Below are 57,537 nucleotides of genomic sequence, written 5' to 3' on the forward strand. Positions count from 1 at the left end.
AACCCTCAACGGCCTCGACGTGTATGGCGGTGAGCTGACGGTTTACGAAAAAAACCTCAGCGACGGCAACAGCCCCGACACGCCAGCCCTGACCCAGAGCGGCACCTTCACCGTGACCGCACTCGATGGCCTGCAAACCCTGACAGTGGGCGGCATCACCGTGGTCAGCGGTGGCGTGACCGCCGGCTTCCCGCAATCGATCAGCACGCCGCTGGGCAGCACCCTGACCGTCACCGGGTTCAACGCGGCGACCGGGGTGATCAACTACAGCTACACCCTGAATGACAACGAAGCGCACCCGACGGGCAACGGCGCCAACAGCCTGGCCGAGAACTTCAACGTCGTGGCCACCGATACGGACGGCGACAGTGCGACCGGGCAGCTCAACGTCAATATCATCGATGACTTGCCAAGCGCCAAACCTGACTCGTCGTCGGTGACGGAGGGTGGAACGGTCAACATCAGTGTGCTGGGCAACGACATCAGCGGCGCCGACGGTCCGGCGACGGTGGTCGGCGTACGCGCCGGCAGCAATACCTCGACGTCGGCCATCGGCGGGCTCGGCAATCAGATCAACGGCACCTATGGTTACCTGACCCTCGATGCCAACGGCAGCGCGGTGTATCACAGCAACCAGAATTCGGTCGGCGATGCGGGGGCGACCGATACGTTCACCTATACCGTGCGCGATTCCGATGGCGATGAAAGCACCACCACCATCACCATCGACGTGGCCAACAGCATCATCAAGGCCAACCCCGATAGCGACGTGACGGTCTACGAAAAAGCCCTCGACCTGAGCAAGGACGGCCAGGACCTGGCCGCCGCTACGGTCACCGGCAGCGACCCGGGCAACACTGGCGAAACCGCGTCCGGCACCCTGGTCGGTTCTGTATCGGGTGCCAGCGGCGCGGTCACCTACACGCTGGTCGGCAGCGCCACCGGCACCTATGGGCAAATCTTGCTCAACCCCGACGGCAGTTACACCTACACCCTGACCTCGGCTCCGAAAACCTCGCCGAATGCCAACGACGGGCCGAACAGCCTGAGTGAAAGCTTCACCTACAAAGCCACGGATGCGCTGGGCAACAGCAGCACCAGCACCATCGTGGTCAACATTGTCGATGACGTGCCCAGGGCGGTGGCAACGGATCGCTCGGTGGCGGCGGTGGAGATCGATTCCAACCTGCTGATCGTACTCGACGTCTCCGGCAGCATGGCCGACCCTTCCGGCGTGTCGAACCTGTCGCGCCTGGATCTGGCCAAGCAGGCCATCAGTGCCTTGCTGGATAAATACGACGACCTCGGCGATGTGAAAGTGCAACTCGTCACCTTCAGCAGCAGCGCCACCGACATGACTTCGGTGTGGGTCGATGTCGCGACAGCCAAGACACTGCTGGCCGGCCTCATCGCGAACGGCAATACCAACTACGACGCGGCCGTGCTGACCATGCAGACCGCCTTCAACACCTCGGGCAAACTCACCGGTGCGCAAAACGTCGGCTACTTCTTCTCCGACGGCAAGCCCACCACCGGCCAGGAAATCGGCACTGCCGACGAGACTGCATTGAAGGCCTTCCTCGATGCAAACGACATCAAGAACTACGCGATCGGCCTGGGCAGCGGCGTCAGCAACGCCAACCTCAATCCACTGGCCTATGACGGCAGCAGCCACACCGACACCAATGCGGTGGTGGTGACCGATCTCAACCAGCTCAACTCGGTGCTGTCCGGCACTGTGATCGGCGCACCGGTCACCGGTTCGCTGCTGGGCGAGGGCGGCACATTCGGCGCCGATGGCGGCTTCATCAAAACCGTCACGGTGGACGGCACCACGTACACCTACGATCCGAGCGGCAACAGCAATCAGGGCTCGCTGAACTTCAGCGGCGGGCTCAACCACGGCACGTTCAATACCGTGGACAACACGTTGAGCATTGCCACCAACAACAGCGGTACCTTGCAGATCAATCTCGACTCCGGTGAATACGCCTACATTTCGCAGAAAACCACGTCGGTGTTGATCACCGAAAACATCGCCTTCACCGCCAGCGACAACGACGGCGACCTGACCAGCTCCACCTTGACGGTCAAGGTCATACCCAATGCACCGCCAGTGGCTGGCGATGATAACGTCATCACCAACGTGCTCTCGGGCACCGTCGTGGTGCCGGGCGAACTGTTGCTGGCCAACGACACCGACCCCAATGGCGATCAACTCTCGGCGACACCGACCTCGTTCAACACCGGCTGGATAGCCAAGGGCGCGGATTTCACCGGCACCGGCGCGATCAGTTTCACCGGCACCAACAACAACCCCGCCAACCAGAGTCTGGCAGACGTGCGCAATGCCTTTGCGGCCAACACGGCGACCATGACGGCGCTGCTGGTGATCAGTGGCTATCTCGGCGCGGCGAACAACTCCAATGGCAGCAATGAAGACCTCATCACGGTCAAGCTGAAACAAGGCGAGACGCTCAACCTCGATCACAACCTGGACCCTGGGCATATCACGATGGAGTATTCGCTCAACGGTGGCGCGTTCGTCAGCATCGCCGATGGCGGCACCATCACCGCAAGCGCGGATGGCACCTACCAGATCCACCTGACCAACGTCCCCAACCCCGGTAACGGCAATACGAACGCGGCGGAAGACTATCAACTGACCATGACCGTCAACTACGCCGGGGCACACGACGTCACCCCGGACTATCACGGCACCTACACCGCCAACGACAACCATGGCGGCAGCGACTCGGCCAACCTGACCATCAGCTATCAGGACGGCCACACCCTTACCGGCACCAGCGGGGACGACGTACTGGTGGCGGGCACGGGCAACAACATCATCAATGCCGGCGACGGCAACGATGTGCTGACAGCCGGCTCCGGCAACAACGAGCTGCACGGCGGCGCCGGCAATGATCTGCTCTTCAGCGGTTCGGGCAATGACATCCTCGACGGCGGTACGGGCATCGACACGGCCAGTTACGCCCACGCCAGCGCCGGAGTGACGGTCGACCTCAGCCTGCTCGCTGCGCAGAACACCCTGGGCGCGGGCTTGGACACCCTGACCGGCATCGAAAACCTCACCGGGTCGAACTTCAACGACACCTTGACCGGCGACAACAACAGCAACGTGATCAACGGCGGCCTGGGCAACGATATCCTCAACGGCGGGGGCGGCGATGACTGGCTGATCGGTGGCCTGGGCAACAACACCCTCACCGGCGGAGCGGGGACCGACACCTTCCAGTGGCTCAAGGGCAACAGCGGCCATGACGTGATCACCGACTTCACCCCCGGCACCGACAAGCTCGACCTGTCGCAACTGCTGCAAGGGGAAAACGGCACCACGGCTTCACTGGATGACTACCTGCACTTCACCGTCACCGGCAGCGGGCCGTCGACGGTGACCAGCATCGACGTCAGCGCCATGGCCGGCGCCGCGCCGAACCAGACCATCGACCTGGCTGGCGTCAACCTGGCCAGCCATTACGGTGTAACGCCGGGAGCGGGTGGGGTGATCGCGGGCGGGCATGACACGGCGACCATTATCAACGGCATGCTCAATGATCATTCGTTGAAGGTGGATACCGTGTGACCTGAAAACCCACTAAAGAACCCGCCATCCCTGTGAAGGGATGGCGGGTTTTTTGTCTGTGACAGAAGTGAAAGTCCGACCGATGGTAGGGAGAACTGTAATTTCTGACAGTAGCCAGTCCTTCTTCGCTGCCTTTAAATCAAGTCTCGCCCCATGAGTAAACAGGTGAGCATTCCTTAAACACTCATGTGTGCCAGAGCATCTCGATGCCCTGTTTTGGCACGCGCAAACCGGGCTTATCAAACTGGCGCCGAGTCTTCGTGGATAGGGCTTGAGTCGACACGTGGGCAGAACGTCCGATTACTGGAAGGAACTGCGAAATGACCATTGTTGAAAAAACAAACACGCTGAAAACCAGTTCACTGCGCAGCAGGAAAAAGCCTCGCGTCCCTGGACCGGCAGATTACGATGCGCCCGGAGTGGAATCGCCTGTGTTGCTGGGGCCGACAGATGATGACCCGGGTAATCAGGTCAAATCCCAAGACCAGGGCCTTGCGGTGAGTCTGACCTTTGCAAACCTGCCCGCTGGCGACAATCCGGACAAAACTCGGGTGAGGGTACAAGCAAAGTGGGGAGGTACCCTGATAGGGAACATAGTCGAGGGCCTTACGCCTTTGCCAGCTAACTGGGCAGACGATAAAAGGCTGGTGATTCCAGCCGACAAGACAGACGAACCGGGAGAGCACGAGGTTAGATACAATGTGAAGTTTGGCCTGAACGGCAAGGATTCTGATCCGATAACCATTCATGTCGATAAAGAAGCGCCCACACTGAGCGAGGCAGTCACCTATCCCGATGAAATTAAAAAAGACGGGTTTACCCATGAGTATTTTGAGGACGTCTCAGCCCATGCTTTATTAAGTTACAAGGACACGTACGCCGGCGCCAAGACAGATGACTTGTTTGAGTTCTGGATGGGAAAGATAGGTTTGGACGGGAAGCCTACTGCTGATTCGACGCTCATTGAAACGGTGAAGCTCGTTTCGCCCAGACAAGCACTGGAAACCAAAAAACTTACAAGGGCATTGATTACGGTAGACGAAGGAACAATCGATTTGTTCGCATACGTAACGGATCGTAAGGGCAATCGAAGCTTGGCATCGCCACCCGTTACGGTTCCAATTTCAATGATTCCCATGCCCAAGGACCTGACACTGGACATCGTGCTGGAACATGGTGATGTGACTGATCGGGCGATTTTGTTCCGGGATACGCAAGTACCTGTACATGGTAAACATAAGTTTCTGAACTGGAGAGCTGGTGACAAGTTGCGGAGACAGATCGCTAGTCAACCTGCAAAGGTTATCGATATCCCTAGCGCCCCGCCATTTATTGATGATATCACTTATAAAGAGCTTCTGGATGACGGGAATCTGGATCTTAAAAATCTTGAATACAAGTACCAGATTCAACGTGGCAACAAGCTGATCCCTGGAACGCCAATCGTGAAAGTACTGAAAGTGCATTTGGATAAACCTGGTGAGCAACCGGATAACCCCGATGATCCTGGTTTGCCAGGCTCTCCAGATCCGAAGTTGAATGTTGTCAATGTGAAAGGTTTAAACCCTAGGCCGAATTATCTTAATGCGCACGATAAGGTCTTGGGGGCAAAGGTCCGCATGTTAATTTACAAGGGGCATAAAGAAGATGATGTGATTGAATTTTATTACGACGGTGCGCTTATTCCAAAAACCTTGACGCTGGATGGCACTGAGACAGATGAAACAATTTTGGAAGGTGATATTCCTCCGAATTACATTGCTGGCGGGGGGAACAACAAACAAATGCGTGTTGGGTACATTGTTTGTCATCCGGGTGTAAATGATACGATTGCTGTCGCTGTAGATCAGCACGTCGATGTCTATGTCGATGAGATTTTTATGCCTCAACCCGGTTTTAAAGTAACCGGTGATCCTGGAAACGGTGACGGTGAAACGGTGTATTGCGATTCTTTGGTGCGTGATCCAGATACGAACAAGGTTGCAGTCGAGGTTGTATTTGCTCCGGATGCAGAATTTGAGGGTAAAAATATTTCATTTGCCATCCAGGGCTATGAAAACGTAGTCGACGGCGGAAACAACAAGCCAGGTATTACGATAGAGGGTGCATTTGCCCGTGTGGAAAAAAAACCTACTCTTGCCGAGGCAAAGGCTGGTTTTAGTGTGTTCTTTGAACATACTGTCTTCCAGACGATTTTCAACGGTTGGTGCGAACTGACGTGTGCGTCAATCCAGGACGGATACTACACACGCTCCGAATCATTACTGTTCCGCGTCACCATGAACCATGGTGATGGCTCGTATTGCGAACTCCCCCCTCCCTTGACCAAATAATCTGGAGGCGCTTAGGCGCCTCCATTTTTTTTTCAAGCGTTTTTTATTGTGCGGTGGACTGGATTGGGAATGGCGGTTTTTTCTGATGCGTTTAGAGATTAATCCTACATTTTCCCGTAGGAAGAGTCGGTATCGTCTGCCGCCTTCGTAGTCCTCCAGGCGTCATTGTTCAGTGAGGGCGCAATGATAGAAGGATATGAATCCATGACGATCCGCACAGCAGCAAACCCGACTTTCACCTTACGATCCATTGGAGCGCTGGCGTTGATGCCGGCCTTTTTTTTGAGCTCATCCGCTGCTTTTGCAGCGGTCATCGTCGATAACGGCAGCACGCTGGATGTCGATCCGACAAGCGCGCCTGTACCTATCGACTATTCGGTGCGTAATAACAGCGTTCTCAATGTGAACGGTGCCACGACGCAAAGCATCACGATTCAACGTGGCTCGACGCTCAATATCAACGGCGGCACCATCAACGGCAATGCCGGTGGCGACGGAATAACCATCAACGGTAGCCGGGGGACTATCAATCAGGCGACGGTGACTGCTGACGGCATCGCACTGTTGGTCAACCGGGAGCCCGACTCGACCCAGGGTTCGGTGGTGACCGCCGCAAACAGTCACTTCAGTGGCGCCATCTCCGGTGCCGCCGTAACGAGCTTCAGCACCCTTGACCTGATCAATAGCACGGTCACGGGGACGGATACAGACAGCTTCGGCCTGATCGTTGCGGGCGGTTCCGTTCGTGCAACCGCCAATACGCAAATCAGCGGTGATGCCGCCGGTATCCGGTTTGAATCGGACTTCCCCGTAGGCACCGCGTCGTTGGTGCTGGACGGCTCGAGCGTAGTGGGCCGCAGCGGGCCGGCGTTGGAGGTGGACGGTGGTGTCGACGCCACGATCGAGGTGTTGAACGGCTCCACGTTGGCGGGCGGCAACGGCAATCTGCTGGAAGTGCTGGGCGCATCCACGGCCGCCATGAGAGTGGCTGGCAGCGTCTTGCAAGGCAACGTGCAAGTCACCGACGACAGCACCGCCAACCTGACGTTCGATCGAGGCCGGATGACCGGCGATGTAGTGGTCGAAAACGGTTCCAGCGCCAATGTCACCCTGCAAAACGGCTCGCAGTTCACCGGTCGCCTGGATAACGTCACGGGCGTCACGCTCAGTCAATCGAACTGGACCATGACCGGTAATGACACCGTTGGCACCCTGACCATGGAGGGTGGCCGGGTTGACTTCGGTAATGCCGCGGGCGCATTCCGTCAACTGAACATTGGCACCCTCGAGGGCAGTGGCACGTTTGCCATGAAGGGCGATTTTGCGACCGGAACCGGTGATTTTCTCAATGTGACCGGCGCAGCCAATGGTCAATTCGGGCTGGAAGTCGCGGCTTCGGGCACCGATGCGGTGGCCACGAAGCAACTGGCACTGGTGCGCACCGCCAGCGGCGATGCGCAGTTTTCGCTGATCGGCGGCCGGGTGGATCTGGGCACCTGGTCCTACGATCTGTCTAGCGCCGTCGATGGCAACGGCGGAACAGAGTGGTTCCTCGACCCCACCACGAAAACGGTCAGTCCTGGTGCCCAGACGGCGTTGGCGCTGTTTCGCACCGCGTCGACCATTTCCTATGGCGAGCTGAAATCACTCGAAAACCGCATGGGTGATTTGCAATCGGACGGCAATTTGCATGGCGTTTGGGTACGGCCCTACGGCAACAAGTACAACGTCGGCGAGGGAGCGGGCGTGGCCTACCAACAGCGGCAACAGGGCGTTTCCCTGGGCGCCGATACACGTCTGGGCAACGGTCCCTGGAGTGTCGGGGTGCTGGCCGGTTACAGCCAGTCGGACATTGATCTCAAAGGCGGAAGCAGCGCAACGGTTGATAGTTTTTACGCCGGTCCATACGTTGGCTGGCAGGATCCGGACAACGGTTACTACGTCGATGGCGCGCTGAAGTTCAACCATTTCCGCAACGACTCGAAAGTCCGTTTGAGCGACGGAACCCGCGCCAAAGGCGATTACAGCAATTCGGCCGTCAGCGCACTGGTGGAAGTCGGCCGCAACATCCGGCTGGCGGATGACTGGCGGGTCAAACCTTCCGCCCAATTGTCGGCGGCGGTCATCGAGGGCGCAAGCTATGACCTCGACAATGGCATGGACGCCGACGGCGATCGGACGCGTTCGTTGCGTGCCAAGTTGGGTGTCGCTGCCGGTCGTGACTTCAACATGGCCGGCGGCACCGTCGTGCAGCCATACGGGCGTGTCGCGATGGTTCATGAGTTTGCCAACAACGACAACGTGCATGTCAACGGCAACGAGCTCAACAGCGATTTGTCGGGCAGCGGTTTTGAAGTGGGTGGTGGCGTGTCGGTTTCCATGGCGTCCAATGTACGGGTGAGTGCAGACCTCGACTACGGTAAGGGGGAAAATTACGAACAACCATGGTCGGTGACACTGGGGGTGAGTTACGGGTTTTAATGGCTTGGTATATGGGGGATGAAAAAAACCGCGTTAAGCGGTTTTTTTCGTTTGGCAGGTACTACTGAGGAAAAACCTGTGGGGTAATCAGGTAAACAACCCTGATCGTTTAGTGGTATACCCGCCTTCGAGGAATCGGCTGACCGTGAGAGTCCTTGACGCTTTTAATGACGGGTTTGAGATCCTACTCCTCGATGGTAATCGTCCATGCATTGGACTCGGCATTGTCTCCATAGTCTGCCACTGCAATAAATTCATAAGTGGTTCCGTTGACCAGGTTCGGAACAAGTCTGGCCCACATGCCCTTATCGTTGGTCGGTTCTGGTTTCTGCTCCGGATCGGTGACACCATTGATCTTCAGCTTGATCGCCGCTGACTCGGCAGCATCACCCCTGACAATTACATAGTTGTATGGGGTGCTACCGTGGTCATCGATGAGCTGGCCGCACCTATCCAACACACGGGTATTGCGCGGCTTGATGATGGATTCCACCTTGAAGGTGCGCGGTGGCGCGGAGATCTCGCCATCGCCATACAGCGCCTCGACGGTCAGGCTGTAGGCATTGGGGGTCACATCCAGTACGATTTCCCAGAACCCGTCGTCATCCCGAGCGGTATCCGTTGCGTTGTCGATTCGCGCATTGTTATTGCGCAACTGAACCTCTTCGCCTGGCCTGGCATAGCCGCTGACGGTTACCTTGTCGTCGAAGGTCTCGCCGCCTTCGGCAATGCTGCCATTGGAATCCACCACATCATCGAGACTCAAGTCCACATCAAATACGACCTTGAAGGCGAACACACCGGATTCTTTGCCATTGGCTGCCTTGATTTTGATGCTGTAATCGTCAACAGTGAGCCCATCAAGGGTGAGATTGAACAGCCCGTCACCATTAACAGTGGTTTTCTTGTCCGTGGATGTGTTGCCGTTGAACGCTTCGACTTCCATATTGGGAGGTGCGTAGCCGGAGAATTCCAGTGAGTCGCCATTGTAGGTACCGCCATTTTCAATCTGGCCATCCTTGCCAATGACTTTGTCGATGATCGGCGTCTCAGTCGCCAGGACGATAACGTAGGATGTGGAGTAGTCTTGAGGCGGGGATTTCTCGATAGCGGTAAAGCGGTAGCGCTTGAAGTCCAGCAGTGTGGACGATGTGATCCAGGTTCCTGATCCACTGCTGGTCGCGCTAGTGATTCTGGTCACGCCATCGCGAATCCAGAGCTCCGTCGTTGCGCCGGCCGTACCCTTGAAGGTCAGGGTGTTGTCAAAAGTTATGGTGTTTCTACCAACGGAAATACCGCTGCTATCCAGGATTTGATCGAAGGTTACTGTCGCGGTTGTTTCACTCTGTGCGTCTGGCGAGAGTACCGGGGTATTTGGTGGTTTAGCGGTCATGATGTTGACTCCGAGCGTTGAAAAGTGAGGATGCCGGAGTTATTTAAAACCCGTTCCGATAGCTTGCCTACTGTCATAAATAACAGGTTCAAGTCGGTTTCCGATCAATGGTAGAAGTTGTATTGGCAGCCGGGATGTCTGGCTACATTGGCTTTGGCGGACCGATCAACCGCCCCATCGCGCCGAAAACCCCCAACTCTCTGATGGCCACCAATTCCCCCGGCGTTTCGACTCTCTCGGCAATCAACGGCAAATCAATACTGTGGGTCGCGCGAAAAATTGCGTCGATGAACCGCCGTTTATCAGGCTGCTCGTCAATGTTGCGAATGTAGGCCCCATCGATTTTCAGGTACACCAGGCCCCAATTGAAGTTGGTGGCGTTACTAGCATGGAATGGTGTTTTCTTATTGCGATTTATTCTGGTTTAACTGGTATTTTTGACAGTGGTACTTATGTGCATGTTTTTTTAGAGTGGTGTTTCTTCTTTGAATACATTGCTTTTTAAGAGGCGGCATCATGACGGCGACAACAGCTTTTTCGGGAACTCAAAACTCTCCATGGGAACAGGCAAGTTTTTTCATGAATGGCGAGCAAGTGTCATGGAACTCGCCAGGTATCGGGCTTCGCCGTGGGCAGTCAAATGAATTGATAGTTAAAGCGCCCTGGCTGAACGGAACTAAAATCAATCTGGGATTGGTGAATGACAACGGACTGGTCATCGGAGCCGAGCCTGCATTCGGTGATTGGGTGTCGGTAAATGACGGTGAAGCAAGTTGGAGACTGACGCCGGAGAATTTAAGCGGGCGTGTCAGGCTGGTGTTCTTCACCAGGGAATTTGATCAGGTTCATGAGTTTCCGTGTTGGGTACTGTCGGCCAACTTGTCCGATGAAGGGTACGCTACGTTGGGCGGGACCCTCCTACCAATACCTGTAGGCCCGAAAGAGTTTTTGCCGGGTGTAAGTAAACACCTCAATTTTCGAGCTAACCCTGGGAGCCCCATTGCAGGCTTTCCACTGATGTTGAACTTTACATTCAAAGAGCCCGGGTTACCCGATCCGCTGACCAGCAGCCCCCTCATACTGACCAAAACCACTGATCATGAATGGTATCTGACCGGCATAGTGGACACTAGAGAGATAGAATTCAACCTCGTCATAACGGGTCAAGGGATGACGCCGCTTACAGTATCGGATTGCATCAGGCGCTCCTCAAACCTTTTGGATTATGCAACGATCAAGCTGAATGGAGTGGATATTCCTGCTGACGGAGCACGGTTCAAGGGCGGTGTATCAGAAACACTGAGTGTTGTTGTTAAACCGGGCAGCCCATCACTGGGGTGGGTGGTTTTATCCTGGCAAAAGGGCGGTGGACAGCTCAATGGAAATTACTTTAAGAGCGATCCTGCCTTCACTTCTCCAACCGGCAGTATGACTTGGAATATAACCTGCCCTGCTCAAACTCGTGGTGAATTTGCGTTGAGTATTGGAACGTCTCTTAGTCACATAAGGACCAGCTTTCGTTGTTTTCTGGAGCCATAAACCATGTAGTTGACGCATTTGGGGACGGCTCCGGTGATCGGGTCATCCCCAAATACTTCACATCGACTGCGGCGGTCCGACCAGGCGCCCCGTTACGCCAAACACCCCCAGTGCCCTGATCACCTCCAACTCCCCTTGGGTTTCTACTTGCTCCGCAATCAACGGCAAATCGATGCTGTTGGTCGTCCGGTAAAGTGCCTCGATAAACAGCCGTTTATCAGGCTGCACGTCGATGTTGCGAATGTAGGCCCCATCGATTTTCAGGTACGCCAGGCCCAATTGGGTGAGGTTGCCGATCTGGCTGAAGCGCCCGCCAAAGTGTTGCAGGCCGATTCGATAACCGCTGGCAAGCAGGCTGTGGCTCATACGCTGCAATTCTTCGGGGGACGGTAACTGGCGCTCGTCGATTTCCAGGGTCAGTAGCGGCGCCAGTTCGGGCAAAGAGTCCAGCAGGTCGAGGATCGTTCGCCATTGCTCCGGGTCGCGCAGGGTGCTGCCGGACAGACTCAGCGCCAAGGGTCTGCGGTTGACCACCAGTTCGTCCAGCGTGGCTTCGAGCATTGCCAGGTCGAACCGTGCCGACCAGCCGAGACGCTCGATCCACGGCAGGAAGTGCCCGGCGGCAATCGCCTCGCCCTGTGGGTCGAGCAGGCGTGCGAGCACCTTGTGATGCAGCACCTGGCGGGTGTCGGCGCATTGCACGACGGGCTGGAAGTACAGCTGCATTTTGCCTTCGCTCAAGGCATCGTCGATCCAGGTGCGCCAGTCGTGCTGGGAGTGATTCGGCGCCGTGTCACGATGGCTCGAATGCACCCAGGGGCGCTCGGGATGCTGCCGGGACTCGGTCAGTGCCTGGTCAAGGCGCAGGAGTACGTTGCTGATCGGCTCTCCGGGGCGGTAGGCGACAACGCCCAAGTGGGCAACGGGCATGCAGTCGCTGGCGCCGGTCAGGCGCAGGTTCTCAAGGCTGGCACTGACGTCGGAGGCCAGACGCGCGGCATTTTCAGCGTCCAGACCCGGTGTCAGCAGGCTGAATTCGCCGCCCCGATTGCGCGCCGCCAGCCAGGTGCGACGCTCCGGCAATTGAGTCAGGCGCTTGAGCAATTCGCCCACGGCACGGATCAGTGCGTCAGTTCGTTGGCCACCCAGTCGCTGGTTGAGCCCGTTCAGGTCATTGATCCGCAACATCAGCAAATGGCCATCGCGGCTCTGTTCACACACACGCAAATGGTCGGCCAGTTGTTCGTCGAGCAGGCGCCGGTTGGCCAGGCCGGTGAGGCTGTCCAGATAGGATTCGGCGCGCAGTTTTTCGCTGCGTGCGGCCTCTTCGGCGAACAGTGCCTTGAGCTTCTCGACCATCTGGTTCATCGCCAGCACCACCCGTTTCAACTCCGGTGTGCGCGGCAGTTTCGGCAGGCTGAGAAACTCGCGTTTGCTGATGGCTTCAGCCTGTCGGACCATGCTGTCGAGTGGGCGCAATTGCCGGCGCAGCATCCATCCTCCAAGCACCGCACTGAACAGCCCGCACAACAACAACCAGATCAGGCTGCCGAGAGTGCTGTCCCAGAGCTTGGCCAGGGCAAATTGCGGATTGCTCAGCACTTCGACCCGTGCCAGCTGTTCCCAACCGCGCATGATCAAGGCGTCGCCGCCTTCCGGGCGCAGGTCGACCAGGTTGACGAACCAGTCAGGTGCACCGTCGATTTTTGTCGGTGCGCTGCGCTCCACCAGGGTTTGCTGATCCTTGAGCCTGATGACGCGGATGCTGCTGAAATAGCCACTGTCGAAAATCGAACTGACCATCAGCTCCATCATGGCCGGGTCATCGACCTGTACGGTCAGTGACAGCCCCAGCGCGGTGGCTGCGTCCTGGGCGTGGGCGCGCAGCTGACTGAGGGTTTGCTCGCGGGAGCTTTCCAGGTCGGCAAAAAAACTACCGCTGAACGCCACCAGCAGGAACAGGCAGATGGCCAGGAACAGCTGTTTACGCAGTGTCATACATCGCTCCTTGCCATGGCGGTCAGCCGTCCCCTATGTCGAAGCCTTCGGCCTGCATCTTTTTCAACACGTCCTGCCAGCGCGACAGCTTTTTCGGGTCGCTGCTGCGCTGGCCGCCGTTCTTGCCCGGCAGGTACAGACCTTCGGCATTGAAGGCGTACACCGGTAGCAAGTCTTTGCGTTCGGACGCGGGGCGGATATCGCCGATCAGGTTGTCCAGTACCAGCGGGTCGGTCGTGGGGGTGCTGTAGAACGTCAGCACCATATGCGCCTGGTTCTGGCTCAGGGCCTTGACGTAGGTGATGCGCAGTTTTTCGCTGGGAATGCCGAGTCGGCGCAGGCTGAAGTATTTCGCCAGGGCATAGTCTTCGCAGTCGGCGGCACCCTTGATCAGGGCTTCGACGGGGGTGGCCCAATAATCGGTCTGTTGCCAGATGCGCGTGTCGTCCTGAAAGGTCAGCTGCTGATTGAAGAAGCGGTTCACCGCGTTGAGTTGCTCAGGTTCGGGCGCGCCGCGTGTGCTCTGCAGCATTTGACTCCACGCTTCGATCCGGCCTCGCGCCCGTCCCGGCGGGCCGTAGCGTTGTTCAACGGTTTGCAGAATCCGTGAAAAGTCCCAGTCGGCCCGGACCCCGTTGAATGCAGTCAGTAGCAAACCAGCCAGCAGCATCCAGCCGCCGAGCCGAAGTCGGAGCGCTGGCCATCCTGGACTACGCAGACTGCGGGCCATGACTGGCTGCTCGAGTGTAGGTTTGTGGAGTTTAGGTGGTGTTTTTGCGGGGGGAGGGCAGGTCGTCGGTCGAAGGACGCTGAATGAGCTTTTTGTGGCGAGGGTGCCGGGAGACTTCAGGACTTGCGCAGGGTTTTCTGCTTGAGGATGTAGACGGTCACCAGCACCGCACTGGTCAGCATGAACCCCCGTGCCCAGGGCAGCGGCACCAGGTAGCTGGAGAACAGGATGCTCGCCCACATCAGGCCAATGGCGTAGACCTTGCCCTTGAGCGGAATGCCATTGCCGTCGAGGTAGTCGCGAATCCATGGGCCAAGCCGGGGATGCTCGACCAGCCATTGATAAAAGCGCGGCGAACTGCGGGCAAAGCAGGCGGCCGCCAGCAGCAGGAAAGGGGTGGTGGGCAATACCGGCAGGAAAATTCCGATCACCCCCAGCGCCACGCTCAGCCAGCCGAGAGCCAGCAGCACGTAGCGCAACATCAGGGGGCGGTTGCCTATGGGGTTGTCCATAGGCGCAACCTTAGTGGTGACGTGGCTTGAGAATCGCCGGTTTTTCGTCTGGTGCGTTGCACAGCAAGTACAGCGCGGTCAGGGCTTCCGGGATCTGCACGATCATGTCGTCCATCAGGTTGGCATCGGCGGCAATGTCGGAGAACTCCGGTTGCTCGTCGAACAGACCCGAACCGACCATGATCGGCAGCAGCATTTCGCTGACTTCGTCTTCGGCGGTTTCGAACCAGGCTTCTTCACGCAGGAACACGCCTTCCATGAAACCGATGCACCAGCCACGCAGTTCGGAATCGTCCGGGTCGTCGCCCAGGTCGAGGTCGCACGGCAGCTCGAATTCTTCGTCGGAGGCCAGTTGGCGGGCGATGTGGGCCTTGAGGCCGATCAGCGTGGCTTCGATCTCTTCGCGCTGGGCTTCGCCGCTGTAGTGTGGCTCTTCGGCGAAGAGGGCGTCGATCCACTCACGATCAGGAACGACTTCGGAACAGATCGACAGCGCGGTGAGGTAGCCGTGGGCGGCCACGTAGTCCAGCGCCTCGTCATGCAGTTCATCGGCGTCGAGGAAGACTTGCAGGCGGGTTAGTTGCTCAGCGAAGGACATTAAAGGACTACCTTGGGGAATGTTCGATGCGGGAATTCTAGGCCTTCTTGAGCACTTGGGCCAGCCGCACGGCATATTTGCCCGTTTGTGGAAGCTGCCCCCCTTGCAGTTCGGTCAAGCGGTATCCCTGAGGGAGCGAGCTTGCTCGCGATAGCGGTGGTTCAGGCGAAATCAATGTTGACTGTGATGGCCTCATCGCGAGCAAGCTCGCTCCCACAGTTTTTGATGCACATCAGGTTTGCCGCAGTCTTATCAGCGGTGCCCTCTGCCGGACGGGGCTCGGGTATACTCGCGCGTTTTGTGATGCCCTGCTGGCTTCACGGCTGAGATGTGAAGCGTCATGCAATGTGCACTTACGATTTTTCGGTGCAGCGTCGCGGGTTCTGAACCAGCCTTGCAGGGATGTTTCGGTGATTTTTGGAGTTTCTATGCTCGAACAGGCTCAACGCGTCCTCAAGGACATCTTCGGCTACGACAGTTTCCGTGGCCGCCAGGGTGCAATCATTGAGCGCGTGGCCAGTGGCGGCGATGCCCTGGTCCTGATGCCTACCGGCGGCGGCAAGTCCCTGTGCTTCCAGGTCCCGGCGCTGTTGCGCGAAGGCCTGGCGGTGGTGGTCTCGCCGCTGATCGCACTGATGGACGATCAGGTCGCCACCCTCGAAGAGCTGGGCGTGGCCGCCGCCGCATTGAACTCCACCCTCAGCGCCGAGCAGCAGCGCGACCTCGCCGTCCGCATCCGCCGTGGTGAAGTGAAAATGCTCTATCTGGCGCCGGAGCGTCTGGTCCAGCCGCGCATGCTGTCATTTCTGCAGGGGCTGAACATCGCTTTGTTCGCCATCGACGAAGCACACTGCGTGTCGCAATGGGGCCACGATTTCCGTCCGGAATACCTGCAACTGGGCCAGTTGGCGCAAATGTTCCCCGACGTGCCGCGCATCGCCCTGACCGCCACGGCCGACAAGCGCACCCGGGAAGAAATCGTCACCCGTTTGCACCTGCAAGACGCCGAACGCTTCCTGTCGAGTTTTGACCGGCCGAACATCTTTTACCGCATCGTGCCCAAGGAGCAGCCGCGCAAACAGTTGCTGGCGTTCCTCGCCGAGCGGCGCAGCGATGCCGGCATCGTGTATTGCCTGTCGCGCAAGAAAGTCGACGAAGTAGCGGTGTTCCTCAGTGAACAAGGCTTCCCGGCACTGCCGTACCACGCCGGCCTGCCCAATGACACGCGGGCCCACCACCAGAAACGCTTCCTCAACGAGGAAGGCCTGATCATGGTTGCCACGGTGGCGTTCGGCATGGGCATCGACAAGCCCAACGTGCGTTTTGTCGCGCATCTCGATTTGCCGAAATCCCTCGAAGCCTACTATCAGGAAACCGGTCGTGGCGGCCGTGACGGCCTGCCGGCGGATGCCTGGATGGCCTACGGCCTGCAAGACGTGGTGATGCTCAAGCAGATGCTGCAGAACTCCGAAGGCGACGAGCGCCACAAGCGCCTGGAGCAGCACAAGCTCGACGCCATGCTCTCGCTCTGCGAAGAAACCCGCTGCCGTCGGCAAACGCTGCTGGCCTACTTCGACGAAGACATGCCCGAGCCTTGCGGTCATTGCGACAACTGCGTCGACGGCGTGCAGACCTGGGATGCCACCGAGCCTGCGCGCCAGGCGCTGTCGGCGATCTTCCGCACCGGTCAGCGTTACGGGGTCGGGCACCTGGTGGATGTACTGCTCGGCAAGGACAACGAAAAGGTCCGCAACTTCGGCCATCAGCATCTGTCGGTGTTTGGAGTCGGCAAGGCGAGGGCCGAAGGCGAGTGGCGCTCCCTGTTCCGCCAATTGGTGGCTCGCGGGCTGGCCGATGTTGACCATGAGGGCTATGGCGGTCTGCGTCTGAGCGATACGTGTCGGCCGCTACTCAAAGGTGAAGTGACCCTGGAGCTGCGCCGTGATCTCAAGGCGCAAACCACTGCGAAAAGCAGCAAGAGCCAGGCGAGCCAACTGGTCCGCGGCGAGGAGCGCGAAAAGTGGGAAGCCTTGCGTGCTCTGCGACGCAAACTCGCCGAAGAACATGGCGTGCCGCCGTATGTCATTTTCCCCGACTCGACTTTGCTGGAAATGCTGCGCAGTCAGCCGACCTCGCTGGCGGAAATGGCCACGGTCAGCGGCGTCGGCGCGCGCAAGCTGGAACGCTATGGCGAGGCCTTCCTCGAGGTGCTCGGCGGCCAGGTCGAGGCGCCGAAAGTGGTGGCCGACGTACGCCACGAACTGATCACGCTGGCGCGGGCCGGGATGACGCCGGTGCAGATCGCCGGTCAGTTGCAGTGCTCGGAAAAGAACGTCTACACCATGCTGGCCGAAGCGATTGGCAAGCAGCAATTGTCGTTGGAGCAAGCGCTGGATCTGCCTGAGGATCTGATGGGTGAAGTGCAGGACGCTTTCCTCGACGGCGAGGGCGAGTTGCCGCCGGTTTCCGAGATCGCTGCGCTGTTCGCGGGCCGGGTGCCGGAAGGGGTGTTGTACTGCGTACGGGCTGCCTTGCAGTCGGAGTTCGAGATTTGAGGCATCTGTAGGGCTGATGTAACGATTCAGTACAGATCAAGCCTTGCCTCAAGTCGAGGCTCATGCTTAGCTGACTAATAATTAGTTTTTATTTATTTCAGTCTAATCTTGAGTGTTTTATGCCGTTAACCGATCAACACCGCTTTGGCATGCAATTGGCCCAGATGTCCCGCGGCTGGCGTGCCGAACTGGACCGCCGACTGGCGGGCATGGGCTTGTCCCAGGCGCGCTGGCTGGTGCTGCTGCACCTGGCGCGTTTCGACGAAGCTCCGACCCAGCGAGAGCTGGCACAAAGCGTCGGCGTCGAAGGACCGACCCTGGCCCGATTGCTCGACAGCCTGGAAAGCCAGGGCCTGGTGCAACGCCAGGCCGTGCTGGAAGACCGTCGGGCAAAGAAAATCGTGCTCTGCGCGCCGGCGCGTCCCCTGATCGAACAAATTGAAACCATTGCCACGCAACTGCGCCATGAACTGTTCGAAGGCGTCGATGAGGCAGACTTGAAGGTGTGCATGCGGGTTCACGGGCACATCCTGGGCAACCTTGAAAAATCCTGAGGCATAACCGAACGCCAGGTTTTTGAGATAGCGCAATAGGCAGACTATAAGAACTACTCGGCAATATCGTGTTCGTAACGGATGTACGAACGCGTACGCGTAGTTTCTGTAGATCTCAAGGATGCTCATGCTCAAGTGTTGGCGATTGGTTTTACGCGGTGGTTCTCAGTGGTTACTGGCCGGGGCCGCTGTCACTTATTCGGCATGGGCGCCTGCGCTGGGCCTGGGTGAAATCACTCTGCATTCGGCGCTGAATCAACCGCTGCGTGCCGATATCGCACTGGTGGATGCGGCTGGCCTGGAGGAGAACGAACTGTCGGTGAGCCTGGCAACGGCAGACGAGTTCAGCCGTGCCGGGGTCGACCGGGCACTTTTCCTCAACAACCTGACGTTCACCCCGGTCCTGCGCGGTAATCGCAGCGTGATCCAGGTGACCTCTGGCAAACCTGTCAGTGAACCGTTCCTGAATTTCCTCGTGCAGCTCAATCAGCCTAACGGGCGATTGCTGCGTGAGTACACGGTACTGATCGATCCGCCGGGTACGCCAGGCGTTGTACCTGCCGCCGATGAACCGGTTTTCCGGTCCCCGACGTCCGCATTCCCCCGTGTCCAACCGGACATGGCGCCGTCACCCGTGACAAAGACGACGCCAGAACCGGACGTCGCCGTGGTTGATCCCGCTGTCGAACAACTGGCCGCCAGCACCCTGCAAAACCACCAGTTGCAAACCACTGTCGATGAGCTCAACAAGAAGCTTCAAGGCCAGGATGAACTGATCGCAGGCCAGAAAAAACAGTTGGCCGAACTGCAAACCCAACTGGCGGAACTCGAGAAGGTAAAGGCGCAACCCGTTGCTTCCGACGCAGTGGCGCCAGCCTCCGCTATTGCCGAAAACCCCGGGATTGGCTGGCTAGCGATTGCCGGTATGTCGGCACTTATGGCATTACTGGCGCTGGGCTGGTTTGTTCGCCGTCAGCAGCATCGAGCCACAACACCAGAGGCTCTGCCGTCGCAGCATGAACCGCCGGCTGAGCTCTTTGCCGAGCCAGTGATGTGGCCCCCCGTCATGCAACCGTCTGCTGTGCATCGCGACGGAGTGCCGGCCAACGATGAGCTTGAACGGGTCGATAGCCGTCATTCCATCCCGGTCGCTGCTGCGGTGGCGGTGGTTGCGGATTTGGCGATGTCTGGCGAATCCGCCGCTGACGATGAGTACCGGCTCAACCTGGAGGAATTGTCCATGGTGTCGAGTTGGGACGTGGTCCGCCCAAACGAGAACCAGCAGTCGGCTGCTCTGGCCATCATCGAGCCTGCGTTCGAATTGGAGGCGCAACCCGCTTCGCCGTCTCGGCAGCCTCCGGTCGGGCTATCATAGCGGCGTCGTCAAACTCTGGAGTCAAGCCCCATCATGACCGTCAGCAAGCCGGAAATCATCATCACCTATTGCACGCAATGCCAGTGGCTGTTGCGTGCGGCCTGGCTGGCCCAGGAGCTGCTCAGCACCTTTGGTGATGACCTGGGCAAAGTCTCCCTGGTGCCGGGCACTGGCGGGGTCTTTCATATTTACTGTGACACCGTGCAGATCTGGGAGCGCAAGGCGGACGGTGGCTTTCCTGAGGCCAAAATGCTCAAGCAGCGGGTCCGTGACCAGATCGACCCGGACCGCGACCTGGGGCACAACGACCGCACTCAGTGAGACGCGGCCTCGGCCGTAATGGGTTTTTTGCTTGAACCAGTCGAGAACCTGCTGGACACCACAATCGCCACAATGATCAGCGCGCCCCCCAGCAACATGCGCAGGGTCGGGTTTTCGTTGAACAACATCCAGGCAGCGGTGATGCCGTAGACCGGCTCCAGGGCGAACACCACGGCGGCGGTGCGTGCTTTTATCACCGCGAGGCTGGCGACGAACAGGCTGTGGGCGACACCGGTACAGAACACACCGAGCAGGCCGATCCACAGCCAGTCGATGGCACGCACTTCGCTCAATTGAGGCGCCGCCACCGGCAGCAGGCACAGGGCAACCACCACGTTCTGGCACAGCGCTGCCTGCACGGGCGGGACGCGCCCGGAGCTGGCACGGTTGGTCAGCGACAACAGGGCGAACAACAACCCGGAAGCCACGGCCCAGAGCAGACCGGTGGTGGCGCCGCTGGCCAGGTCAAAATCAGGCGTGACCAGCACCAACCCGATACTCACCAGCAGCACCAGCACGATTTCATTGGCGCGGATGCGCTCGCGGAAGATCAGCCCTTCGAGGATCACGGTAAAGGCCGGGAAACTGGCGAAGCCGAGCGTCGCAATTGCCACGCCTGCGACTTTCACCGCAATGAAGAAACTCACCCAGTGCCCGGCCAGCAACAAGCCGCTGAGCAACAGTCGACGCCAGTCCACGGCCTCGAGTTTCTGCCAGCGCGTCTGGCTGGCGAACCGCGCAAAAAACGCCAGCGCGAGCACGGCAAAAGCGGCGCGGCCGAACACGATGATCGCCGGTGACGCGGCGGCCAGTTTGCCGAACACGCCGGTCAGGCCGAACATCAATGCGCCGATATGCAGGGCGCCAAGGGCGGTACGGGGAGTCATTGCAATCCTTGACGACAAACGAATAGAGGCATCATTGAAGCGCGTAATCGCCCATCAAGTCTGTCGGCAGACTAGCGTTTTTTGTCGCCAGCCTCGCGCCGCAGTTTTCCGGGCGATGCCCCGAACTCGCGCAACACCGCTGCCGCAAAGGCACTCTGGGAGCTGTAGCCGACTCGGTTGGCAATCTCGCCGATGGGCAGCGCCGAGTTGCGCAGCAAGCCCACCGCGATGTGCAGGCGTCGGCTGCGGATGTAGTCCATCGGCGTCTGCCCGCACTCGGCCACGAACCGCGCATGCAAACGGGCACTGGAAAGGCCGGCCACCCGGGCCAGATCGGCGACTTGCAGCGGGTACGCCGCGTACTGATCGATGTGTGCGTTCAGCGCGGCATAGGGCAGGCGCCGACCGCCGACGGCGTCGGGCCTGGCGTTATTGAGACTGGCCAGTAGCAGCACCGCGCCTTGTTGTGCAATCAGCGGATCATCGACCGGACTGTTCGCCAGCCAACTGACCAATTGGCTTTGCCCTGCATCCAGTGACAGTCGGCCGGCGTTGTCGAGCAAGCGCCGGCTGGACTCGGCGTGATCGCCCAATGACTGGGTAACCCATTGTTCGCCGGGCACATCCAGCACCAGGCAGCGGCTGCCATTGGGGCTGCCACACGCATGATGAGCGCCTGACGGTATCACCACGAAACTCTGCTGCACCACCTGGCTGCCACGACCGTCCACCTCGAAATCCAGGGCGCCCGAAAGCCCGAACACCAATTGCGCGTGGTCGTGGCTGTGGACGATCAGGTCATGGCTGTATTGGCGAAGCGTGAGGATCGGTCTCATCGCAGGTCTCCCGGTTCAGGGCGTCAGTCTACACCGAGCGGGCCTGCAAGCGCTGTCACAGGACTGACTTGACGCTGTCATGGACGATTAACCGGGCCGGGGCAGACTTGGCAAAACTTGCCAGAGGGTTGCCCATGACCAGCGCCGAGCTCGCCAAACCCACCCGTAAACAACGCGTACGGACTTTATGGATTTCCGACGTGCATTTGGGCACCCGGGATTGCCAGGCTGAACACCTGTCGCAGTTTCTCAAGAGCTACCACGCGGACAGAATCTACCTGGTCGGCGACATCATCGACGGCTGGAAACTGCGCGGCGGCATGTACTGGCCGCAAGCGCATACCAACGTGATCCGCCGCCTGTTGACCATGAGCAAGCGTGGCACCGAGGTGATCTACGTCACCGGTAATCATGACGAATTCCTGCGCCGCTATTCGAAGCTGATCCTGGGCAATATCCAGTTGGTGGACGAAGCCGTGCACGTCACCGCCGACGGCCGGCATCTGCTGGTGATCCATGGCGACCAGTTCGATGTGATTACCCGTTACCATCGCTGGCTGGCCTTTCTCGGTGACTCGGCCTACGAATTCACCCTGACCCTCAACCGCTGGCTCAATCATTGGCGCGCGCGATATGGCTACGGCTACTGGTCGCTGTCGGCCTACCTCAAGCACAAGGTGAAAACCGCGGTCAGCTTCATCAGCGACTTCGAAGAAGCCATCGCCCATGAATGCGTCAAACGCGAGCTGCACGGCGTGGTGTGCGGGCACATTCACCATGCCGAGATTCGCAAGGTCGGCGAAGTGGACTACCTCAATTGCGGCGACTGGGTGGAGTCGTGCACGGCGCTGATCGAGCATTGGGATGGTTCGATCGAGCTGTACCGGTTGGCGGATGCCCAGGCGCGCGAGGCGCAGTTGAAGGCCACCAGGGTCACCGAGCTGGCTTGATAATCACTGTGCCCGTGGGGGCCTCATCGCGAGCAGGCTCGCTCCTACAGTAGATTTGTAGTGAACACATATTCTGTGGACGCCGCAAAACCTGTAGGAGCGAGCCTGCTCGCGATGGACCGCGAAGCGGTCCCGCCGGATCTCTCAGGCCGGCGAGTGCTCCTGCATCGCCGCCTTGTAAATCGAGTTCCTGGGGTGCGCAAATAACCGCTCCATCATCGGTTCGAAAAAGCTCAATGGCCGCGTGTCATATGCCGGGTCAAACGCCGCTGCATCGTACCTGGCACAGAACTCGACGGTCGCCTGGTACTGCGGATGGTCCTGGGATTGCTCGCGCAGATGCCGATCCATGCCCAGGTGATGGAAGAAAATGATCGCCCAGTCTTCCTGCGAGCCGTCCTTCATGTGGGTGAAGCGGGCATTGGCATTCATCGGCAACTCGCTTGTGACGGATGTCAGCTAGAACGGAACGCGCCCCAGAACCATGTCCCGGTACATGACAAAATCGCCGAGCAGGCTATAGAAGGGGTGTTGGAACGTTGCCGGGCGGTTCTTCTCGAAGAAGAAATGCCCGACCCAGGCAAAGCTGTAACCCGCCACAGGCAGGGCCCACAACAGCATCCATGCGCCGCGACCAATGGTCAGCGCCAGAATCAAGATAACCAGGGTCGTGCCGATAAAGTGTAAACGGCGGCAGGTACTGTTGCTGTGTTCACTGAGGTAGTAAGGATAGAACTCTGCGAAGCTGTTGAATCGTTTGACGTTTTCCACGACAGCGATCTCTGTGGTTATTGTTCTTGCTGCAAGTTGTTCTGCGGGTAGCTTATTTGAGTCTAGAGTGATCAGTGGCATCAGCCAGTGACAATAGGCGCCACTTTAGTATCCTTCGGTCAAGAGCCGTAGCATTCGGCCACCATGTAAGAAAACGCCATGAGCGAACGAACGACTTCTGCAAGCTGGGCGATGGGGATTGTCAAAGCGTTGGAGATGGACGGCCTGGACTGCCGGGTTCTGTTTAAACAACTGGGGCTCGACTATGCGGCACTGGATGATCCCGATGCACGTTTCCCGCAAGACTCCATGACACGGCTGTGGCAGCGCGCGGTCGAGCTGTCCGGCAATCCGGCCATCGGCCTGAACATGGGCAAGGTGGTGCGACCGGCGCAGTTTCATGTGGCCGGTTACGCCTTGATGTCCAGCCAGACCCTGGCCGAAGGCTTTCAGCGCCTGGTGCGCTATCAGCGCATCATCGCCGAAAGTGCCGACCTGAGTTTCAAGCTGCTGGAAGAAGGCTATGCGCTGATTCTGACGGTGCATGGCGATCATCTACCGCCGACCCGGCAAAGCGCCGAAGCTTCACTGGCCTGTGCCTTGGCGCTGTGCGGCTGGCTGACCGGGCGTACGCTGCATCCACGCAATGTGTTGTTGCAAGGCGCCGAGCCGGTCAACCTTGAACCCTATAAACAAGCCTTCCATGCACCGCTGCTGTTCAACGCGCCTTACGATGCGCTGATTTTCGAACGCGCGGACATGGAAGCGCCACTGCCGACGGCCAACGAGGCCATGGCCTTGCTGCATGACCGCTTTGCCGGCGAGTACCTGGCGCGCTTTTCCGAAAGCCGGGTGACCCACCAGGCGCGGCAGGTGTTGTGTCGCCTGTTGCCCCAGGGCGAGCCCAAGCGCGACACCGTGGCGCAGACGTTGCATCTGTCCCAGCGCACCTTGCAGCGGCGTTTGCAGGAAGAGGGCACGAGTTTTCAGGTGCTGCTGGACGATACCCGGCGTGAACTGGCCGAGCAGTACCTGGCGCAACCGGCCATGACCTTGCTGGAAATCGCCTACTTGCTGGGTTTCGCCGATCCGAGCAACTTCTTCCGCGCTTTCCGCCGCTGGTTCGATGCCACACCCGGCGAGTACCGGATGCGGCTGATGCAAATATCTGAAGCGGTCAATGACGCCAAAATGCCGGAATACACAGCACAAACACCGTAATGATCTCCAGTCGGCCCAGCAGCATGCCGAACGACAGAATCCACTTGGCGGCATCCGGCAGGGTGGCGAAGTTGCCCGCCGGGCCGATGGTTTCGCCGAGCCCCGGGCCGACACCGGATACGGTACTGGCCGCGCCGGTGAGGGCGGTCATCCAGTCCACGCCGAGCAGCGACAGCAGCAGCGCAATCACGCAGATGGTGATTGCGAAGAAAAACGAAAAGGTCAGGATCGAACGCACGATTTCTTCGTCGAGGCGGTGACCGTTGTACTTCTGCTTGATTACCGCGCGTGGGTGAATCAGTTGGTTAAGGTTGGCCTTGAGCAGGATATAGGCCACCTGGAAGCGGAAAATCTTGATACCGCCCGCGGTCGAGCCGGAGCAACCGCCGACAAACCCCAGATAGAAGAACAGCATCAGCGAGAAATTGCCCCATAAGCTGTAGTCCCCCAGTGCGAAACCGGTCGTCGTCACCACTGACGTCACGTTCAGCGCCACATGCCGTAACGCCTCCAGCCAATGCAGTTGGGTCGTCCACCAATACCAGGTGCCGAGCACCAGCCAGGTCACCAGCAGCATGCCGAGCAGGCCTTGAACCTGTTCATCCTTGATCAGCGCCCGACGGTTACCACGCAACATGGCGACATACAGGGTGAACGGCAGGGCACCGAGAATCATGATGACGATCGCGACCCAATGCACCGCAGGCTCCGGCCACTTGGCCAAGGACTGGTCGGAGGTGGAGAAGCCGCCGGTGGAAATCGCCGACATCGCGTGGTTGACCGCATCGAACGGGCTCATTCCGGCCCACCAGAACGCCAGGCTGCCGACAATGGTAATGCCGACGTAGGCCGCCACGATCAGGCGCGCCACCATGTGCGAGCGGGGCATGACTTTTTCCGAGCGGTCCGACGATTCGGTCTGGAACAGCCGCATGCCACCGATGCGCAGCAGCGGCAGGATCGCCACCGCCATGCCGATGAAGCCGATGCCACCGAGCCAGTGCAGCAACGAGCGCCACATCAGGATGCCGGGGGACATGGTGTCCAGGCCGCTGAGTACGGTTGCGCCAGTGGCGGTGATGCCGGACATGCTTTCGAAGAATGAATCGGTGTAACTGATGTGCTGGGTCAGCAGGAACGGCAGCGCGGCAAAGATGCACACCACCAGCCAGCTGCTGACGGTCAGCAAATACATGTCCCGGGGGCGCAGGTGAATGTGTTCCGGGCGCCCCGGAATCACCAGCGCCAGACCGGCGACAAAAGTGATCATGCTGGCCCAGAGGAACGACGGCAGGTCGCTGGTGCGGTCGAAAATGACCAGCGTGGCCATGGGCACGACCATGGAAATCGCCAGCGTGATCAGGAAGATGCCGATGATGAAACCAATGATCCGTAAGGTCGGCAACGCCATGAGGTCCGCTCGGCTGATAGTGGAAAGGGCGCCATTCTACCCGCGAGGCAGGGCATGTAAACCGGCACTGCTGCCGCAGTTGCCGCTAGAATAGCCGCACAAATTTTTCAGGAGGTAGCCGATGCAGGCTCTCGACGCTTTGCTCAACCGTGTTTCCGTTCCACGACTGATTGACCCAGCGCCTACTGCCGAGCAGCGCGAAGTGCTGTTTGGCGCCGCCATGCGCGCCCCGGATCATGGCCACTTGCAGCCGTGGCGCTTCCTGACGGTGGAAGGCGCGGCGCGCGAGCAATTGGGCGAGTTGCTGGCCGAAGCGGCGAAGCTTTCGGACGCAGAAGTCAGCGAGGCGGCCATCGACAAGGCGCGCAATGGTCCGCTGCGGGCACCGCTGGTGGTAGTGGTGATTGCGCGGTTGCAGGATCACGTCAAGTATCCGAAGTCCGAGCAGTTGCTGGCGGCGGGCTGTGCGGCCCACGGGATTTTGTTGGCAGCGTATGCGCAGGGCATCGGTGCGGTGTGGCGTACCGGTGACCTGGCTTACTCGCCGCATGTGGCCAAGGGGCTTGGCTTGACGGAGGGGGAACAGGTGATTGCTTTCCTGTATCTGGGTACACCGCAGAAAGAACCGCGAGTGGCCGAGAAAGTCGATCTCGCCGAATTCGTCAGCGCCTGGCCCGGCAAAGACTGACACTGCAAAACCTGTGGGAGCGAGCCTGCTCGCGAAGAGGCCGTGTCAGTCGACATCAATATTGCCTGACATACCGTCTTCGCGAGCAGGCTCGCTCCCACAGTAGACCTGTGTAGTTCAATCAGGGTCAGGGCTGTACGACAGCCCCCGGCACCAACGGCAATTCCAGGCTGGCAATGAACCCGCCCTCCGGGTGATTGGCCAGCACCAGGCTGCCACCATGGCGCTCCGCCGCGCGGCGGGCGATGGCCAGGCCCAGGCCGTGTCCGGCCGCGGTCTGCCCCGGTGCCCGATAGAACGGCTCACCGAGCTGGCTCAAGTATTCGGCACTGACCCCGGGCCCGTGATCGCGCACGGTCACGATGATCCGCTCACCCTGACGCAGCGCCTGCATTTCGATCGGCAGGCCACCCACCGGATTGAAGCGCTGGGCGTTGCGCAGCAAGTTGTCGACTGCCCGTTCGATCATGGTCGGCCAGCCCTTAAGATTCAGTTGCGACTCGGCTTCAAGGTGGACGAGCTGCTCGGGTGAACCGAGTTGCGCATCCTTTTGCAGGGTATAAAGCAAGGCGTTCAGATCCACCTCTTCGGCACCGGCGTTATCGGAGTCGACCCGCGCCAGCACCAGGATTTCGCTGATCAGCGCCTCCAGTCGGTCGCACTCACGGGTCAGGCGCGGCCAGAGCTGCTCCCGTTCTTGCGCAGAGGCCCGCTCGGCCAGCGCCAGTGCGATACGCAGGCGGGCGAGGGGCGAACGCAGTTCGTGGGACACATCCCGCAGCAGTTGCCGCTGACTGCCAATCAGGCTTTGCAGGCGTGCGCCCATGCGGTTGAAGTCGTTGGCCAGCACGCCGAATTCATCGCGGCGGTTAGCCAGTTTGACCAGGCTGTTCTGTTGATAGGTGGTTTGGCCAAGGTCATGCACCGCTCCTCGCAGACGGCTGAGCGGGCGGGTGATGGAAAAGGTCACCAGCAGGCTGAACAGGGTCAGCACCACCAGGGCGATCCCCAGCGCACTGAGTGGCCAGAGCAGGCTTTCGCGGTGCCAGGCGTTCAGTTCCGGGTGCGGAATGCGGTAGATGAACAGGTAGGTATCACCGGTTTTTTCGCTGGTGAACTCATCGGTCAGACGCCGCCATGGCAAGCGCCGGTCATCATTGTTCTGTCGCGCCTCAAAGGCTGCCGCACGTCTCGGAAAGGTGCCGCGCACCACAGGGTCGCCACTTTCGTTGAGCACCTGAACGTCGATGTGATACTGGCGTTTGCGTTGCTGGAGAATGTCCTGGGCGGCGTCTTCGCCCTGGCTTTCGTAGGTTTGCGTCCACTGTTCGGCCAGCGTATTGAGGCCAGGGTGACGGCTGAGAATCCAGGCGTCCTGGTTGAGCATGTGCCCGAGCAGGATAGAAAGCCCGGCAACCAGAGCGATGGCCAGCCAGAAGCTGGCCAGAATACGCCAGAACAATGAACGCACGGAAAATCCTCAAGCAAACACAAAATTCTATGTAGGAGCGAGCTTGCTCGCGATGGACGTCAACGATAACGCGCGGCATCAGGCAGCACGTGTTGTCTATTCGTTTTTCGCGAGCAAGCTCGCTCCTACAGTAAAAACATCAGACCCAACGGTGTTTAGCCGTCGGGTCCGGGGTTAGCACATTATTGCGCCTTTTGCGGTTGTTGCGCTTTCCAGGCTTTGAACTCGGCCCACTCGGCGCGGCGTTCGGCCTGTTTTTTCTGGATCTCGTCGAATTTCTTCTGTTGATCCGGTTTCAGCAAGGCGCGCACGTCCGCTTCAGCTTTCTTGTGGTTGGCGGCCATCTCGTCTTCCATGGCTTTCTGGTCGGCTGGCGAGAGTTTCTCCAGGTACTTCTCGACCAGTTGCTTACGCTCGTGCATCTGCTCGCCCATGATCTTGCGGATCTGCTCGCGCTGTTCGCGGCTCAGGTCCAGTTCACTGTACGGGCCTTTGCCGTGCATGCCGTGCATCTGACCGCCGTGGTGCGAACCGTCCATCGGCCCATCCATCGGGCCGGTGCCTTCAGGCATGGCCATGGCAATGGTCGGCAGGGCGCCTGCGAACATCAGAGCGATAAGAGTCTTGCGCATGGTGTATCTCCTTGTCTCGTTCCCGGTACGTTCCGGATGAGTGCAGATTACGCAGATCAAGGTCAGCGGCGGTCAGCGGAGGGTAAAGCTTGGGTAAAGACGATTTCCCGCCGACCTGACAAATGCAAATCCCTGTAGGAGCTGGCTTGCCAGCGAAGGGGCCCTTCAGCCATGCATCGCCAATGAAGACGCCTTCGCCGCGATGCGGCGACCCGACAAGCCAGCTCCTACAAGGGGCGCGCGTTTGTTCAGAGGCTGTAGTAGTAGCCGCGGCTGCGCAGGGCGACGATGCGCGGTCGGCCATCGGGGTGTGGGCCGATCTTCTTGCGCAGGTTGCTGACGTGCATGTCCAGGCTGCGGTCGTACAGGGTCAACTTGCGACCGAGAGCGATCTGCGCCAGTTCCTGTTTGTCCAGGGGCTCGCCGGGTTGCTTGAGCAGGGCTTCCAGCAGGCGGCTTTCGGAGACGGTAAGGGTGAACTCTTGCTCGTCGATGCTGACCACGCCGCGCACCGGGCTGAAACACAGGTCGCCCAGTTCCATCTGGCTGGACACCGCTGCCGGGTGACTACGACGCAGCACAGCGCGCAGGCGGGCGGTCAGTTCCCGTGGATCGCAGGGTTTGGCCAGGTAATCATCGGCGCCGAGTTCCAGGCCGAGGATACGGTCCAGGGGCTCGCCCCGGGCCGAGAGCATCAGCACCGGCAGTTCCGGGTGATCGCTGCGCAACTGCTTGAGCAGTTCCAGGCCACTGCCATCGGGCAGCATCACATCCAGCACTACGGCCGCCGGGGCGGTTTCGGCCAGCGCACGACGCGCGCTCTGGCCGTCGTGACAGGCACGTACCTGAAACCCTTCCTGGCTCAGCCAACTGCTCAGGAGCTCACACAGCTCCTGATCATCATCAATAAGTAACAGCTCGCTCATGACTCACTCAATTTAGCCATTGTCGACGTTTTCGACTTGCTCCACTGGCGAAGATACCGCAGAGCAGAGCCAATAGCGCTACCCCGGCGCCAATGACAAACCATTGTTGCTGGTCGGTCAGCAGGCGTGGCAGCGGACTGCTGGCCTGGGCTTCCTTGAGTTGCAGCTTCAAGCGCTGGTTCTCCTGGCGCAACCGGGCCAGCAACGGGCCTTCGCGTTCGCCATCGGCAGTTTGCAATTGTTTGTTCAGATCTTCCCGTTGCCGCTCGCTTTCTTTCAAGCGTTGTTGCAACTCGGTGATCTGGCCGCCGGCGCTCAAGGAAAGCGGCGTCGAATTGCCACTCTCGACACTTTCCTCACCGTGGGCGGGCGCCCCGATCGACAACGTGACCAACATCAGACACAACGGACCTTTGCGCATCGCGACTCCTGATTCCAATACGGGTATTGGGCAGGTTGTCGGCCGGCAAACGAGAATAATGAGCGATTGAGAGCGCGATGAACCGACAAGGTTCATCGCGTGGGGGCAATTGCGAAAAGAAAGTTACGGCAGGACTTGCTTGAACGGCTTGACCAGAACGTTGGCGTAGACGCCTGCGGCGATGTACGGATCAGCGTCGGCCCAGGCCTGGGCGGCGCTCAGGGAGTCGAATTCGGCGACGATCAGGCTACCAGTGAAACCCGCCGCGCCCGGATCATTGCTGTCGACCGCCGGATTTGGGCCGGCCAGAACGATGCGGCCTTCGCCCTTGAGCACTTGCAGGCGCTCGAGGTGCGCAGGCCGTGCGGCCAGGCGGGCTTCCAGGGAGTTGGCGACGTCTGTGGCAATGATTGCGTAAAGCATGTCAGTCCTCGGTTTTTGGCGTAGTGGTATCGGCATCGTGCAGATGGCGGGACAGGTAGATGCCCTGGCCGACCAGGAACAGCAAAGTCATGCCCAGGCTGCCGAAGACCTTGAAGTCGACCCAGTAGCTCTGGAAAGTGAAGGCGACAAACAGGTTGGCGGCACCGCAAAACAGGAAGAAGGCGATCCAGGCAATGTTCAGGCGCGTCCAGACCGGCTCCGGCAAGGTCAGCGCGTGGCCCATGATGCGCTTGATCAGCAGGCTGTCACCGACGAAGTGGCTGCCGATGAACGCCAGGGCGAACAGCCAGTTGACCACCGGGGCTTTCCACTTCAGGAACGTCTCGCTGTGGAAGGCGAGCGTCAGGCTGCCGAAGACCAGACAGGCGATCAGGGTCAGCCACTGGCTCTTCTCCAGCTTGCGCTGCTTGATGAACAGTGTGCCGTAGACCACCAGGGAACTGACGATCAGCATCGCGGTGGCGCTGTAAATACCGCCTACAGTGAACTCATGACCGGCGATGTCGACGACCCGTGGATCGATCTTGAAGACGATGAAAAACAGCAGGAGCGGGATGAAATCGATGAATTGTTTCACAGTGGCAGCCAGAAGCAGGATGTGGCGGCATAATAACAAACATATGGGCGCGCGATAGCGCCAGCTGATTTGAGGATACAAAGCCCTGTGAATGTTGATTTGCACTGCCATAGCACGGCCTCCGATGGCGCCCTGGCGCCTGCGGTTCTGGTGGCGCGGGCGTTCGAGAAAGGCGTGCGAGTCCTGGCCCTGACCGATCACGATACCCTTGAAGGCCTTGACGAGGCCCGCCACGCGGCCACCGCGCTGGGGATGCAACTGGTCAATGGCGTCGAATTGTCCTGCACCTGGGGCGGCGCGACCATTCATGTATTGGGCTACGGTTTTGATGTGAACGCCGCGCCGTTGGTCGAGGCCATCGCCAGATTGCATGATGGCCGCTGGCTGCGCTCCGAGGAAATCAGCCGCAAACTGGCGCTCAAAGGTATGCCGGGGGCGCTGGAAGGCGCCCGCCAGATCCAGCAGGAGCTGGGCGACAGCGGTAACGCGCCGGCCCGCCCGCATTTCGCCGACTGGATGGTGCGTGAAGGTTTCGTCAAGGATCGCGCCGAGGCGTTCCGTAAATGGCTGGGTGCCGGCAAACTGGGCGACGTCAAGCAACACTGGCCGACCCTGGAAGAAACCGTCGAAACCCTGCGCGCAGCCAAAGCCTGGGTCAGCCTGGCACACCCCTGGCACTACGAATTCACCCGAAGCAAGCGTCGCCGCCTGATTGCCGACTATATTCAAGCAGGGGGCCACGCCATCGAAGTGGTCAATGGTTACCAGCCTGCCGAGCAAGTGGGCAGCCTGGCCATTCTGGCCCGCGAGTTCGGTCTGCTGGTCAGCGCCGGCAGTGATTTTCATGGCCCTGGAGGCTGGTCGGAGATCGGTGAATACCGGCCACTCCCGGAGGATCTGCCACCACTATGGTGTCGATTCAAACATGACCCAGTTATTGCCGCCGTCTGAACAGGTAGAGAATGTGAGTCAATTTTTCCAGATTCATCCGGAAAACCCGCAAGCGCGCCTGATCAAACAGGCAGTCGAGATCATCCGCAAGGGCGGGGTGGTGATTTATCCCACAGACTCTTCCTACGCCATTGGTTGCCAGATCGGCGACAAAGTGGCTGTGGAGCGCGTGCGACGTTTGCGCGGGCTGGATGAAAAGCACAATTTTGCGCTGATTTGCTGCGATCTGTCGCAATTGGGGCTGTTTGCCAAGATCGACACCGGCACTTTCCGCTTGCTCAAGGCCCACTTGCCGGGGCCGTACACGTTCATTCTCAACGCCACCCGCGAAGTACCGCGACTGTTGCTGCACCCGAAAAAACGCACCATCGGCCTACGGGTGCCAAGCCATCCGATTGCCCTGGCGCTGCTGGAGCAGCTCGGTGAGCCGTTGATGAGCGTGAGTCTGATCATGCCCGGTGAAACCGACCCTATGTTTGATCCCTATGAAATGCGCCAGTTGCTCGAACACCAGGTCGATCTGATCATCGACGGCGGCTTCGGCGGGATCAAGGCGTCCACCGTGATCAATCTCGCCGACGGCGAGCCGGAAGTGATTCGCGTTGGTTGCGGCGACCCTGCGCCGTTCATGGTCGAGGCCTAGATGTCTGCAGTAGAACCCGTCGACAGTCAGGCCGGTGCCCAGCAGGAACTGCCTTTCGCCATGGTCTATGGCCAGGCGGTCATGGAAATGCCGCTGGACCTGTACATCCCGCCGGATGCCCTTGAGGTCTTCCTTGAAGCCTTCGAAGGGCCCCTCGACCTGCTGCTGTACCTGATCCGCAAACAGAACATCAACATTCTCGACATCCCGGTGGCGGAAATCACCCGCCAGTACATGGGCTACGTCGAGTTGATGCAGTCGGTGCGCCTGGAGCTGGCCGCCGAGTACCTGGTGATGGCTGCGATGCTGGCCGAGATCAAGTCGCGGATGCTGCTGCCGCGAGCCGAAACCGTCGAGGATGAAGAGGATGACCCGCGCGCCGAACTGATTCGCCGCTTGCAGGAATATGAGCGTTTCAAGGCTGCCGCCGAAGGCATCGATGGCCTGAGCCGCGTCGGCCGTGATGTGGTGGTGCCCAAGCTTGATGCCCCAGAGGCCCGGGCACGCAAGCTGTTGCCGGACGTGCGTCTGTCCGAGCTGCTGTTGTCCATGGCCGAGGTGTTGCGCCGTGGCGACATGTTCGAAAGCCATCAGGTCAGCCGCGAGGCGCTGTCGACTCGCGAGCGCATGAGCGATGTGCTGGAACGGCTCAAGGGCGGCGGTTTTGTGCCGTTTGTCGAGCTGTTCACCGCTGAAGAAGGGCGCCTGGGGGTAGTGGTGACCTTTATGGCGATCCTTGAATTGGTCAAGGAATCCCTGGTCGAGCTGGTGCAGAATGAGCCATTTGCCGCGATCCATGTGCGAGCCCGAGCCGAATAACGAGTCGAAACATGAACCTGACTGAACCCCGTGATCTGGCACCCTTGCTTGAAGCCTTTCTGTTGGCCTCGGGAAAGCCGCAATCCCTGGAAAGCCTGTTCGAACTCTTCGAAGAAGGCGAGCGCCCGGAACCACCGGTCTTCAAGAAGGCCCTGGCGATTCTGGCCAAGTCCTGTGATGGCCGCGCGTTTGAGTTGAAGGAAGTGGCCTCGGGTTATCGCCTGCAAATTCGCGAGAAATTTGCGCCTTGGGTCGGGCGTCTGTGGGAAGAGCGCCCGCAGCGTTACTCCCGTGCCATGCTGGAAACCATGGCCCTGATCGCCTATCGCCAGCCGATTACCCGTGGCGAAATCGAAGACGTGCGGGGTGTGGCGGTCAACAGCAACATCGTCAAGACGTTGATGGAGCGCGAGTGGATCCGCATCGTCGGTTACCGTGACGTGCCCGGAAAACCGGCGATGTTCGCCACCACCAAGGCGTTCCTCGATCACTTCAACCTGAAAAACCTCGACGACCTGCCGCCGCTGGCGGAACTGCGCGAGCTGGAACCGGATCCGGTGCTCGATTTCGATGACGCGCCCGTACCTGCCGGTCTGCAAGAATTGGCCGACGCCAGCGCCGAGCCGGAAGAGCCGAAGGAAGAAACCAGTTTCCACACGCTGTTGCTGGAGCTGGACAGCATGGAGGAGGGGCTCAAGACCGATTTCGACGATTTGCTGCGTGATGGGGTGTCGCCTGAGTTCGATCCGGAGCAGTCGGTCATTGAACCAGAGGTCGAAGCGGCACAGCCTGAGCCTGAGCCGGAAGGCGAGCCTCAGTCGGACATTGAACCAGAGCAAGAAGACGACATCCTCGGCGTTGCCGAAGCCCGCGAAAAACTCCTGGCCGCCGTTGCCGCCCTCGAACAGCCGAAGCCCGAGCCCGAACTGTCGGACGAAGAGGCCGAAGCCCAGGCCCTGGCCGATGCCATCGAAGCAGAACGCCGCCAGCTCGAAGACTGACGTAAACCCTGTGGGAGCGAGCTTGCTCGCGATGACGGCAGTACATTCAACATCAATGTGACTGAAAAACCGCTATCGCGAGCAAGCTCGCTCCCACAGGGTTTTGTGTTCGCAAGCAAGTTGCGTGTCACCGGCCGGCGGAAAAACAAATAACCCTGCATTGATCAGCTAGTCTCTGATGCGCAAACGCCCTCATGCGCGTATGATTCGCGACCCTTCGGCGATCCCTTCGCCCAAGTACCCAGTTTTCAGACCACACCGGGAGGTGCCCAGATGAGTATCAAAGACCAGCAAGACGACCAGCCAATCGGCCCAGCAGGCGAAAAACTGCAGAAAGTCCTCGCCCGTATCGGCGTTGGCTCGCGCCGTGACGTGGAAGCCTGGATCAGCCACGGCCGCATCAAGGTCAACGGCAAAGACGCCACCCTTGGCCAGCGTGTCGACATGCACGACGCCATCACCATCGATGGCAAGGTGATCAAGCGTGAAGAGGCCGCCGAGTCGGTCCGCCGCGTGATCATGTACAACAAACCCGACGGCGAGATCTGCACCCGTGTCGACCCTGAAGGTCGTCCGACGGTGTTCGACAAGCTGCCGCGCCCGAAAGAAGGGCGCTGGATCAACATCGGCCGTCTCGACATCAATACCACCGGTTTGCTGATGTTCACCACCGACGGTGAACTGGCCAACCGTTTGATGCACCCGTCCTACGAGATGGACCGCGAGTACGCCGTGCGTGTACGCGGTGAAGTCGACGACGAGATGATCGAGCGCCTGAAGGCTGGCGTTGTTCTTGAAGATGGCCCGGCCAAGTTCACCGACATCAAGCAGGCGCCAGGTGGCGAAGGTTTCAACCACTGGTACCACTGCGTGGTGATGGAAGGTCGTAACCGTGAAGTGCGTCGCCTGTGGGAATCCCAGGGGCTGGTGGTCAGCCGTCTGAAGCGCGTGCGTTTCGGCCCGGTGTTCCTCAACTCCGACCTGCCGATGGGTCGCTGGCGTGAAATGAGCCAGTACGAAGTCGACATTCTCAGCGCCGAAGTTGGCCTGACGCCGGTAGCCATGCCGCAACTCAACGCCAAGAGCAAGGACAAGCTCGACCGGATGCAGCGCAAGTCGTCGCGGCCGATGGCCAGGACCGAGCGCGTGCGCACCCTGCGTCCAGCGAGTGGCGGACCTGCTGCCCCGCGTGATAACCGCGAGCCGCAGATTGAAGGCGAGCGTCCAGGTCGCAAGCCAGCCGCCCGTCAGGACGGCGAACGCGGTCCACGCACGCCGCGTCCGGCCAATGGCCGTAGCGAGCGTGGCGAAGGTCGTGGTACGCCGGTGGCGGACCGTCCAGTCGACACCAAGCGCCCGGCCAAGCCTGCGCCGAAGCGCCCAGGGATCAAGCTGGTCGACGGCGACGCGCCATCGGGCAAACGCCGTGGCGCACCAGCCGGTTCCGGCCAGCGTCCGGGCTTTGGTCGTCGCAAGCCGGAATAATCGGCTGAGCGCTTCATAAAAAACGCCAACCTTCGGGTTGGCGTTTTTTTTGGCCTGGCTTTATGTCTGTGTCGTTTTTGAGGCCGCCTTCGCGAGCAAGCTCGCTCCCACAGGGAAATGAGTTTGCTTGGAGAATCGCGATCAAAATGTGGGAGCGAGCTTGCTCGCGATGGCGTCAGTCGCTGCACCGAGAACTCCAATGTGGAAATCCGGATTTACGCCCTGTAAAGAAAACCTGACGAAATCCGCAGATTAACCCCGTGGATTTGCCACTTCCTGGATTCCGTAAGAAAACTCTTACGCGTCAGCGCCTTCCTTCCTACATCCGACCCTCTAGCCCGCTTGTTTCATCACTCCAGTCAGGGTGTCATGCGTGCCATGCCTGTCGTGCAGGTGCATAACAAAAAGGAGGCGCAATGAACGCCGCAATCCATCTCCATCTCTCTGCGAGGGGCGGTTTTCCTGCCTTTCCCGTCGATGATCCGCAAGGGTCTGACCCATTTTTTGCAGCCGCCCGAGCCTCTCGGGGCGGACACAGGCAATCCCGGCCATAGACACGCTTGTCCAGCGGGTCTGGCAGCAGGGGGTTACAGGTGTACAATGCGCCGCGTTTTACCTGTGACCTCCTGCGCACCTGCGCAAACCTCAAGGCTATCCGCCTTGTTCACTCCGTCGCGTCACGAGCGTGTCGGGTTCGATTTCGTCGCAGATAAAAACAAACAGGTGACGCATGACCGTTGTAAATACGCTGAACTCCTGGTGCCTGCGCTGGGGTTTGATCGGTGCCGCTTAGCGTCTTTTCTGAGCAGCAACGTCTACTGAACATCATCAAACCTTGCGTGAGACCCTTTTCATGAGTGGACAAAACCCGCAATCAGGCGAGCTGAAACGCGGCCTGAAAAATCGCCACATTCAATTGATCGCCCTCGGTGGCGCGATCGGTACCGGTTTGTTCCTCGGCTCGGCCGGGGTACTGAAATCCGCCGGCCCGTCGATGATCCTCGGCTATGCCATCTGCGGCTTCATCGCCTTCATGATCATGCGCCAACTGGGCGAAATGATCGTCGAAGATCCGGTGGCCGGTTCCTTCAGCCACTTCGCGCACAAGTACTGGGGCGGCTTTGCCGGCTTCATGTCGGGCTGGAACTGCTGGATTCTGTACATTCTGGTGGGCATGTCCGAGCTGACGGCCGTCGGTAAATACATCCACTATTGGGCGCCGGACATCCCGACCTGGGTCTCCGCAGCTGCCTTCTTCGTGCTGATCAACGCCATCAACCTGGCCAACGTCAAAGTGTTTGGCGAGGCCGAGTTCTGGTTCGCGATCATCAAGGTCGTGGCGATCGTCGGCATGATTGCCCTGGGCAGCTACCTGCTGGTCAGCGGCAATGGCGGCCCGCAAGCCGCGGTCAGCAACCTGTGGTCCCACGGTGGCTTCTTCCCGAACGGTGTCAGCGGTCTGGTGATGGCCATGGCTTTCATCATGTTTTCCTTCGGTGGCCTGGAAATGCTCGGTTTCACCGCTGCCGAAGCTGACAAGCCAAAAACCGTGATCCCGAAAGCCATCAACCAGGTGATCTACCGGATCCTGATTTTCTACATCGGTGCCCTGGTTATCCTGCTGTCGTTGACCCCGTGGGACAGTTTGCTGACCACTCTGAACGCCTCCGGTGATTCCTATAGCGGCAGTCCGTTCGTGCAAGTGTTCTCGATGCTGGGCAGCAACACCGCCGCGCACATCCTCAACTTCGTGGTCCTGACTGCGGCGTTGTCGGTGTACAACAGCGGCACCTACTGCAACAGCCGCATGCTGCTGGGCATGGCCGAGCAGGGCGATGCGCCGAAAGCATTGGCGAAGATCGACAAGCGCGGCGTGCCGGTGCGTTCGATCCTGGCCTCGGCCGCCGTGACCCTGATCGCGGTGCTGCTGAACTACCTGATCCCGCAAAACGCGCTGGAATTGCTGATGTCGCTGGTGGTGGCTACCCTGGTGATCAATTGGGCGATGATCAGCTATTCGCACTTCAAGTTCCGCCAGCACATGAACAAGACCAAACAAACGCCGCTGTTCAAGGCCCTGTGGTACCCGTACGGGAACTACATCTGCCTGGCGTTCGTGGTGTTCATCCTTGGCGTGATGCTGTTGATTCCGGGGATCCAGACATCGGTGTACGCGATTCCGGTGTGGCTGGTGTTCATGTGGGTCTGCTACGGCATCAAGAACAAGCGCAGTGCGCAGCGTGCCTTGCAGGCCGCAGTGGAGTAACTCCGCGCAGAAACAGCAAACCCGGCCAAGTGCCGGGTTTGTCGTTTCTGCACTTCACACACACATCCCCTGTAGGAGCGAGCCTGCTCGCGATGGTGGTGGGTCAGCAAAGGTTATGCTGACTGATACGGCCTCATCGCGAGCAGGCTCGCTCCTACAGGGGCCGCATTCCTCCAATCGTTTCGCGGTATCCTGCACGTTCTGAATTCGGACGCTTTCCCATGCTGGCCATTTCCAACAACGTGCATCTGCCGGATGCCGAGATCGAGTTGACGGCCATTCGCGCCCAGGGCGCCGGTGGGCAGAACGTCAACAAAGTCTCCAGTGCCGTGCACCTGCGCTTCGACATTCCGGCGTCGTCCTTGCCCGAGTTCTACAAGGAGCGGCTACTGGCGCTGCGTGACAGCCGCATCACCAGCGACGGTGTGTTGATCATCAAGGCTCAGCAATACCGGACACAGGAGCAGAATCGTGCGGATGCTTTGGAGCGTTTGATCGAACTGATTCAGAGTGCCACCAAGGTCGAGAAAAAGCGTCGTCCGACCAAGCCGACCCTCGGCTCGAAGACCCGTCGCCTCGAATCCAAATCCAAGCGCGGCAACATCAAGGCCGGGCGCGGCAAGGTCGACTTCTAGCGGGCGTCCCGTGCTTCGCGTTGCTTTGGCGCCTGCCGATACAAATAAAGACTCAGGATCAAACCGCTCAACGCGGCGAGTGCAGCGAACAGGAAGATCGAAGCGAACCCGAACCCGGCCGCAATGGCGCCGGCGAGCGGCCCGGTGATCCCCAGCGACAAGTCGATGAACAGTGAATAGGCGCCGACGGCTGCGCCACGGCTGGAGGCCGGGACCAGGTTGACTGCTTCCACCCCCAGCGCCGGAAACACCAGCGAAAAGCCGAAGCCGCTCAGCGCCGCTCCCGCCAGTGCCCAATGGGCATCGGGTGCCAGCCACAGCAACAGCAACCCGAATGTTTCCACCGACAGGCAGGCAATGGCGACGCGAAAGCCGCCGAGGCGGTTGATCAGGTTGCCGAACAGCAAGCGCGCACCGATGAAGCTGGCGCCGAACAGGCTCAAGCACAGCACGGCGTTATCCCAGTGTTGCGTGGCGTAATACAGGGTGATGAAGGTGGCGATGGTGCCGAAGCCAATGGAGCCCAGGGCCAGTCCGCAGCCGTGGGGGAAGACCCGCCCGAGCACGTGCATGAACGGCAGCCGCTCACCGGCAACGATCGGCGCGGCGGTTTTCGGCCAGGCCAGCAGCAGGCCGAGCACGGCCAGCAACACAATGCTCACGCCCATGCTCCACAAGCCCAGGCGATGGACGAGCAACACGCCAAGGGGCGCGCCGACGGCCAGTGCGCCATAGCTGGCGATACCGTTCCACGAGATGACCTTGGCCGTATTCGCCGCGCCGACCCGGCCAATGCCCCAGCCAATCGAGCCCGAGCCCACCAGGCTTTCCGCGCTGCCGAGCACCAGGCGGCCGATCAGCAAGCTGAACAGACTCAAGGCCGGCAGGCTCTGGGTCCAGGCCGAGATCAGCATGAACACACCACTCAGGCCGCAACCGGCCAGGCCATACATCACGGCCAGTTTGCTGCCCTTGTTGTCGATGATCTTCCCGGCATAGGGGCGGCTGAGCAGGGTGGCCAGGTATTGCACGCTGATCACCAGGCCCGCGATCACCGCGCCGAACCCCAGGTCGCTGTGGACGTAACCGGGCAATACGGCCAGGGGGATGCCGATGTTCAGGTAGCCGATGAAGGTGAAAAGGACGATGGAAACGACTTGCAGCGTGACCGCCAGGGGGCGCTGGTTTTCAGGCATGGGTAAAGGTCCACGGTAAAGCAGGATAGATAGGCTGCTTATGATAGCGGTGTGGACGGTTGCAGGTTGTGAAAAAGTAAAACTATTTGCCGGGCGCTGTCATTCAGGTTTGACGGGGGCGACCAGCTGCGTGGTGACCAGGGCGGCCAGCGCATTTTCCTGGGTGCCGAAGCGGGCGAGCAAGGCGGCTTGTTTCTCGGGAGAGAGGCGATTCCAGATCTCGATCATTTTCTCGGCGGTGCCGATCAGGACGCTGGCCTGCGCTTCGCTGAATTCATCGGTCATGGACAGAGTTCTCGTTTCAGGCAGTGTGGAAAGCGCATGTTAGCGCTTTCCACACGGTCTGTACGGCGGGTGTTTCAGTCTTCTCTGTCAGCCTGGCGGCGGTCAGTGGCTTCTTTCGGCTGGGGCTGTTGGGCTCCGGCTTGCTGCGTGGTCGTCTGCTCAGGTTCGTGCAGGCTTGGGAAGGGGAGATTAGGAATCTCGTGCATGGTCGCGCTCCTCGCTAAGTCTGTTGATAGATCTGGTAGATCCGCGCTTTAAAAAAAGCCTGGGCAGGATACCGCACTGAAAATGACAAACGGACTTTTATATCCATTTGTTTCGACGGATGGGGTTGTATAGACAGATCGGTAACACTGGCGCAGAAATAATTGTAGGAGCGAGCCTGCTCGCGATAGCGGTGTATCAGTCAACATCAATGTTGAATGACACTCCGCTATCGCGAGCAGGCTCGCTCCTACAGGGGATTTGCAGTGTTTGAAGGTTATTTGCAGACCTTCGCAACCGCCTCGGCCAGCAGATCCAGACGTGTGGCATCAATCCCCGCCACGTTGGCCCGGCCGGAGCTGACCATGTACACGCTGTGGTTGTCCCGCAGGTTCTTCACTTGTTCCGGCGACAGGCCGGTGTAGGAGAACATCCCGCGTTGCACGCCAATGTGCGCAAAGCGCTCGCGCAATCCGTGAGGTTCTAGCGCCTCCACCAGACCGCTGCGCAGTTGGGCAATACGCAGGCGCATGGCTTCCACTTCGTCAGCCCAGAGGTTTTTCAGTTCCGGGTCGCCGAGGATGGTCGCGACCACGGCCGCACCGTGATCCGGCGGCGTCGACCACAGGTTGCGGGCGATGTTGGCCAGCTGGCTGCGGATGTCGGTGAGCTTGTCGGCGGTTTTCGCGCAGACAATCAGCGCGCCGGTGCGGTCGCGGTACAGGCCGAAGTTCTTCGAGCAGGAACTGGTGATCAGCAGCTCCGGCAACTCGGCGGCGAACAGCCGGGTCGACCAGGCATCCTGTTCCAGGCCATCGCCGAATCCTTGATACGCGAAGTCGATCAGTGGCAGCAGTTCGCGCTTGCGTACTACCTCCAGTACCCGCTGCCAGTCATCCTGGGACAGGTCGAAACCGGTCGGGTTATGGCAGCAGGCGTGCAGCAACACCACGTCGCCCTTGGGCGCTTCATTGAGCGCCGCGAGCATGCCGTCGACGTCGAGCCGGTTGTCACTGCCCACGTACGGGTAGTGGCTGACCTTGACCTTGGCTGTCGCAAAAATCGTTTCGTGGATCGGCCAGGTCGGGTTGCTCAACCACACGCCACGGCCTGGCAGGCATTGGGCGATGAAGTCTGCGCTCAGGCGCAGCGCACCCGTGCCACCCGGTGTCTGGGTGGCGCCGGCGCGTTGTGCGTTGATCAGCTTCGAGTCGGCACCCAGCACCAGCTCATTGATGGCCTTGCCGAATGCGGGCTCGCCGTGGCCACCGATGTAGGTCTTGGTGGACTGGCGATCCACCAGGCGCTGCTCGGCAAGCTTCACCGACTCGAGAATCGGCGTCAGGCCCTGGGCGTCTTTGTAGACACCCACGCCCAAATCGAACTTGCGCGGGTTCGGGTCCTGCGCGTAGGCCTCCATCAGGCCGAGGATCGGGTCGCCAGGTACTCGACCGATGGCGTCGAAATGCATTATTTGCGCCCCTCAGCGTCCTTCGCAACGATGTCAGTGCGCGCGGCCATGATGAAGTCGTTGCGGTGCAGGCCTTTGATCGAGTGGCTCCACCAGGTCACGGTGACTTTGCCCCACTCGGTCAGCAGGCCCGGGTGGTGGCCTTCGGCCTCGGAGATTTCGCCGACAGCGTTGGTGAACGCCAGGGCGTGCTTGAAGTTCTTGAACAGGAAGACCTTTTCCAGCTGCATGATGCTGTCACGTACTTCGATGTTCCAGTCCGGGATCTGCTTGATCAGGATCGGCAGTTCTTCGTCGCTGACTTGTGGAGCGTCGGCGCGGCAGGCTTCGCAATGGGCTTGAGTTAATGCGGTCATGATGAATTCCTGAAATCGAATGTTGGGAAATCGGCCCTCAGTGCTACCACGCTAATCCAAAGCGATGGTTTCTGACAGGCTCACTTGATTCTAAAAGCGGCGGATCACGCGGCTTTTGGTTTTGGCGGAAACTTCGGTGCGTGCAGACCCATCTGCATCGCTTGCTTGACCATGCCCATGATGTCTTCGTGAGCGAGGTCGAACAGACGCTTGAGGTTTGGCAACGCGAAGTACAGTGGCTGCAAGATGTCGATGCGGTAAGGCGTGCGCATGCATTCCAGCGGATCGAACGCCTGATGCTCAGGCTCGTCCGACAGGCAATACACGGTCTCTTTCGGTGAAGACAGAATGCCGCCGCCGTAGATGCGTTGGCCTTGCGGGGTGTCGACCAGACCGAACTCGATGGTCATCCAGTACAGGCGCGCCAGGTACACGCGTTCTTCCTTGGACGCCTTGAGGCCGAGTTTGCCGTAGGTGTGGGTGAATTCGGCGAACCACGGGTTGGTCAGCAGCGGGCAGTGACCAAAGATCTCGTGGAAAATATCCGGCTCTTGCAGGTAGTCCAGTTCTTCACGGGTACGAATGAAGGTCGCCACCGGGAACTGCTTGCTGGCCAGCAATTCGAAAAAGGTCTGGAAGGGAATCAGTGCCGGAACCCGGGCAACCTGCCAGCCGGTGGTTTCACCGAGGACCTTGTTGATTTCGCCGAGTTGAGGAATGCGGTCGTGGGGCAGACCGAGTTTTTCGATACCGTCCAGGTACTCCTGGCACGCACGCCCTTCGATCACTTTCAGTTGACGGGTGATCAGCGTGTTCCACACCGCGTGTTCTTCGGCGGGGTAGTCGATAAAACCTTGCGCATCGGGCTCGCGAGCCACGTATTGCGTCTGCTTCATGCTGCTCTCCTGCTAGGGGATTTCGTTCTTGTTATGTACTGCTATGGACTTAGAAATACTCCAAGGATTGCACTGTTGCAGCAGGTGCTCGGCGTCAAGCGTAGGAAAACTCCTCGATAATCGTAAAGATTTCGTTACGTATTGGTCGTGAGCGCGCAGTTATTGAGATTTCACGGTTTGAAAAATGCTTTGCCTGTCACATAATCTTGACGACTATCTGAGCGCCTCGAAAGAAAAATGCGATCGAGCGTGCATCGCAATACCCCTGTGGGAGCGGGCTTGCTCGCGAAAGCGCCGGCATGTCCAACATTGATGTATCAGACAGGTCGCTATCGCGAGCAAGCTCGCTCCCACAGGGTTTGCGTTGATACCAACCTTATTCATCGCTTTTCAGGTCTTTTTTATGCGTATCAAAGTCCATTGCCAGAACCGCATCGGCATCCTGCGCGACATTCTCAATCTGCTGGTGGAGTACGGGATCAACGTGGCCCGCGGTGAGGTGGGTGGTGAGCATGGCAACGCCATCTACCTGCATTGCCCGAACCTGATCAACATTCAGTTCCAGGCCTTGCGTCCGAAATTCGAAGCGATTGCCGGGGTTTTCGGCGTCAAGCGTGTAGGGCTGATGCCCAGCGAGCGTCGGCACATGGAGCTCAATGCACTGCTCGGTGCGCTGGAGTTTCCGGTGCTGTCGATCGACATGGGCGGCTCCATCGTCGCGGCCAACCGGGCGGCGGCGCAGTTGCTCGGGGTGCGGGTCGACGAGGTGCCGGGGATTCCCCTGTCGCGGTACGCCGAAGATTTCGATTTGCCGGAACTGGTGCGCGCCAACAAGTCGCGGATCAACGGGCTGCGGGTCAAGGTCAAGGGGGACGTGTTCCTGGCCGACATCGCGCCGCTGCAATCGGAGCATGACGACAGTGAAGCCATGGCCGGTGCGGTACTGACGCTGCATCGCGCCGACCGGGTAGGCGAGCGCATCTACAACGTGCGCAAGCAGGAATTGCGCGGCTTCGACAGCATCTTCCAAAGCTCGAAAGTCATGGCCGCCGTGGTGCGCGAAGCGCGGCGCATGGCGCCACTGGATGCGCCTCTATTGATAGAAGGCGAAACCGGCACCGGCAAAGAGTTGCTGGCGCGGGCTTGCCATCTGGCCAGCCCGCGTGGGCAGTCGCCATTGATGGCGCTCAATTGTGCCGGTCTGCCGGAGTCGATGGCCGAGACCGAGTTGTTCGGTTACGGCCCGGGTGCCTTCGAAGGGGCAAGGGCCGAAGGCAAGCTCGGGCTGCTGGAACTGACGGCGGGCGGTACGCTGTTTCTAGATGGCGTCGGAGAAATGAGTCCGCGCTTGCAGGTGAAATTGCTGCGCTTTTTGCAGGACGGTTGCTTCCGTCGTGTAGGCAGTGATGAAGAGGTCTACCTCGACGTGCGAGTGATCTGCGCAACCCAGGTCGACCTGTCCGAATTGTGCGCTCGCGGCGAGTTCCGCCAGGACCTTTATCACCGCTTGAATGTGTTGTCGCTGCACATCCCGCCGTTGCGCGAATGCCTCGACGGTTTGACGCCGTTGGTGGAGCACTTCCTCGATCAGGCCAGCCGGCAGATTGGTTGTCCGTTGCCCAAACTGGCCCCGGCGGCCATGGAGCGGCTTAGTCATTACCATTGGCCGGGCAACGTGCGGCAGTTGGAAAACGTGCTGTTCCAGGCCGTTTCCCTGTGTGACGGCGGGACCGTCAAAGCCGAGCACATTCGTTTGCCGGACTATGGCGTGCGTCAGCCCCTTGGTGATTTTTCGCTTGAAGGAGGGCTGGACGAGATCGTTGGGCGTTTCGAGAAGGCGGTGCTGGAGCGGCTGTATTCGGAGCATGCCAGCAGCCGATTGCTCGGCAAGCGACTGGGTGTTTCCCACACAACGATTGCCAACAAGTTGCGTGAATATGAAATAGGCAAATTGGAGCGTTAACAACTCAACCGGGCAAGAATTATTATCGGATGTAAATATTTATCCAGCGCTTCAAGTTCGCATTTAAAGCGCTAGAACCTCTGCTATTGACCTGAATCATGGAACTTACAGAGGAAGCCATCTAGGCTCTTCTCAAAGTTTGGCAGGAGCGCTGACCATGCCATCAATGGATGACTCCACCCGGCGAGTTCGCAAAGAAACTCGCCTGTTCTATTTCCTGATCATTGTTCTGTTTCCACTGTTATCGGTGGCGATAGTCGGTGGTTACGGTTTTTTTGTGTGGTTTCTGCAAATGCTCCTCGGTCCGCCAGGGCCTCCCAACTGATCGACATTCATCTCTAATTCAGCAGGGAGTACGGGTCGTGGAAAAGACGCTGCACATTGCCAGTCTGGTAGTACATGCCCGTCCTGCCTTGTTCGAGGCGGTGAAAGCCAATCTGCGTTTGCTCACGGGCGTTGAGCTTCATCAGGAAAGCCCCGCCGGCAAATTGGTGGTTGTGCTGGAAACCGATCACGAAAGCCAGATTCTTCAGCGAATCGATCAGATCAATCGCTTGCCGGGTGTGCTCAATGCCGCTCTGGTTTATCACGAGATTCTCGATGTGACGGGAGAAAGCACATGCCTATGACTCGGCGAGAGTTTGTCAAAGCCCAGGCTGCCGGAATCGCGGCAGCGGCTGCGGGTCTCCCGGTGTTTACCTCGGCCAGCAACCTGATTACCGAACAAGACATGGTTTCCCTGAACTGGAACAAGGCGCCCTGTCGTTTTTGCGGTACCGGTTGCAGCGTCATGGTGGCGACCAAGGACAACCGCGTAGTTGCAACTCACGGCGATGTAAAAGCCGAGGTCAATCGCGGGTTGAACTGCGTCAAAGGCTACTTTTTATCCAAGATCATGTACGGCGTTGATCGGCTGACTCAGCCGCTGTTGCGCATGACCAATGGGCAATATGACAAACAGGGCGAGTTTCACCCGGTGTCCTGGAAACAGGCATTCGATGTGATGGAGTTGAAGTACAAGGAGGCGCTGAAGAATAAGGGCGGGGAATCCATCGCCATGTTCGGTTCCGGCCAGTGGACGATCTGGGAAGGGTACGCGGCCAACAAATTGATGAAGGCGGGATTCCGCTCGAACAACATCGACCCCAATGCACGCCATTGCATGGCCTCGGCGGTCATGGGGTTCATGCGCACGTTCGGTATCGATGAGCCGATGGGCTGTTATGACGATATCGAAGTCACCGATGCATTCGTCTTGTGGGGTTCAAACATGGCGGAAATGCACCCGATTCTCTGGAGTCGGGTGACTGATCGCCGTTTAAGCCAGCCGAATGTGAAAGTGGTCGTGCTCTCTACGTTCGAACATCGCAGTTTTGAACTGGCCGACATTCCGATGGTGTTCAAGCCACAGACTGACTTGCTGATTCTCAACTACATCGCCAACCACATCATTGAGAGCGGTTCGGTCAATAAAGACTTCGTCAGCAAACACACCAAGTTCGCCAAAGGCACGGATGACATTGGCTACGGTTTGCGTCCCGATAATCCGCTGGAAATGAAGGCCAAGAATGCCGACAAAGCGAACACCTGGACCGACATCGACTTCGAGCAATTCGCTGCTTTCGTAAAGCCCTACACCCTGGAACGCACCGCGAAGGAAACCGGGGTGCCAGCCGAGCGCCTCAAGGCACTGGCCGAACTGTATGCCGACCCCAAGCGCAAAGTGGTTTCGTTCTGGACCATGGGCTTCAACCAGCACACCCGGGGCGTGTGGGCCAACAACCTGATCTACAACATCCACCTGCTCACCGGGAAAATCAGCGAACCGGGCAACAGTCCTTTCTCCCTGACGGGCCAGCCTTCGGCCTGCGGCACGGCGCGGGAAGTGGGCACGTTCTCCCATCGTCTGCCGGCCGATCTGGTGGTGACCAATCCGAAGCATCGCGCCACGGCGGAAAAAATCTGGAAACTGCCGGCGGGCACCATCAAGGAAAAGGTCGGGTTCCATGCCGTGCAGCAGAGCCGCATGCTCAAGGACGGCGTGCTCAATGTGTATTGGACGATGGCCAGCAACAACATGCAGGCCGGGCCCAACATCATGCAGGAAGTGCTGCCGGGTTGGCGCAATCCCGAGAACTTCGTGGTGGTGTCGGATGTGTATCCCACCGTCTCAGCGCAGGCAGCGGATCTGATTTTGCCCACGGCGATGTGGGTCGAGAAAGAAGGCGCTTACGGTAACGCGGAGCGGCGTACGCAGTTCTGGCATCAACTGGTTTCGGCACCGGGTGATGCCAAGTCGGACCTCTGGCAACTGGTCGAATTTTCCAAGCGCTTTAAAACCGACGAAGTCTGGCCGGCGGAATTGTTGGAGAGTTCACCGCAGTACAAGGGCAAGACCCTGTATGAGGTGTTGTTCAAGAATGGCCAGGTCGATCAGTTCCCGGCTGAGCAACTGGCTGAGGGCTATCAGAACGACGAGGCCCGGGATTTCGGTTTCTACCTGCAAAAAGGCTTGTTCGAAGAATATGCCCAATTCGGCCGGGGGCATGGTCATGACCTGGCGCCCTTTGATCGTTATCACTCCGAACGCGGCTTGCGCTGGCCCGTCGTCGAAGGCAAGGAAACGCTGTGGCGCTTCCGCGAAGGTTACGACCCCTATGTCGAGAAGGGCAGTGGTGTGCAGTTCTATGGCTACCCCGACAAGAAGGCAATCATCTTCGCGCTCCCCTACGAGCCGCCTGCGGAAGCCCCGGACGCGGACTTCCCGTTCTGGTTGAGCACGGGGCGGGTGCTTGAACACTGGCACACCGGGACCATGACCCAACGTGTCGAAGAACTCTATAAAGCGGTACCCGATGCGCTGGTCTACATGCACCCGGCCGACGCCAAGGCCTTGAATGCCAGGCGTGGCAGCGAAGTGAAGCTGATCAGCCGGCGTGGCGAAATGCGCGCACGGATTGAAACCCGTGGACGCAACAAACCGCCTCAAGGCCTGGTGTTCGTGCCGTTTTTCGATGCCAACAGGCTGATCAACAAAGTCACGCTTGATGCGACGGACCCCATCTCCAAGCAGACCGATTACAAAAAATGCGCGATCAGGATTGAGTTGATCAAGACGGCATAAGGAGCGCTTTCATGAACTATCGTTCGCTGTCCCTGCTTGCCGCTCTGCTGGTGTGGCTGCCCATGGCATTTGCGGCAGAACCCGGTTACCCACTGGATGCGCCGGCACCCGATGGTCGACGGGTCGGCGGGACCTTGACTCAGGAGTTGCCCGCTCCACCCCTCGCGGAAGACGAGAACAAGGACCTCAAGCGTGAACGTAATTATCCCGAGCAACCGCCGACTATTCCCCACAGCATTCGCGGCTATGGCATCGACATGAACAGCAACAAGTGCCTGACCTGCCACAGTCGTGGCAACAGCGCGCGCACCCAGGCGCCGATGATCAGTATCACGCACTACATGGACCGCGACGGCCAGGCATTGGCGGCGGTGTCGCCGCGCCGCTACTTCTGTAACCAGTGTCATGTGCCGCAAAAAGATGTGAAGCCACTGGTGAACAACAGCTTCAAGAACATCGACCAGGTCTTGCAAGACGAAATCAACCGCCAGCCGAAACCTTGAGGAGAGGCCATGAAATCTTTGCTTGCCTTGCTCAAGGATTATTGGGGTGTGCTGCGTCGGCCCAGCGTGCATTACAGCCTGGGCTTCCTGACCCTGGGCGGGTTTATCGCCGGGGTGATTTTCTGGGGTGGGTTCAACACCGCGCTGGAAGCGACCAACACCGAGAAGTTCTGCACGTCCTGCCATGAAATGCGCGACAACGTGTTTGTCGAGTTGCAGGAAACCATTCACTACACCAATCGCTCGGGCGTGCGCGCCACGTGCCCGGACTGTCACGTCCCCCACGAGTGGACGCACAAGATCGCCCGCAAGATGCAGGCCTCCAAGGAGGTCTGGGGCAAGTTGTTCGGTACTATCAGTACCCGGGACAAGTTTCTGGGCATGCGCCGGGAGCTGGCCGAACACGAATGGGCGCGGCTCAAGGCCAACGACTCCCGGGAGTGTCGCAACTGCCACAACTTCGAGTTCATGGACTTCACCCGCCAGGGCAAACGCGCCGCCAACATGCACTCCACCTCATTGGCCAGCGGCCAGGCCACCTGTATCGACTGCCATAAAGGCATTGCCCACAAATTGCCCGACATGAGCGGCGTGAAAGGCTGGTAGCCGGCTTTTCACGGCGTTGCCGCCAAGCGGCATAATCGCGCCGGTTTTTCGTCTTCGATCGATTGTTCGTTTCCCTTCTGATCAGCTTCCAACCCCCGGTTTAAAGGGGGTTCGAGCCGCTGCGCGCAAGTTGGTCTGCAAATTGCTACAGCCTGCGCAACACAGCAGTGGGCGGCAAACGTCCGGCAGGCAGAGGAAAGAGTGTGGACAAGTACCTTTATGTGGCAATGACCGGCGCCAGCCAGAATGCACTGGCGCAAAAGGCTCATGCCAACAACCTCGCGAACATCTCCACCAACGGCTTCCAGAAAGATCTGGAACAGGCCCGTTCGATGCCGGTGTTCGGTGACAGCTTTCCGGCGCGGGCGTTTGCCATGACCGAACGCCCGGCCACCGATTTCTCCCCTGGCTCGCTGGTGGAAACCGGCCGCGACCTCGACGTTGCCGTGCAAGGCAGCGGCTGGATTGCCGTACAGACCCCCGATGGCGCTGAAAGTTACGTGCGCACCGGCAGCCTGAACGTTGACGCCCTGGGCGTGCTGCGCGCCGGCAACGGCATGCCGGTCATGGGCAATGGCGGGCCGATCGCCGTGCCGCCGGAGCAGCAGATCGAAGTCGGCGAGGACGGCACCATCAGCATCCGTGCGATGGGCGAAGGTCCCCGGGTGATGGCTGAAGTCGACCGCATCAAGCTGGTCAATCCAGACCTCCAGAACATGACCAAAGGCCTGGATGGTTCGATCCACACCAAGGACGGCAAGCCGGCGCAGGCCGATGCCGGCGTCAAGTTGGTGTCCGGGTTCCTCGAGTCGAGCAACGTCAATGCCGTGGAAGAGATGACCTCGGTACTGGCTTTGTCCAAGCAGTTCGAGCTGCACATCAAGATGATGAACACCGCCAAAGACGATGACCAGGCCATGGCTCGGGTCTTGCAGATCAGCTAATTACCAGAACGTCGCGCCGTAAAACAGGCGCACGAGGAGAATCGAATGCTTCCGGCTCTATGGGTTGCCAAGACAGGCCTGTCCGCCCAGGACACCAACCTGACCACCATTTCCAACAACCTGGCCAACGTGTCGACCACGGGTTTCAAACGTGACCGCGCCGAGTTCCAGGACCTGCTCTACCAGATCAAGCGCCAGCCAGGCGCCCAGTCGACCCAGGACAGCGAACTGCCGACGGGGCTGCAACTGGGCACCGGTGTGCGCATCGTCGGCACCCAGAAAAACTTCACCGCCGGCAGCCTGCAAACCACCGAGCAGCCACTGGACATGGCCATCGACGGCCGCGGCTTCTTCCAGATCCTGCAACCGGACGGCACCACGTCTTATACCCGTGACGGCACATTCCACCTGGACTCCAACGGCCAGATCGTCAACGCCAGCGGCTTTGCCCTGGAGCCGGCCATCGTCATTCCGAACGAAGCGCAGACCTTCACGGTCGGTCGCGACGGCACCGTGTCCATCACCGTTGCCGGCAACCCGGCCGCCCAGGTGATCGGCAACCTGCAAACCGCCGACTTCATCAACCCGGCCGGCCTGCAGGCGGTAGGCAACAACCTGTTCCTGGAAACCGCCGCCAGCGGCGCGCCGCAAGTCGGCACTCCGGGCCTGAACGGTTTCGGCTCCACGCTGCAGAGCACCCTGGAAACGTCCAACGTCAGCACCGTTGAGGAGATGGTCAACATGATCACCACCCAGCGCGCCTACGAGATGAACTCCAAGGTGATCTCCACCGCCGACCAGATGCTCTCGTTCGTAACGCAGAATCTGTAATCAAGTCTATGGGGCGGCCATGAGGCTGCCTGCAACACCGTGAGGTAGGGTCATGAATCGCTATGTATCTGTTCTGGCACTGAGTGGGATCACCGCGCTCGCAGGTTGCGTGCCTGCGACGCCCAAGCCCAATGACCCTTACTACGCTCCGGTGTTGCCGCGTACGCCCTTGCCGGCGGCAGCGAACAACGGCTCGATCTATCAGGCCGGTTTCGAACAGAACCTCTACAGCGACCGCAAGGCGTTCCGGATCGGTGACATCATCACCATCACCCTGAACGAAAGGACCCAGGCCAGCAAAAACGCCAACTCGCAAATTGGCAAGAACAGCAAGGCCAGCATCGGCCTGACCTCGCTGTTCGGCTCCACCCCCAACACCAACAATCCGTTTGGCAGTGGTGACCTGAGTCTGGACGCCAGCTATGAAGGCGACCGCGCGACCAAGGGCGATAGCAAGGCGGCGCAGGGCAACACCCTGACCGGCTCGATCACGGTGACCGTCGCCGATGTGTTGCCCAACGGCATCATCGCGGTGCGCGGCGAGAAGTGGATGACCCTCAACACCGGCGATGAGCTGGTGCGGATTGCCGGCCTGGTTCGCGCCGATGACATCTCCACCGACAACACGGTGTCGTCGACCCGTGTCGCCGATGCGCGCATCACCTACTCGGGCACCGGTTCGTTTGCCGATGCGAGTCAGCCAGGCTGGTTCGACCGTTTTTTCCTCAGCCCGCTGTTCCCTTTCTAGGTGGTCAGTTTGAATCTTAAACACCTGATGGTGGCCGCCTTGATGCTGTCCGCTGCGTTCAACGCGCAAGCCGAGCGCCTGAAGGACATCGCCAGCATTTCCGGCGTGCGTTCCAACCAATTGATCGGTTACGGCCTGGTGGTCGGGCTTAACGGCACCGGCGACCAGACGACGCAAACCCCGTTCACCCTGCAGACCTTCAACAACATGCTCTCGCAGTTCGGCATCAAGGTGCCGCCGGGTTCGGGCAACGTGCAGTTGAAGAACGTCGCGGCGGTGTCGATCAGTGCCGATTTGCCGGCGTTCGCCAAGCCGGGTCAGCAGGTCGACATCACCGTTTCGTCCATCGGTAACTCCAAGAGCTTGCGCGGCGGCACCTTGCTGCTGACACCGCTCAAGGGTATCGACGGCAACGTCTATGCGGTGGCCCAGGGCAACCTGGTGGTCGGTGGTTTCGATGCGGAAGGGCGAGACGGCTCGAAGATCACCGTCAACGTTCCGTCGGCCGGTCGCATCCCCGGTGGCGCCTCGGTGGAGCGCGCGGTGCCGAGCGGTTTCAACCAGGGCAACAGCCTGACGTTGAACCTCAACCGTTCCGACTTCACCACCGCCAAGCGCGTCGTCGACAAGATCAACGACATGCTCGGCCCTGGCGTGGCCCAGGCCATCGACGGCGGTTCGATTCGCGTCACTGCGCCGCTTGATCCAAGTCAGCGCGTCGACTATCTGTCGATCCTGGAAAACCTCGAAATCGATCCGGGTCAGGCGGTGGCGAAAGTCATCATCAACTCCCGTACCGGCACCATCGTGATCGGCCAGAACGTCAAGGTATCCCCGGCCGCCGTCACCCACGGCAGCCTGACCGTGACCATCACCGAAGACCCGATCGTCAGCCAGCCCGGGCCTCTGTCCAATGGCACGACGGCGGTGGTGCCGCGTTCGAAGGTCAATGCCCAGCAGGAAGCCAAGCCGATGTTCAAGTTCGGCCCGGGCACCACCCTCGACGAGATCGTGCGGGCGGTGAACCAGGTCGGCGCGGCACCGGGTGACTTGATGGCCATCCTCGAAGCGCTGAAGCAGGCCGGCGCCCTGCAAGCCGATCTGATCGTGATCTGAGGACGGCCATTGTGGATATGCGCAAGAGCGGTCTGGTCAGCAGCAGCGATTCGGGCTCCTATTCGGACCTCAATCGTCTGAATCAGCTCAAGGTCGGCGACAAGAACAGCGACGGCAATATGCGCAAGGCGGCGCAGGAGTTCGAATCGCTGTTCCTCGGTGAAATGCTCAAGTCGATGCGCTCGGCCACTGAAGCGTTGGGCCAGGACAACCCGCTGAATACGCCGGCAGCCAAGCAGTATCAGGAAATGTACGACCAGCAACTGGCGGTTTCCATGTCCCGCGAGGGTGGTGGTATTGGTCTGGCCGACGTGCTGATGCGCCAGATGTCGAAGAACAAACCCATGGCGCCGGGCGAGGCGGCGGCTGCGTCGCTGGCCAGGCAAGAGGCTGCCAAGGCGGCTGTGCAAACACCGGTGGCGGCAGGCACGGTCGCGCTCAATGGGCCGCTGTCGCGGGTCAATGGCCAGCGTCCGTTGTGGGCTTCACGTTCAGTCCATACGCCGCAAGAGGCGGGCGAGGGTGCCCATCGCAATGACATGGCGCTGATCAATCAGCGACGCCTGGCATTGCCGCCAAAGCTGGCTGATCGGTTGTTGGCCGGGCTGGTGCCTTCGGTGACGACCACGGCTATGACGACCAACAAAACTCAATTGCCAGGGCGCACAACGACTACCGGTTCGGGACCGTTGTACAACGGCGATTGGCTGGCGAACGCACAGCAATCCTCCGCGGGCGGCATGCAGATTTACGGTCGCGCCATGGCGCAGATTCCTCTGGCGCCACCGAAGAAAGCCTTCAGTTCCGCCGACCAGTTCGTCAACACCATGTTGCCGATGGCCAAGGAGGCGGCGGCCCGGATCGGTGTCGATCCACGTTACCTGGTGGCCCAGGCGGCCCTGGAAACCGGTTGGGGCAAGTCGGTCATGCGCCAGCAGGATGGCAGCAGCAGCCACAACCTGTTCGGCATCAAGGCCGGCAACAGCTGGCAGGGCAATTCGGCGCGGGCGATCACCAGCGAATTCAGAAACGGGCAGATGGTCAAGGAGACGGCCGAGTTCCGTTCCTACGACTCCTACAAGGACAGTTTCCATGACCTTGTGACTTTGCTGCAGACCAATAATCGCTATCAAGATGTCGTGAAGTCGGCCGATAACCCAGAACAGTTTGTACGCGAGTTGCAGAAGGCCGGTTACGCAACCGACCCGGACTACGCAAGCAAGATTTCGCAGATAGCCAGGCAGATGACGAGTTACCAGAACTACGCTGCGGCGGGCGTTTCAACGAATTTATAAGGTCTGAATCATGAGTTTGCTCAATATCGGGATGTCGGGGCTCAGTGCTGGCCATAACTCGTTGGTGACGACCGGCAACAACATTGCCAACGTCGACACCGCCGGGTACTCGCGCCAGCAGTCTGTGCAGAGCACCAAAGGCTCGATTCAGTACGGCAATGTGTTCATCGGCACCGGCACGACGCTGGCCGATGTGCGTCGCGTGTACAACTCGTATCTCGATTCGCAGCTGCGTACCGCGACTTCGCTCGACAGCGAAGCTACGTCGTACAACGCACAGGCCACGCCGCTGGACGCCACGCTTTCCGATTCCAACACCGGGCTGACCGGTGTGCTGCAAAAATTCTTCACCTCGATGCAGGGCGTTTCGACCTCGGCCACCGACGACACGTCCCGCCAGTCGGTGCTGACCGGTGCCCAGGCCCTGTCGGCCCGCTTCAATTCGATTGCCAAGCAGTTGAATGACCAGAACACCAACCTGAATGGCAGCCTGGGCGACATGGCGGATCAGGTGAACAAGCTGTCCGCCACGATTGCCACGCTCAATCAGAAGATTTCCGAGCTCTCCACCGGCACCAACCAGCCAAACGACCTGCTGGACTCGCGCAACGAAGCCGTGCGCCAACTGTCCGAACTGGTCGGTACCCAGGTGGTCGAGCGTGGCAACAGCTACGACGTCTACATCGGCAGCGGTCAGCCACTGGTGGTCGGCAACACCACCAATACACTGCAAACCGTGCCGAGCCAGGGTGATCCATCGCGCATCGCGCTGCAGCTCAACCGTGGTTCCAGCACCATCGACGTGACCTCGGTGGTCAGCGGCGGCGAAATCGGTGGTCTGCTGACTTACCGCAAGGAAGTGCTCGACCCTTCGCTCAATGAGCTGGGGCGCGTGGCGCTGGTGGTGGCCGACCAGATCAACAGCCAGCAGGCGCAAGGCATCGACAAGAACGGTGATTTCGGCGCGGCGATCTTCAACAACATCAACAGTGCCGCCCTGGTCAGCCAGCGCAGCATTGCCGCGGCGGGCAACAGTGCCGGCTCCGGCAACCTGGATGTCACCATCAAGGACACCGGCAAGCTGACCACCAGCGACTATCAGGTGACGTTCACCAGCGCGACCAACTACACCGTCAAGCGCTCGGACGGCACCGACCTGGGCGCGTTCAGCACCACGACGACCCCGGCCCCGGTGATCGACGGCTTCAGCCTGAACCTCAACGGTGGTGCGCTGAGCGCCGGCGATTCGTTCAAGGTGACACCGACCCGTGGCGCGGCGGCGAGTATCCAGACCGTGCTCACCGACCCGAAAAAAATCGCGGCCGCAGCACCGTTGACCGGCGTGACCAGTGCCAACAATACCGGCACCTACACCCAGCCGATGCTGACCAGCACCCTCGACATCTACAACCCGGCAGCCCAGGCAGAAATGCAGACCGCGCTCAAGTACTCGACGCCGGTCAAGCTGGTGTTCGGGGCGGCCAGCGGCGGTAGCCAGAGCTACAACATGGTCGATGCCAAGGGCAATTCGATCAGCACCGGCACCATCGTTCCCGGCCAGAGCAACACCCTGAACCTGAAAGTGGGCATGGTCGATGCCAGCGGTGCGCCGGTCATGGACACCAGTGTCACCCCGGCCGTGCAGAAGACCTTCACCGTGCAGACCACGGTCGGCGCCACGCCCGCCAGCGGCGAAAGCTTCACCATCAACCTGACCGGCGCGGCGTCTTCGGACAACCGCAACGCCCAGGCGCTGGTCGGCCTGCAAACCAGGCAGACCGTAGACACCGGCACGGCGAGCAAGGGCATCAGCCTGACCGATGCCTACAACAAGCTGGTGACCAACGTCGGCGCCAAGGCTGCCCAAGGCAAGTCCGACAGCGACGCCACGACGGCGATCCTGGACAACGCCAAAGGGGCACGGGATTCGAACTCCGGGGTCGACCTGGACGAAGAAACCGGCAACCTGGTCAAGTACCAGCAGTACTACACCGCGTCTTCGCAGATCATCAAGGCTGCGCAGGAAATTTTCACCACGCTGATCAACAGCCTTTAAGGAGTCGTAATTCATGCGCATTTCTACCGCCCAGTATTACGAAATCACCGCTGCCAACTACCAGCGCAACTTCAACAAGGCCATCGCCACCAGCAACGAAGTCAGTAGCCTGATCCGCGTCAACACTGCCGCCGATGATCCGATCGGTGCCGGTCGTTTGCTGCAACTGGGTCAGCAGAGCGCGATGCTTGAACAGTACGGCACCAACATCAACACTACCAAGAGTGCGTTGAGCCTGCAGGAAACGACGCTCGACTCCATCGGTACCGCTTTGCAGCGCGCCAAGGAACTGGCCCTCGCCGCCAGCAATGGCATTGCCACCGACGCGGACCGCAAGGCCTATGCGTCGGAGCTGGGCCAGATCCAGCAACAAGTGCTGGGCCTGATGAACGCCAGGGATGCCAACGGCAACTACGTGTTCTCCGGTTCGAAAACCGACACCGCGCCTTACTCGCAGAACTCGGACGGCACCTACAGCTACAACGGTGACCAGACCACCATCGACCTAGGCATTGGCGATGGCATGACGGTCGGGACCAATACCACTGGCTGGGATGCGTTCCAGCAGACCATCAATACCAGTCGCACCCAGACCACCATGACCGCTCCGGCGGTGGATGACGGTCGCGTGGTGTTGTCCAACGGTACGGTCGGCACCAGCTCCACCTACAACGCGAAGTTCACGGGCGGCCAGCCCTACACCGTCAGTTTCCTCAGCAGCACCCAGTTGAAGATCACCGACTCGCTGGGCAACGACGTGACCGCCGAAGCCAGCCAGAACGGCCTGATCAGTAACTCCAATGGCGCCAACCAGGCGGTGAGTTTCCGTGGCGTCGACCTGAAGTTGAACATCAACCTCAAAACCGGTGATACCAACCCGGATGCGGTGATCGCCGGTCACAGCTTCAACCTGTC

General features: G+C 59.6%; 51 protein-coding genes and 2 pseudogenes (1 of these 53 only partly in view). 31 read left to right on the forward strand and 22 right to left on the reverse strand.

What is annotated here, in order from left to right; all coding sequences use genetic code 11:
• From ACM6IK_RS13190 to ACM6IK_RS13200, 3 genes are all read left to right on the forward strand, one after another.
• A partial coding sequence (locus ACM6IK_RS13190; protein WP_414874687.1) for a beta strand repeat-containing protein occupies window positions 1-3,604 on the forward strand: 3,604 nt, incomplete at its 5' end.
• Between the two features lie 320 nt (window positions 3,605-3,924).
• Window positions 3,925-5,937: a hypothetical protein gene (locus ACM6IK_RS13195; RefSeq protein ID WP_414874688.1), complete on the forward strand. Its 2,013-nt coding sequence runs from the start codon at window positions 3,925-3,927 to the stop codon at window positions 5,935-5,937.
• Between the two features lie 204 nt (window positions 5,938-6,141).
• Window positions 6,142-8,418, forward strand: coding sequence for an autotransporter outer membrane beta-barrel domain-containing protein (locus ACM6IK_RS13200; RefSeq protein ID WP_414874689.1), 2,277 nt, complete (start codon window positions 6,142-6,144; stop codon window positions 8,416-8,418).
• A gap of 184 nt (window positions 8,419-8,602) precedes the next feature.
• On the opposite strand, the gene ACM6IK_RS13205 is transcribed toward ACM6IK_RS13200, so the two are convergent.
• Window positions 8,603-9,811, reverse strand: a complete 1,209-nt coding sequence (locus tag ACM6IK_RS13205; protein WP_414874690.1) for a carboxypeptidase regulatory-like domain-containing protein — start codon at window positions 9,809-9,811, stop codon at window positions 8,603-8,605.
• A gap of 142 nt (window positions 9,812-9,953) precedes the next feature.
• Window positions 9,954-10,172: pseudogene (locus ACM6IK_RS13210) on the reverse strand (EAL domain-containing protein); the annotation flags it as partial.
• A 155-nt stretch (window positions 10,173-10,327) separates the two neighbouring features.
• Here ACM6IK_RS13210 and ACM6IK_RS13215 point away from each other — a divergent pair.
• The gene (locus ACM6IK_RS13215) at window positions 10,328-11,350 is read left to right on the forward strand and encodes a hypothetical protein (protein ID WP_414874691.1); all 1,023 of its coding nucleotides are present in this window, start codon (window positions 10,328-10,330) and stop codon (window positions 11,348-11,350) included.
• 57 nt (window positions 11,351-11,407) lie between these two features.
• On the opposite strand, the gene lapD is transcribed toward ACM6IK_RS13215, so the two are convergent.
• The 4 genes from lapD to ACM6IK_RS13235 all read right to left on the reverse strand — a co-directional run bounded on the left by lapD (window position 11,408) and on the right by ACM6IK_RS13235 (window position 15,188).
• Complete coding sequence (gene lapD, locus ACM6IK_RS13220; RefSeq protein WP_414874692.1) at window positions 11,408-13,348, reverse strand: cyclic di-GMP receptor LapD; 1,941 nt, start codon at window positions 13,346-13,348, stop codon at window positions 11,408-11,410.
• Window positions 13,349-13,370: 22 nt separating this feature from the next.
• Window positions 13,371-14,078: a cysteine protease LapG gene (lapG, locus tag ACM6IK_RS13225; RefSeq protein ID WP_414874693.1), complete on the reverse strand. Its 708-nt coding sequence runs from the start codon at window positions 14,076-14,078 to the stop codon at window positions 13,371-13,373.
• A 116-nt stretch (window positions 14,079-14,194) separates the two neighbouring features.
• Entirely contained in the window at window positions 14,195-14,590 is a 396-nt protein-coding gene (locus ACM6IK_RS13230) for a YbaN family protein (RefSeq protein ID WP_414874694.1), read from the reverse strand.
• A 10-nt stretch (window positions 14,591-14,600) separates the two neighbouring features.
• On the reverse strand, window positions 14,601-15,188 hold the full coding sequence (locus tag ACM6IK_RS13235; protein ID WP_007975277.1) for a YecA family protein: 588 nt from the start codon (window positions 15,186-15,188) through the stop codon (window positions 14,601-14,603).
• A gap of 428 nt (window positions 15,189-15,616) precedes the next feature.
• On the opposite strand from ACM6IK_RS13235, the gene recQ reads away from it, so the two are divergent.
• From recQ to ACM6IK_RS13255, 4 genes are all read left to right on the forward strand, one after another.
• Window positions 15,617-17,743, forward strand: coding sequence for a DNA helicase RecQ (gene recQ, locus ACM6IK_RS13240; protein ID WP_414874695.1), 2,127 nt, complete (start codon window positions 15,617-15,619; stop codon window positions 17,741-17,743).
• Window positions 17,744-17,862: 119 nt separating this feature from the next.
• Window positions 17,863-18,297, forward strand: a complete 435-nt coding sequence (locus ACM6IK_RS13245; RefSeq protein WP_150724407.1) for a MarR family transcriptional regulator — start codon at window positions 17,863-17,865, stop codon at window positions 18,295-18,297.
• A gap of 127 nt (window positions 18,298-18,424) precedes the next feature.
• On the forward strand, window positions 18,425-19,672 hold the full coding sequence (locus ACM6IK_RS13250; RefSeq protein ID WP_414874696.1) for a FimV family protein: 1,248 nt from the start codon (window positions 18,425-18,427) through the stop codon (window positions 19,670-19,672).
• 33 nt (window positions 19,673-19,705) lie between these two features.
• Window positions 19,706-19,993: a SelT/SelW/SelH family protein gene (locus tag ACM6IK_RS13255; RefSeq protein ID WP_414874697.1), complete on the forward strand. Its 288-nt coding sequence runs from the start codon at window positions 19,706-19,708 to the stop codon at window positions 19,991-19,993.
• Here the strand turns inward: ACM6IK_RS13255 and ACM6IK_RS13260 are convergent.
• Together ACM6IK_RS13260 and ACM6IK_RS13265 are read right to left on the reverse strand one after the other, a co-directional pair.
• A complete protein-coding gene (locus ACM6IK_RS13260; protein WP_414874698.1) occupies window positions 19,987-20,880 on the reverse strand; it encodes a DMT family transporter in 894 nt (297 codons plus the stop codon). The genes ACM6IK_RS13255 and ACM6IK_RS13260 overlap by 7 nt on opposite strands.
• Window positions 20,881-20,951: 71 nt before the next feature.
• A complete protein-coding gene (locus ACM6IK_RS13265) occupies window positions 20,952-21,716 on the reverse strand; it encodes an AraC family transcriptional regulator (RefSeq protein ID WP_414874699.1) in 765 nt (254 codons plus the stop codon).
• Window positions 21,717-21,850: 134 nt separating this feature from the next.
• On the opposite strand from ACM6IK_RS13265, the gene ACM6IK_RS13270 reads away from it, so the two are divergent.
• On the forward strand, window positions 21,851-22,666 hold the full coding sequence (locus tag ACM6IK_RS13270) for a UDP-2,3-diacylglucosamine diphosphatase (protein WP_414874700.1): 816 nt from the start codon (window positions 21,851-21,853) through the stop codon (window positions 22,664-22,666).
• Between the two features lie 144 nt (window positions 22,667-22,810).
• Here ACM6IK_RS13270 and ACM6IK_RS13275 read toward each other — a convergent pair.
• Window positions 22,811-23,035, reverse strand: a pseudogene (locus ACM6IK_RS13275) (phosphohydrolase); the annotation flags it as partial.
• Between the two features lie 90 nt (window positions 23,036-23,125).
• Complete coding sequence (locus tag ACM6IK_RS13280) at window positions 23,126-23,437, reverse strand: Mpo1-like protein (protein ID WP_414874701.1); 312 nt, start codon at window positions 23,435-23,437, stop codon at window positions 23,126-23,128.
• A 159-nt stretch (window positions 23,438-23,596) separates the two neighbouring features.
• Here ACM6IK_RS13280 and ACM6IK_RS13285 point away from each other — a divergent pair, with 159 nt between their 5' ends.
• On the forward strand, window positions 23,597-24,658 hold the full coding sequence (locus ACM6IK_RS13285; RefSeq protein WP_414874702.1) for an AraC family transcriptional regulator: 1,062 nt from the start codon (window positions 23,597-23,599) through the stop codon (window positions 24,656-24,658).
• On the opposite strand, the gene ACM6IK_RS13290 is transcribed toward ACM6IK_RS13285, so the two are convergent.
• Window positions 24,615-26,069, reverse strand: coding sequence for a TrkH family potassium uptake protein (locus tag ACM6IK_RS13290; RefSeq protein WP_414874703.1), 1,455 nt, complete (start codon window positions 26,067-26,069; stop codon window positions 24,615-24,617). The two genes, ACM6IK_RS13285 and ACM6IK_RS13290, sit on opposite strands and share 44 nt — an antisense overlap.
• Before the next feature lie 121 nt (window positions 26,070-26,190).
• Between ACM6IK_RS13290 and ACM6IK_RS13295 the strand changes: the two genes are divergently transcribed.
• The gene (locus ACM6IK_RS13295; RefSeq protein WP_414874704.1) at window positions 26,191-26,757 is read left to right on the forward strand and encodes an NAD(P)H nitroreductase; all 567 of its coding nucleotides are present in this window, start codon (window positions 26,191-26,193) and stop codon (window positions 26,755-26,757) included.
• 127 nt (window positions 26,758-26,884) lie between these two features.
• Here the strand turns inward: ACM6IK_RS13295 and ACM6IK_RS13300 are convergent, their stop codons facing one another.
• The 6 genes from ACM6IK_RS13300 to ACM6IK_RS13325 all read right to left on the reverse strand — a co-directional run bounded on the left by ACM6IK_RS13300 (window position 26,885) and on the right by ACM6IK_RS13325 (window position 31,228).
• Complete coding sequence (locus ACM6IK_RS13300; RefSeq protein ID WP_414874705.1) at window positions 26,885-28,228, reverse strand: ATP-binding protein; 1,344 nt, start codon at window positions 28,226-28,228, stop codon at window positions 26,885-26,887.
• A gap of 182 nt (window positions 28,229-28,410) precedes the next feature.
• On the reverse strand, window positions 28,411-28,860 hold the full coding sequence (locus tag ACM6IK_RS13305) for a Spy/CpxP family protein refolding chaperone (RefSeq protein ID WP_414874706.1): 450 nt from the start codon (window positions 28,858-28,860) through the stop codon (window positions 28,411-28,413).
• Window positions 28,861-29,108: 248 nt separating this feature from the next.
• Window positions 29,109-29,786: a response regulator transcription factor gene (locus ACM6IK_RS13310; protein WP_414874707.1), complete on the reverse strand. Its 678-nt coding sequence runs from the start codon at window positions 29,784-29,786 to the stop codon at window positions 29,109-29,111.
• Between the two features lie 7 nt (window positions 29,787-29,793).
• Complete coding sequence (locus ACM6IK_RS13315) at window positions 29,794-30,207, reverse strand: translation initiation factor 2 (RefSeq protein ID WP_108218597.1); 414 nt, start codon at window positions 30,205-30,207, stop codon at window positions 29,794-29,796.
• A gap of 123 nt (window positions 30,208-30,330) precedes the next feature.
• On the reverse strand, window positions 30,331-30,630 hold the full coding sequence (locus ACM6IK_RS13320; protein ID WP_108218598.1) for a YciI family protein: 300 nt from the start codon (window positions 30,628-30,630) through the stop codon (window positions 30,331-30,333).
• A 1-nt stretch (window position 30,631) separates the two neighbouring features.
• A complete protein-coding gene (locus ACM6IK_RS13325) occupies window positions 30,632-31,228 on the reverse strand; it encodes a septation protein A (protein WP_056721482.1) in 597 nt (198 codons plus the stop codon).
• Between the two features lie 87 nt (window positions 31,229-31,315).
• Here ACM6IK_RS13325 and ACM6IK_RS13330 point away from each other — a divergent pair, with 87 nt between their 5' ends.
• From ACM6IK_RS13330 to arfB, 7 genes are all read left to right on the forward strand, one after another.
• Window positions 31,316-32,179, forward strand: a complete 864-nt coding sequence (locus ACM6IK_RS13330; protein ID WP_108218599.1) for a PHP domain-containing protein — start codon at window positions 31,316-31,318, stop codon at window positions 32,177-32,179.
• 13 nt (window positions 32,180-32,192) lie between these two features.
• Window positions 32,193-32,822: an L-threonylcarbamoyladenylate synthase gene (locus ACM6IK_RS13335; protein ID WP_108218704.1), complete on the forward strand. Its 630-nt coding sequence runs from the start codon at window positions 32,193-32,195 to the stop codon at window positions 32,820-32,822.
• Between the two features lie 60 nt (window positions 32,823-32,882).
• On the forward strand, window positions 32,883-33,641 hold the full coding sequence (locus ACM6IK_RS13340; protein ID WP_173862173.1) for a segregation and condensation protein A: 759 nt from the start codon (window positions 32,883-32,885) through the stop codon (window positions 33,639-33,641).
• 11 nt (window positions 33,642-33,652) lie between these two features.
• The gene (gene scpB, locus ACM6IK_RS13345; RefSeq protein WP_414874708.1) at window positions 33,653-34,642 is read left to right on the forward strand and encodes an SMC-Scp complex subunit ScpB; all 990 of its coding nucleotides are present in this window, start codon (window positions 33,653-33,655) and stop codon (window positions 34,640-34,642) included.
• A gap of 273 nt (window positions 34,643-34,915) precedes the next feature.
• The gene (gene rluB, locus ACM6IK_RS13350; RefSeq protein WP_414874709.1) at window positions 34,916-36,127 is read left to right on the forward strand and encodes a 23S rRNA pseudouridine(2605) synthase RluB; all 1,212 of its coding nucleotides are present in this window, start codon (window positions 34,916-34,918) and stop codon (window positions 36,125-36,127) included.
• Between the two features lie 853 nt (window positions 36,128-36,980).
• On the forward strand, window positions 36,981-38,393 hold the full coding sequence (locus ACM6IK_RS13355; RefSeq protein WP_414874710.1) for an amino acid permease: 1,413 nt from the start codon (window positions 36,981-36,983) through the stop codon (window positions 38,391-38,393).
• A gap of 221 nt (window positions 38,394-38,614) precedes the next feature.
• The gene (arfB, locus tag ACM6IK_RS13360) at window positions 38,615-39,028 is read left to right on the forward strand and encodes an alternative ribosome rescue aminoacyl-tRNA hydrolase ArfB (protein ID WP_414874711.1); all 414 of its coding nucleotides are present in this window, start codon (window positions 38,615-38,617) and stop codon (window positions 39,026-39,028) included.
• Here the strand turns inward: arfB and ACM6IK_RS13365 are convergent.
• The 5 genes from ACM6IK_RS13365 to phhA all read right to left on the reverse strand — a co-directional run bounded on the left by ACM6IK_RS13365 (window position 39,025) and on the right by phhA (window position 43,436).
• Window positions 39,025-40,224 (reverse strand): MFS transporter, encoded by a 1,200-nt coding sequence (locus tag ACM6IK_RS13365; RefSeq protein ID WP_414874712.1) that lies wholly within the window; start codon window positions 40,222-40,224, stop codon window positions 39,025-39,027. The two genes, arfB and ACM6IK_RS13365, sit on opposite strands and share 4 nt — an antisense overlap.
• Before the next feature lie 99 nt (window positions 40,225-40,323).
• A complete protein-coding gene (locus ACM6IK_RS13370) occupies window positions 40,324-40,509 on the reverse strand; it encodes a hypothetical protein (RefSeq protein WP_108218605.1) in 186 nt (61 codons plus the stop codon).
• A gap of 481 nt (window positions 40,510-40,990) precedes the next feature.
• Window positions 40,991-42,184: an amino acid aminotransferase gene (locus tag ACM6IK_RS13375; protein WP_414874713.1), complete on the reverse strand. Its 1,194-nt coding sequence runs from the start codon at window positions 42,182-42,184 to the stop codon at window positions 40,991-40,993.
• Window positions 42,184-42,540 (reverse strand): 4a-hydroxytetrahydrobiopterin dehydratase, encoded by a 357-nt coding sequence (locus ACM6IK_RS13380; RefSeq protein WP_095945468.1) that lies wholly within the window; start codon window positions 42,538-42,540, stop codon window positions 42,184-42,186. Before ACM6IK_RS13380 ends, ACM6IK_RS13375 begins: the two co-directional genes overlap by 1 nt.
• A gap of 104 nt (window positions 42,541-42,644) precedes the next feature.
• Complete coding sequence (gene phhA, locus ACM6IK_RS13385; RefSeq protein WP_108218607.1) at window positions 42,645-43,436, reverse strand: phenylalanine 4-monooxygenase; 792 nt, start codon at window positions 43,434-43,436, stop codon at window positions 42,645-42,647.
• A gap of 403 nt (window positions 43,437-43,839) precedes the next feature.
• On the opposite strand from phhA, the gene ACM6IK_RS13390 reads away from it, so the two are divergent.
• The 13 genes from ACM6IK_RS13390 to ACM6IK_RS13450 all read left to right on the forward strand — a co-directional run.
• Window positions 43,840-45,399 (forward strand): sigma-54-dependent transcriptional regulator, encoded by a 1,560-nt coding sequence (locus ACM6IK_RS13390; protein ID WP_095945466.1) that lies wholly within the window; start codon window positions 43,840-43,842, stop codon window positions 45,397-45,399.
• Window positions 45,400-45,556: 157 nt separating this feature from the next.
• Window positions 45,557-45,724, forward strand: a complete 168-nt coding sequence (locus ACM6IK_RS13395; RefSeq protein WP_095945465.1) for a periplasmic nitrate reductase, NapE protein — start codon at window positions 45,557-45,559, stop codon at window positions 45,722-45,724.
• 37 nt (window positions 45,725-45,761) lie between these two features.
• The gene (locus ACM6IK_RS13400) at window positions 45,762-46,028 is read left to right on the forward strand and encodes a chaperone NapD (RefSeq protein ID WP_095058996.1); all 267 of its coding nucleotides are present in this window, start codon (window positions 45,762-45,764) and stop codon (window positions 46,026-46,028) included.
• The gene (gene napA, locus ACM6IK_RS13405; protein WP_414874714.1) at window positions 46,019-48,523 is read left to right on the forward strand and encodes a nitrate reductase catalytic subunit NapA; all 2,505 of its coding nucleotides are present in this window, start codon (window positions 46,019-46,021) and stop codon (window positions 48,521-48,523) included. Before ACM6IK_RS13400 ends, napA begins: the two co-directional genes overlap by 10 nt.
• 11 nt (window positions 48,524-48,534) lie before the next feature.
• Entirely contained in the window at window positions 48,535-49,026 is a 492-nt protein-coding gene (locus tag ACM6IK_RS13410; protein ID WP_414874715.1) for a nitrate reductase cytochrome c-type subunit, read from the forward strand.
• 9 nt (window positions 49,027-49,035) lie between these two features.
• Complete coding sequence (locus ACM6IK_RS13415) at window positions 49,036-49,632, forward strand: cytochrome c3 family protein (RefSeq protein WP_085723386.1); 597 nt, start codon at window positions 49,036-49,038, stop codon at window positions 49,630-49,632.
• A 203-nt stretch (window positions 49,633-49,835) separates the two neighbouring features.
• A complete protein-coding gene (locus tag ACM6IK_RS13420) occupies window positions 49,836-50,576 on the forward strand; it encodes a flagellar basal body rod protein FlgF (RefSeq protein WP_414874716.1) in 741 nt (246 codons plus the stop codon).
• A gap of 45 nt (window positions 50,577-50,621) precedes the next feature.
• On the forward strand, window positions 50,622-51,407 hold the full coding sequence (flgG, locus tag ACM6IK_RS13425; protein WP_414874717.1) for a flagellar basal-body rod protein FlgG: 786 nt from the start codon (window positions 50,622-50,624) through the stop codon (window positions 51,405-51,407).
• Window positions 51,408-51,459: 52 nt separating this feature from the next.
• On the forward strand, window positions 51,460-52,155 hold the full coding sequence (gene flgH, locus ACM6IK_RS13430) for a flagellar basal body L-ring protein FlgH (protein WP_223547427.1): 696 nt from the start codon (window positions 51,460-51,462) through the stop codon (window positions 52,153-52,155).
• A gap of 27 nt (window positions 52,156-52,182) precedes the next feature.
• The gene (locus tag ACM6IK_RS13435; RefSeq protein ID WP_218432802.1) at window positions 52,183-53,271 is read left to right on the forward strand and encodes a flagellar basal body P-ring protein FlgI; all 1,089 of its coding nucleotides are present in this window, start codon (window positions 52,183-52,185) and stop codon (window positions 53,269-53,271) included.
• Window positions 53,272-53,282: 11 nt separating this feature from the next.
• Window positions 53,283-54,566 (forward strand): flagellar assembly peptidoglycan hydrolase FlgJ, encoded by a 1,284-nt coding sequence (gene flgJ, locus ACM6IK_RS13440; protein ID WP_414874718.1) that lies wholly within the window; start codon window positions 53,283-53,285, stop codon window positions 54,564-54,566.
• 10 nt (window positions 54,567-54,576) lie between these two features.
• The gene (gene flgK, locus ACM6IK_RS13445; protein WP_414874719.1) at window positions 54,577-56,622 is read left to right on the forward strand and encodes a flagellar hook-associated protein FlgK; all 2,046 of its coding nucleotides are present in this window, start codon (window positions 54,577-54,579) and stop codon (window positions 56,620-56,622) included.
• A 13-nt stretch (window positions 56,623-56,635) separates the two neighbouring features.
• Window positions 56,636-57,537, forward strand: partial view of a flagellar hook-associated protein 3 gene (locus ACM6IK_RS13450; RefSeq protein ID WP_414874720.1) — the 5' portion only. 670 nt of this gene lie beyond the right edge of the window; only the first 902 of its 1,572 coding nucleotides appear in the window; it begins with the start codon at window positions 56,636-56,638; its stop codon lies beyond the right edge, outside the window.

The sequence above is a fragment of the Pseudomonas sp. IT-196MI5 genome, from assembly GCF_949767415.1.
GTDB lineage: Bacteria > Pseudomonadota > Gammaproteobacteria > Pseudomonadales > Pseudomonadaceae > Aquipseudomonas.

Excerpts from the sequence above, each read along its gene's own strand:
- ACM6IK_RS13370 (WP_108218605.1), bottom strand. The coding sequence starts at position 40,509 with ATGACCGATGAATTCAGCGAAGCGCAGGCCAGCGTCCTGATCGGCACC.
- ACM6IK_RS13195 (WP_414874688.1), top strand. The coding sequence starts at position 3,925 with ATGACCATTGTTGAAAAAACAAACACGCTGAAAACCAGTTCACTGCGC.
- ACM6IK_RS13310 (WP_414874707.1), bottom strand. The coding sequence starts at position 29,786 with ATGAGCGAGCTGTTACTTATTGATGATGATCAGGAGCTGTGTGAGCTC.
- flgH (WP_223547427.1), top strand. The coding sequence starts at position 51,460 with ATGAATCGCTATGTATCTGTTCTGGCACTGAGTGGGATCACCGCGCTC.
- lapD (WP_414874692.1), bottom strand. The coding sequence starts at position 13,348 with ATGACACTGCGTAAACAGCTGTTCCTGGCCATCTGCCTGTTCCTGCTG.
- recQ (WP_414874695.1), top strand. The coding sequence starts at position 15,617 with ATGCTCGAACAGGCTCAACGCGTCCTCAAGGACATCTTCGGCTACGAC.
- ACM6IK_RS13260 (WP_414874698.1), bottom strand. The coding sequence starts at position 20,880 with ATGACTCCCCGTACCGCCCTTGGCGCCCTGCATATCGGCGCATTGATG.
- ACM6IK_RS13270 (WP_414874700.1), top strand. The coding sequence starts at position 21,851 with ATGACCAGCGCCGAGCTCGCCAAACCCACCCGTAAACAACGCGTACGG.
- ACM6IK_RS13435 (WP_218432802.1), top strand. The coding sequence starts at position 52,183 with ATGGTGGCCGCCTTGATGCTGTCCGCTGCGTTCAACGCGCAAGCCGAG.
- ACM6IK_RS13395 (WP_095945465.1), top strand. The coding sequence starts at position 45,557 with ATGCCATCAATGGATGACTCCACCCGGCGAGTTCGCAAAGAAACTCGC.
- ACM6IK_RS13205 (WP_414874690.1), bottom strand. The coding sequence starts at position 9,811 with ATGACCGCTAAACCACCAAATACCCCGGTACTCTCGCCAGACGCACAG.
- ACM6IK_RS13255 (WP_414874697.1), top strand. The coding sequence starts at position 19,706 with ATGACCGTCAGCAAGCCGGAAATCATCATCACCTATTGCACGCAATGC.
- ACM6IK_RS13315 (WP_108218597.1), bottom strand. The coding sequence starts at position 30,207 with ATGCGCAAAGGTCCGTTGTGTCTGATGTTGGTCACGTTGTCGATCGGG.
- napA (WP_414874714.1), top strand. The coding sequence starts at position 46,019 with ATGCCTATGACTCGGCGAGAGTTTGTCAAAGCCCAGGCTGCCGGAATC.
- ACM6IK_RS13380 (WP_095945468.1), bottom strand. The coding sequence starts at position 42,540 with ATGACCGCATTAACTCAAGCCCATTGCGAAGCCTGCCGCGCCGACGCT.
- lapG (WP_414874693.1), bottom strand. The coding sequence starts at position 14,078 with ATGGCCCGCAGTCTGCGTAGTCCAGGATGGCCAGCGCTCCGACTTCGG.
- ACM6IK_RS13285 (WP_414874702.1), top strand. The coding sequence starts at position 23,597 with ATGAGCGAACGAACGACTTCTGCAAGCTGGGCGATGGGGATTGTCAAA.
- ACM6IK_RS13215 (WP_414874691.1), top strand. The coding sequence starts at position 10,328 with ATGACGGCGACAACAGCTTTTTCGGGAACTCAAAACTCTCCATGGGAA.
- ACM6IK_RS13365 (WP_414874712.1), bottom strand. The coding sequence starts at position 40,224 with ATGCCTGAAAACCAGCGCCCCCTGGCGGTCACGCTGCAAGTCGTTTCC.
- rluB (WP_414874709.1), top strand. The coding sequence starts at position 34,916 with ATGAGTATCAAAGACCAGCAAGACGACCAGCCAATCGGCCCAGCAGGC.
- ACM6IK_RS13265 (WP_414874699.1), bottom strand. The coding sequence starts at position 21,716 with ATGAGACCGATCCTCACGCTTCGCCAATACAGCCATGACCTGATCGTC.
- ACM6IK_RS13245 (WP_150724407.1), top strand. The coding sequence starts at position 17,863 with ATGCCGTTAACCGATCAACACCGCTTTGGCATGCAATTGGCCCAGATG.
- ACM6IK_RS13390 (WP_095945466.1), top strand. The coding sequence starts at position 43,840 with ATGCGTATCAAAGTCCATTGCCAGAACCGCATCGGCATCCTGCGCGAC.
- arfB (WP_414874711.1), top strand. The coding sequence starts at position 38,615 with ATGCTGGCCATTTCCAACAACGTGCATCTGCCGGATGCCGAGATCGAG.
- ACM6IK_RS13355 (WP_414874710.1), top strand. The coding sequence starts at position 36,981 with ATGAGTGGACAAAACCCGCAATCAGGCGAGCTGAAACGCGGCCTGAAA.
- ACM6IK_RS13295 (WP_414874704.1), top strand. The coding sequence starts at position 26,191 with ATGCAGGCTCTCGACGCTTTGCTCAACCGTGTTTCCGTTCCACGACTG.
- ACM6IK_RS13235 (WP_007975277.1), bottom strand. The coding sequence starts at position 15,188 with ATGTCCTTCGCTGAGCAACTAACCCGCCTGCAAGTCTTCCTCGACGCC.
- ACM6IK_RS13320 (WP_108218598.1), bottom strand. The coding sequence starts at position 30,630 with ATGCTTTACGCAATCATTGCCACAGACGTCGCCAACTCCCTGGAAGCC.
- ACM6IK_RS13250 (WP_414874696.1), top strand. The coding sequence starts at position 18,425 with ATGCTCAAGTGTTGGCGATTGGTTTTACGCGGTGGTTCTCAGTGGTTA.
- ACM6IK_RS13305 (WP_414874706.1), bottom strand. The coding sequence starts at position 28,860 with ATGCGCAAGACTCTTATCGCTCTGATGTTCGCAGGCGCCCTGCCGACC.
- phhA (WP_108218607.1), bottom strand. The coding sequence starts at position 43,436 with ATGAAGCAGACGCAATACGTGGCTCGCGAGCCCGATGCGCAAGGTTTT.
- flgK (WP_414874719.1), top strand. The coding sequence starts at position 54,577 with ATGAGTTTGCTCAATATCGGGATGTCGGGGCTCAGTGCTGGCCATAAC.
- ACM6IK_RS13410 (WP_414874715.1), top strand. The coding sequence starts at position 48,535 with ATGAACTATCGTTCGCTGTCCCTGCTTGCCGCTCTGCTGGTGTGGCTG.
- ACM6IK_RS13340 (WP_173862173.1), top strand. The coding sequence starts at position 32,883 with ATGGTCTATGGCCAGGCGGTCATGGAAATGCCGCTGGACCTGTACATC.
- flgG (WP_414874717.1), top strand. The coding sequence starts at position 50,622 with ATGCTTCCGGCTCTATGGGTTGCCAAGACAGGCCTGTCCGCCCAGGAC.
- ACM6IK_RS13415 (WP_085723386.1), top strand. The coding sequence starts at position 49,036 with ATGAAATCTTTGCTTGCCTTGCTCAAGGATTATTGGGGTGTGCTGCGT.
- ACM6IK_RS13290 (WP_414874703.1), bottom strand. The coding sequence starts at position 26,069 with ATGGCGTTGCCGACCTTACGGATCATTGGTTTCATCATCGGCATCTTC.
- ACM6IK_RS13230 (WP_414874694.1), bottom strand. The coding sequence starts at position 14,590 with ATGGACAACCCCATAGGCAACCGCCCCCTGATGTTGCGCTACGTGCTG.
- scpB (WP_414874708.1), top strand. The coding sequence starts at position 33,653 with ATGAACCTGACTGAACCCCGTGATCTGGCACCCTTGCTTGAAGCCTTT.
- ACM6IK_RS13375 (WP_414874713.1), bottom strand. The coding sequence starts at position 42,184 with ATGCATTTCGACGCCATCGGTCGAGTACCTGGCGACCCGATCCTCGGC.
- ACM6IK_RS13200 (WP_414874689.1), top strand. The coding sequence starts at position 6,142 with ATGACGATCCGCACAGCAGCAAACCCGACTTTCACCTTACGATCCATT.